This window comes from Kitasatospora sp. Ki12 (genome assembly GCF_054601375.1).
In genome coordinates this window covers 1435461-1492579 of the sequence record NZ_BAAIHT010000001.1, presented here as the reverse complement: position 1 = coordinate 1492579, position 57119 = coordinate 1435461, and the positions used below count along the sequence as shown (strand labels likewise).

General features: G+C 74.0%; 47 protein-coding genes (1 of these 47 only partly in view). 24 read left to right on the top strand and 23 right to left on the bottom strand.

Translation table 11 applies throughout. From position 1 onward, the window contains the following. A protein-coding gene (locus tag ACYP53_RS06345; protein ID WP_459646855.1) for a FecCD family ABC transporter permease crosses the window boundary here: on the bottom strand, positions 1–988 show its 5' portion. 98 nt of this gene lie to the left of the window's left edge; the window shows 988 of its 1086 coding nt (coding positions 1–988); the start codon lies at positions 986–988; its stop codon lies off the left edge, out of view. Positions 989–1087: 99 nt separating this feature from the next. Between ACYP53_RS06345 and ACYP53_RS06340 the strand changes: the two genes are divergently transcribed. Continuing rightward, positions 1088–1729, top strand: coding sequence for an HAD family hydrolase (locus ACYP53_RS06340; RefSeq protein ID WP_459646854.1), 642 nt, complete (start codon positions 1088–1090; stop codon positions 1727–1729). A 27-nt stretch (positions 1730–1756) separates the two neighbouring features. On the opposite strand, the gene ACYP53_RS06335 is transcribed toward ACYP53_RS06340, so the two are convergent. Continuing rightward, the gene (locus ACYP53_RS06335; protein WP_189919925.1) at positions 1757–1987 is read right to left on the bottom strand and encodes a hypothetical protein; all 231 of its coding nucleotides are present in this window, start codon (positions 1985–1987) and stop codon (positions 1757–1759) included. Between the two features lie 472 nt (positions 1988–2459). On the opposite strand from ACYP53_RS06335, the gene ACYP53_RS06330 reads away from it, so the two are divergent. Continuing rightward, positions 2460–2843: a cold-shock protein gene (locus ACYP53_RS06330; protein WP_189919927.1), complete on the top strand. Its 384-nt coding sequence runs from the start codon at positions 2460–2462 to the stop codon at positions 2841–2843. A gap of 30 nt (positions 2844–2873) precedes the next feature. Here the strand turns inward: ACYP53_RS06330 and ACYP53_RS06325 are convergent, their stop codons facing one another. The 4 genes from ACYP53_RS06325 to ACYP53_RS06310 all read right to left on the bottom strand — a co-directional run bounded on the left by ACYP53_RS06325 (position 2874) and on the right by ACYP53_RS06310 (position 6547). Further along, the gene (locus ACYP53_RS06325) at positions 2874–3728 is read right to left on the bottom strand and encodes a 1,4-dihydroxy-6-naphthoate synthase (RefSeq protein ID WP_459646853.1); all 855 of its coding nucleotides are present in this window, start codon (positions 3726–3728) and stop codon (positions 2874–2876) included. Between the two features lie 11 nt (positions 3729–3739). After that, entirely contained in the window at positions 3740–4579 is an 840-nt protein-coding gene (locus tag ACYP53_RS06320) for a futalosine hydrolase (RefSeq protein ID WP_459646852.1), read from the bottom strand. A gap of 10 nt (positions 4580–4589) precedes the next feature. Continuing rightward, positions 4590–5120: a hypothetical protein gene (locus ACYP53_RS06315; protein WP_189919933.1), complete on the bottom strand. Its 531-nt coding sequence runs from the start codon at positions 5118–5120 to the stop codon at positions 4590–4592. Positions 5121–5194: 74 nt separating this feature from the next. Further along, positions 5195–6547, bottom strand: a complete 1353-nt coding sequence (locus tag ACYP53_RS06310) for an MFS transporter (protein ID WP_308437599.1) — start codon at positions 6545–6547, stop codon at positions 5195–5197. A 654-nt stretch (positions 6548–7201) separates the two neighbouring features. Between ACYP53_RS06310 and ACYP53_RS06305 the strand changes: the two genes are divergently transcribed. Together ACYP53_RS06305 and ACYP53_RS06300 are read left to right on the top strand one after the other, a co-directional pair. Beyond that, the gene (locus ACYP53_RS06305; RefSeq protein ID WP_189920121.1) at positions 7202–8083 is read left to right on the top strand and encodes a DUF3027 domain-containing protein; all 882 of its coding nucleotides are present in this window, start codon (positions 7202–7204) and stop codon (positions 8081–8083) included. Positions 8084–8340: 257 nt separating this feature from the next. Continuing rightward, positions 8341–11637 (top strand): sacsin N-terminal ATP-binding-like domain-containing protein, encoded by a 3297-nt coding sequence (locus tag ACYP53_RS06300; protein ID WP_459646851.1) that lies wholly within the window; start codon positions 8341–8343, stop codon positions 11635–11637. 3 nt (positions 11638–11640) lie between these two features. On the opposite strand, the gene ACYP53_RS06295 is transcribed toward ACYP53_RS06300, so the two are convergent. The 3 genes from ACYP53_RS06295 to ACYP53_RS06285 are packed head-to-tail and all read right to left on the bottom strand — an operon-like array spanning position 11641 to position 14808. Continuing rightward, positions 11641–11904 (bottom strand): hypothetical protein, encoded by a 264-nt coding sequence (locus tag ACYP53_RS06295; RefSeq protein ID WP_189919935.1) that lies wholly within the window; start codon positions 11902–11904, stop codon positions 11641–11643. 44 nt (positions 11905–11948) lie between these two features. Beyond that, positions 11949–14453 (bottom strand): HAD-IC family P-type ATPase, encoded by a 2505-nt coding sequence (locus ACYP53_RS06290; RefSeq protein ID WP_459646850.1) that lies wholly within the window; start codon positions 14451–14453, stop codon positions 11949–11951. 52 nt (positions 14454–14505) lie between these two features. Further along, positions 14506–14808, bottom strand: coding sequence for a DUF2530 domain-containing protein (locus tag ACYP53_RS06285; RefSeq protein WP_189919938.1), 303 nt, complete (start codon positions 14806–14808; stop codon positions 14506–14508). 254 nt (positions 14809–15062) lie between these two features. On the opposite strand from ACYP53_RS06285, the gene ACYP53_RS06280 reads away from it, so the two are divergent. Beyond that, positions 15063–16523, top strand: coding sequence for an NCS2 family permease (locus tag ACYP53_RS06280; RefSeq protein WP_189919940.1), 1461 nt, complete (start codon positions 15063–15065; stop codon positions 16521–16523). A gap of 151 nt (positions 16524–16674) precedes the next feature. On the opposite strand, the gene ACYP53_RS06275 is transcribed toward ACYP53_RS06280, so the two are convergent. Further along, the gene (locus ACYP53_RS06275; RefSeq protein ID WP_459646849.1) at positions 16675–17124 is read right to left on the bottom strand and encodes a VOC family protein; all 450 of its coding nucleotides are present in this window, start codon (positions 17122–17124) and stop codon (positions 16675–16677) included. A 134-nt stretch (positions 17125–17258) separates the two neighbouring features. Here ACYP53_RS06275 and ACYP53_RS06270 point away from each other — a divergent pair, with 134 nt between their 5' ends. Beyond that, positions 17259–18182, top strand: coding sequence for a DUF4231 domain-containing protein (locus ACYP53_RS06270; protein ID WP_189919944.1), 924 nt, complete (start codon positions 17259–17261; stop codon positions 18180–18182). A gap of 214 nt (positions 18183–18396) precedes the next feature. Continuing rightward, positions 18397–20109 (top strand): enoyl-CoA hydratase-related protein, encoded by a 1713-nt coding sequence (locus tag ACYP53_RS06265; RefSeq protein ID WP_459646848.1) that lies wholly within the window; start codon positions 18397–18399, stop codon positions 20107–20109. Between the two features lie 113 nt (positions 20110–20222). On the opposite strand, the gene ACYP53_RS06260 is transcribed toward ACYP53_RS06265, so the two are convergent. Further along, positions 20223–21068, bottom strand: a complete 846-nt coding sequence (locus tag ACYP53_RS06260) for an MHYT domain-containing protein (protein WP_459646847.1) — start codon at positions 21066–21068, stop codon at positions 20223–20225. 301 nt (positions 21069–21369) lie between these two features. Further along, a complete protein-coding gene (locus tag ACYP53_RS06255) occupies positions 21370–21801 on the bottom strand; it encodes a VOC family protein (RefSeq protein ID WP_189919950.1) in 432 nt (143 codons plus the stop codon). Between the two features lie 145 nt (positions 21802–21946). Between ACYP53_RS06255 and ACYP53_RS06250 the strand changes: the two genes are divergently transcribed. Further along, the gene (locus ACYP53_RS06250; RefSeq protein WP_030235202.1) at positions 21947–22381 is read left to right on the top strand and encodes a MarR family winged helix-turn-helix transcriptional regulator; all 435 of its coding nucleotides are present in this window, start codon (positions 21947–21949) and stop codon (positions 22379–22381) included. Positions 22382–22522: 141 nt separating this feature from the next. Then, on the top strand, positions 22523–24070 hold the full coding sequence (locus tag ACYP53_RS06245) for an MFS transporter (RefSeq protein WP_459646846.1): 1548 nt from the start codon (positions 22523–22525) through the stop codon (positions 24068–24070). A 118-nt stretch (positions 24071–24188) separates the two neighbouring features. On the opposite strand, the gene ACYP53_RS06240 is transcribed toward ACYP53_RS06245, so the two are convergent. Then, positions 24189–24725, bottom strand: coding sequence for a GNAT family N-acetyltransferase (locus ACYP53_RS06240; protein WP_459646845.1), 537 nt, complete (start codon positions 24723–24725; stop codon positions 24189–24191). Between the two features lie 69 nt (positions 24726–24794). Between ACYP53_RS06240 and thpR the strand changes: the two genes are divergently transcribed. Next, entirely contained in the window at positions 24795–25385 is a 591-nt protein-coding gene (gene thpR, locus ACYP53_RS06235) for an RNA 2',3'-cyclic phosphodiesterase (protein ID WP_189919960.1), read from the top strand. Positions 25386–25658: 273 nt separating this feature from the next. On the opposite strand, the gene serC is transcribed toward thpR, so the two are convergent. Further along, positions 25659–26777: a phosphoserine transaminase gene (serC, locus tag ACYP53_RS06230; RefSeq protein ID WP_459646844.1), complete on the bottom strand. Its 1119-nt coding sequence runs from the start codon at positions 26775–26777 to the stop codon at positions 25659–25661. Between the two features lie 150 nt (positions 26778–26927). After that, a complete protein-coding gene (locus ACYP53_RS06225) occupies positions 26928–28028 on the bottom strand; it encodes a citrate synthase 2 (RefSeq protein ID WP_097236627.1) in 1101 nt (366 codons plus the stop codon). A gap of 421 nt (positions 28029–28449) precedes the next feature. Here ACYP53_RS06225 and pdxH point away from each other — a divergent pair, with 421 nt between their 5' ends. The 9 genes from pdxH (at position 28450) to ACYP53_RS06180 (ending at position 41663) form a co-directional block, all read left to right on the top strand. Continuing rightward, entirely contained in the window at positions 28450–29082 is a 633-nt protein-coding gene (pdxH, locus tag ACYP53_RS06220) for a pyridoxamine 5'-phosphate oxidase (protein WP_189920127.1), read from the top strand. Positions 29083–29322: 240 nt separating this feature from the next. After that, on the top strand, positions 29323–29514 hold the full coding sequence (fxsA, locus tag ACYP53_RS06215; protein ID WP_189919964.1) for an FxSxx-COOH cyclophane-containing RiPP peptide: 192 nt from the start codon (positions 29323–29325) through the stop codon (positions 29512–29514). A gap of 251 nt (positions 29515–29765) precedes the next feature. After that, the gene (locus ACYP53_RS06210; protein ID WP_459646843.1) at positions 29766–31151 is read left to right on the top strand and encodes a TIR-like protein FxsC; all 1386 of its coding nucleotides are present in this window, start codon (positions 29766–29768) and stop codon (positions 31149–31151) included. Next, entirely contained in the window at positions 31141–35154 is a 4014-nt protein-coding gene (gene fxsT / locus ACYP53_RS06205) for an FxSxx-COOH system tetratricopeptide repeat protein (protein ID WP_459646842.1), read from the top strand. The genes ACYP53_RS06210 and fxsT (ACYP53_RS06205) overlap by 11 nt, the downstream gene beginning before the upstream one ends. A 58-nt stretch (positions 35155–35212) precedes the next feature. Continuing rightward, entirely contained in the window at positions 35213–36349 is a 1137-nt protein-coding gene (locus tag ACYP53_RS06200) for an FxsB family cyclophane-forming radical SAM/SPASM peptide maturase (RefSeq protein ID WP_459646841.1), read from the top strand. A 423-nt stretch (positions 36350–36772) separates the two neighbouring features. Next, positions 36773–37837 carry an aKG-HExxH-type peptide beta-hydroxylase gene (locus ACYP53_RS06195; protein ID WP_459646840.1) on the top strand — a complete coding sequence of 355 codons (1065 nt, stop codon included), beginning with the start codon at positions 36773–36775 and terminating at the stop codon, positions 37835–37837. 268 nt (positions 37838–38105) lie between these two features. Continuing rightward, positions 38106–38291: a hypothetical protein gene (locus ACYP53_RS06190; RefSeq protein ID WP_189919974.1), complete on the top strand. Its 186-nt coding sequence runs from the start codon at positions 38106–38108 to the stop codon at positions 38289–38291. Between the two features lie 67 nt (positions 38292–38358). After that, the gene (locus ACYP53_RS06185) at positions 38359–40758 is read left to right on the top strand and encodes an FxsB family cyclophane-forming radical SAM/SPASM peptide maturase (RefSeq protein WP_459646839.1); all 2400 of its coding nucleotides are present in this window, start codon (positions 38359–38361) and stop codon (positions 40756–40758) included. 182 nt (positions 40759–40940) lie between these two features. Then, on the top strand, positions 40941–41663 hold the full coding sequence (locus tag ACYP53_RS06180; RefSeq protein WP_459646838.1) for an AAC(3) family N-acetyltransferase: 723 nt from the start codon (positions 40941–40943) through the stop codon (positions 41661–41663). Positions 41664–42194: 531 nt separating this feature from the next. Here ACYP53_RS06180 and ACYP53_RS06175 read toward each other — a convergent pair. The 3 genes from ACYP53_RS06175 to ACYP53_RS06165 all read right to left on the bottom strand — a co-directional run bounded on the left by ACYP53_RS06175 (position 42195) and on the right by ACYP53_RS06165 (position 44421). Further along, complete coding sequence (locus tag ACYP53_RS06175) at positions 42195–42980, bottom strand: alpha/beta fold hydrolase (protein WP_229928862.1); 786 nt, start codon at positions 42978–42980, stop codon at positions 42195–42197. Positions 42981–43012: 32 nt separating this feature from the next. After that, positions 43013–43675 (bottom strand): DUF4097 family beta strand repeat-containing protein, encoded by a 663-nt coding sequence (locus ACYP53_RS06170; protein ID WP_459646837.1) that lies wholly within the window; start codon positions 43673–43675, stop codon positions 43013–43015. A gap of 206 nt (positions 43676–43881) precedes the next feature. Next, complete coding sequence (locus tag ACYP53_RS06165) at positions 43882–44421, bottom strand: NIPSNAP family protein (RefSeq protein WP_459646836.1); 540 nt, start codon at positions 44419–44421, stop codon at positions 43882–43884. 74 nt (positions 44422–44495) lie between these two features. Here ACYP53_RS06165 and ACYP53_RS06160 point away from each other — a divergent pair, with 74 nt between their 5' ends. Beyond that, positions 44496–45425 (top strand): helix-turn-helix transcriptional regulator, encoded by a 930-nt coding sequence (locus tag ACYP53_RS06160; protein ID WP_459646835.1) that lies wholly within the window; start codon positions 44496–44498, stop codon positions 45423–45425. A gap of 79 nt (positions 45426–45504) precedes the next feature. On the opposite strand, the gene ACYP53_RS06155 is transcribed toward ACYP53_RS06160, so the two are convergent. After that, complete coding sequence (locus ACYP53_RS06155; protein ID WP_189919982.1) at positions 45505–45699, bottom strand: DUF397 domain-containing protein; 195 nt, start codon at positions 45697–45699, stop codon at positions 45505–45507. Positions 45700–45896: 197 nt separating this feature from the next. Here ACYP53_RS06155 and ACYP53_RS06150 point away from each other — a divergent pair, with 197 nt between their 5' ends. The 3 genes from ACYP53_RS06150 to ACYP53_RS06140 are packed head-to-tail and all read left to right on the top strand — an operon-like array spanning position 45897 to position 52460. Beyond that, entirely contained in the window at positions 45897–47462 is a 1566-nt protein-coding gene (locus ACYP53_RS06150) for a TIR-like protein FxsC (protein WP_459646834.1), read from the top strand. Further along, entirely contained in the window at positions 47459–51466 is a 4008-nt protein-coding gene (gene fxsT, locus ACYP53_RS06145; RefSeq protein ID WP_459646833.1) for an FxSxx-COOH system tetratricopeptide repeat protein, read from the top strand. Before ACYP53_RS06150 ends, fxsT (ACYP53_RS06145) begins: the two co-directional genes overlap by 4 nt. A gap of 28 nt (positions 51467–51494) precedes the next feature. Then, positions 51495–52460, top strand: coding sequence for a 2-hydroxyacid dehydrogenase (locus tag ACYP53_RS06140; RefSeq protein WP_189919988.1), 966 nt, complete (start codon positions 51495–51497; stop codon positions 52458–52460). Positions 52461–52486: 26 nt separating this feature from the next. Here the strand turns inward: ACYP53_RS06140 and ACYP53_RS06135 are convergent, their stop codons facing one another. The 4 genes from ACYP53_RS06135 to ACYP53_RS06120 all read right to left on the bottom strand — a co-directional run bounded on the left by ACYP53_RS06135 (position 52487) and on the right by ACYP53_RS06120 (position 56174). Continuing rightward, positions 52487–53176 (bottom strand): hypothetical protein, encoded by a 690-nt coding sequence (locus ACYP53_RS06135; protein WP_459646832.1) that lies wholly within the window; start codon positions 53174–53176, stop codon positions 52487–52489. A gap of 71 nt (positions 53177–53247) precedes the next feature. Beyond that, a complete protein-coding gene (locus ACYP53_RS06130) occupies positions 53248–54102 on the bottom strand; it encodes an alpha/beta fold hydrolase (RefSeq protein ID WP_189920136.1) in 855 nt (284 codons plus the stop codon). Between the two features lie 23 nt (positions 54103–54125). Further along, on the bottom strand, positions 54126–55151 hold the full coding sequence (locus ACYP53_RS06125) for a DUF4231 domain-containing protein (RefSeq protein ID WP_459646831.1): 1026 nt from the start codon (positions 55149–55151) through the stop codon (positions 54126–54128). 258 nt (positions 55152–55409) lie between these two features. After that, on the bottom strand, positions 55410–56174 hold the full coding sequence (locus ACYP53_RS06120; protein WP_459646830.1) for a sugar isomerase domain-containing protein: 765 nt from the start codon (positions 56172–56174) through the stop codon (positions 55410–55412). Positions 56175–56395: 221 nt separating this feature from the next. Here ACYP53_RS06120 and ACYP53_RS06115 point away from each other — a divergent pair, with 221 nt between their 5' ends. After that, positions 56396–57094, top strand: a complete 699-nt coding sequence (locus ACYP53_RS06115) for a metal-dependent transcriptional regulator (protein WP_189919996.1) — start codon at positions 56396–56398, stop codon at positions 57092–57094. Positions 57095–57119 lie beyond the last annotated feature (25 nt).

Genomic DNA, 57119 nt, shown 5'->3' with positions numbered 1-57119 from the left:
ACAGGACCCGGCCGAGGGTGTCGGCGAGCAGCAGCAGGGCCGGGCCGAGGACGGCGGAGAACGCGAGCACCCAGCGGTGGTCGGCGCCGGCGAGCGCCCGGGCCGCGTGCGGAACGGCGAGGCCGACGAAGGCGATCGGGCCGGCTGCCGCGACCGCCGAGCCGGTGAGGACGGTCGCGCCGAGCGCGCCGACCGCCCGGACCAGGCCGGTCCTGGCGCCCAGCCCCTTGGCCGTGTCGTCGCCGAGCGCCAGCGCGTCCAGTCCGCGGGCCACCGCGACGACCAGCACCGTGCCGACCGCGAGGAACGGCAGCAGCTGCCAGGCCACGTCCGAGGTCCGCCCGGAGAGCGAGCCGACGTGCCAGAAGCGGAACCGGTCCATGGTGGCCGCGTCCGTGGTCAGCACCAGGGTGTTGAGCGAGGCGATGAACGCGGACATCGCCGAGCCGGCCAGCGCCAGCTTGATCGGGGTCGCCCCGCCCCGGCCGCGGCCGGCGAGGCCGTAGACCAGCACGGTGGCGATCACGGCGCCCGCGAAGCCGAACCAGACGTACCCGGTGAGGGTGGAGACGCCGAAGCCGGAGATGGCGACCACCACGCCGGCCGCCGCGCCCTGGGAGACGCCGAGGATGCCGGGGTCGGCGATCGGGTTGCGGGTCAGGCCCTGCATGACGGCCCCGGCCAGGCCGAGCGCCGCGCCGACGGCCAGGCCGACGACCGTGCGCGGCACCCGCAGCTCGCGGATCACCACGGCGTTCGCGGTGCTGCCGCCGTGCAGCAGGGCGTCGAGGGTCTCGCCGAACGGGACGGTCCGGCTGCCGACCGCGAGGCTCAGCAGCACCGCGGCGGCCAGCACGGCCAGGGCGGCGGCGAGCCACGGTATTCGGTGCCGCGCCGTGCGGCTCGTCGGCGTATGGCCCGGCGCATGGTTCGACGCGCGGTTCGGCGGGCACGGCGCGCCGGGCGGTGCGGTGGTGTCGTCGGTCATGGGCCCTCTCCGCGGACAACTCAGGCAAACCTAAGTTCCGCCGTGAAGCCGGGGCAAATTGCCTCGTGGGCCGGGGGGTCCGTTGGATAGCCTGGCGGCATGCCCGAGACCTTGCAGGCCCCGCTCACCGTCGGCTTCGACCTCGACATGACGCTGTTGGACACCCGGCCGGGTATCCGCGCCACCTATCTGGCGCTCTCCGCCGAGACCGGCACCCTCATCGACGCCGACCTGGTGGTCACCCGGCTCGGCCCGCCGTTGCTGGACGAGATGCGCAACTGGTTCCCGGAGGCGGAGGTGGAGCGGGCCGCGACGCGCTACCGCGAGCTCTACCGCGAGTACGCCTTCGCCCCGACCGTGGCGCTGCCCGGCGCGCACGCCGCCGTCGACGCGGTCCGCGCGCACGGCGGCCGGGTCGCCGTGATCACCGGCAAGTACGAGCCGAACGCCCTCCTGCATCTGGAGCACGCCGGGATGTCGGCGGACACCGTGATCGGCGACCTGTGGGCGGAGACCAAGGGCGATGCGCTGCGGGAGCACGGCGCGAGCATCTACGTCGGCGACCACCTCGGCGACATCCGGGGCGCCAAGCACGCGGACGCCGTGGCGGTCGCCGTGGCCACCGGCCCGTACGGAGCGGACGAGCTGCGCGAGGCCGGGGCGGACGTGGTGCTGGCGGACCTCACCGCCTTCCCGGACTGGCTCGCCCGCCACCTGGCCGACCTTCAGTCCGCCGCCTGACCGGTCAGGGCGCGTCCGAGGGGCCGGTTACGGCGCGACCCGGCGGCGCTGGGCGCGCGCGTTCAGGAACAGCCCGGTCAGCGCCGACAGGAAGCCCGCCGGCATCAGCATGCTCAGCCAGTACGCGGCCGTCGGCAGCGGCGTCAGGTGCAGGAACAGCGGGACGAAGGTGACCAGGGTGGCGACCGCGCCGAGCCCGAAGACGATCACCCCGGCCTTGACGTACACGTCGCCGGGATCGGCGCTCTGGCTGCTCACGTCTGCTCACTCCTCGGGGCGGGACCGGACGGCCCCCAGTCTGGCAGAGCGCCCGGGCGCACCGCCCACCGGAGCGGTCCGGTCACGTTGCGCAGTTTCCCGGCAGCTCAACGTTTTGATCCCTGCTGAGCGGGGGTATGCAGGGGGTGCCGAGGGGCGCTACAGGTGCGTCCCGCGTTCTCAGACCCGGGGGTGTGAGCCGATGGACAGCGCAGTGGCGCGACCCGGCCGTGCCAGTACCGGGTCGCCCGTGGCGGCGAGATCCCCGCGCGCCCGACGCCCCGAGCGGGCCTGGGGCGCGGATCCTTCGCGGAACACGGACGAGGCGGTCACGGACCGTTAGTCTGCTCCTGACAGCGTGCTGACCGTGAGCGCCCGCGGGCGCCGAGCCGAGGTCGCCCGCATCTTCCCACCACCCAGTGATCCCCGGCCATGACCGGGATCCCTCACACCCATTCGAGGACTGTTCGAGATGCCCACCGGCCAGGTCAAGTGGTTCAACGAGACGAAGGGCTTCGGCTTCCTGTCGCGCGACGACGGCGGCGACGTCTTCGTCCACACCAAGGCGCTGCCCGCCGGTGTCACCGTGCTGAAGCCCGGTCAGCGGGTCGAGTTCGGCGTGGTCGCCGGCCACCGCGGCGACCAGGCGATGGGCGTGCAGCTGCTGGACGCGCTGCCCTCGGTGGCCGCCGCCCAGCGCAAGAGCGCCGACGACATGGCCCCGATCGTCCAGGACCTGATCACCACCCTGGACGCGGTGCTGCCCGGCCTCCAGCGCGGTCGCTACCCCGCCAAGCCGACCGGCCAGAAGCTGGCCGGCCTGCTGCGCGCGGTGGCCGACCAGTTCGACGTCTGAGGTCCGCGCCCGAGGTCCCGCGCGGCGGGACTACCCGAACGCGAGCGCACCCGGGTCGAGCGGGGGCACCAGCCCCTCGTCGGCGGCCCGGGTGAGCAGCGCGCGGACGGCCGCGTAGCCCTCCTCGCCGAGGTCCTCGGTGAACTCGGTGACGTACAGCCCGATGTGCTGCCGCGCGACGTCCAGGTCCATCTCCTGGGCGTGCGCCAGCACGTACTCCCGGCTGGCCTCCGGGTCCGCCCAGGCCCGTCGGACGGAGGCGCGGACGGCGTCGGTGAGCGCCCGCAGCCGTTCGGCGCCGAGCGAGCGCCTGGCGACGATCGCGCCCAGCGGGATCGGCAGGCCGGTCTCGTCCTCCCAGGCCTCGCCCATGTCGGCCAGGCTGTGCAGGCCGTACTGCCCGTACGTGAAGCGGGCCTCGTGGATCACCAGGCCGGCGTCCACCCGGCCGTCCCGGACGGCGGGCATGATCTCGTGGAACGGCAGCACGACGATCTCGCCGAAGCCGCCCGGCACCGCCTTCGCCGCCCAGAGCCGGAACAGCAGGTAGGCGGTGGACCGCTCGGAGGGCACCGCGACGGTCTTCCCGGTGAGGTCCGCGGGGGAGGCCACGCCCGGCAGGGTGAGCACCAGCGGGCCGCAGCCGCGCCCGAGCGCGCCGCCGCAGGGCAGCAGGGTGTACTCGTCCAGGACCCACGGCAGCGCGCCGTAGCTGATCTTCAGGACGTCCAGCTCGCCGCGCTCGGCCAGGCCGTTGGTGACGTCGATGTCGGCGAAGGTCACCTCGGGGACGTCCGCCCCGGGCACCAGGCCGTGCGCCCAGGCGTGGAAGACGAAGGTGTCGTTCGGGCAGGGCGAGTACGCGATGCTCAGCCGTTCAGCCACGGCCGGCCTCCTCAATCGGTTCGTGGAGCGGCAGCCGGTTCATGGGCGGGCGCTGTCGCCGGTTCGTGGACGGGCACCGAGGCCAGTTCGTGGACGGGCACCGAGGCCAGTTCGTGGACGGGCAGCGCGGCGAAGGCCCGCTCCAGGGCGCCCAGGGCCTCGCCGATCCGCCAGGCGGCCCGGTCGCGCGGGCCCACCGGGTTGGAGACGGTGCGCAGTTCGAGGGCCGGCACGCCGTACCGGGCGGCGGCCTCGGCCACGCCGAAGCCCTCCATCGCCTCGGCCGCGGCGCCGGGGTGGCGGGCGGCCAGCTCGGCGGCCCGCGCGGCGCTGCCGGTGACGGTGGAGACGGTCAGCACCGGGCCGGTGACGGCACCCTGGCCGTCCGGGCCGGCCAGCGCCGCCGCGACCAGCGCGACGACGGCCGGGGGCGGGGTGTGCCGGGTGGTGCCGAAACCCAGCTCGGCGACGTCGGCGAAGCCCTCGGGGGTCTCGGCGCCGAGGTCCGCGGCCACGATCGCGTCGGCCACCACCGTGGCACCGACCGGGGCGTGCGGGGCGAAGCCGCCGGCGATCCCGGCCGAGACGACCAGGGCGTACGGGCGGGCGGCCAGCGCGGTGGCGGCGGCGGCCGCGGCGGCGGCCGGGCCGACCCCGGCGGCCAGGACGTCCACCGGGGCCTCCTCGGCCCGGTGCAGCGTGCCGCCGGGCAGCGGCAGCGCGGCGGACCCGCCGGGCAGGCCGCGCAGGACGGCCTCCGCCTCGGCGGCCACCGCGACGACGACGAGCAGCCGGGCCCGCCCGGGGCCCGACTGCTCGTGCTCGCCGTTGCCGGCGTCGTGCGCGGTCATCGCAGGACCGTCAGCTGTCCTGGGTGTTCAGCTGGAAGTACCAGACGGCGATCGGGTTGTCCGAGTTCTTGTCGCCCTCGACCACGGTGACCAGGGTCTTGCCGCTGGCGTTGAGCACCTTGTTCGCCTGCTGGGCACCGGACCAGGTCGGGCCCTTGGCGTACACCGCCAGGCTGGTGCGCCCGCCGCTGCTGGAGGAGCCGCCGTTGGTGAACGCCCACCAGCCAGAGTCGGCCACGTTCGGGGAGACCCCGACGCCGACCCGGTCGCTCGCCACCACGTCCGAGCTCGGCAGGGTGCCGTTCTTCAGGGCGTCCTGGGCGTCCTCCTGGCACTTCTGCTGGAGGTCCTCGGTGAGCGGGCTGCCGTTGTTCCAGCACAGCGGCTGCGCCACGAACGAGGAGTTGCCGACCGTGAGGGTGGCCTGGTGCGAGATGTGCTCGGTCTGGTCGGCAGCGATGGCGACGGAGGTGCCCACCGTGGCGGCGCCGACCACGACGACGGCGCCGAGGGCGGCGATGGCACGGGAATTGAGGCTCATGGGATCAGAATCTACCGGGCCTGGCCGATCACGCTACGCGGGGGTCGGCCACCGCGTGTTGCCGCGCCGCCCGGTCAGGCCACCCGGGGCGTCGCCGGGTGCCTGCGCAGGCCCACCCGGAAGAGCGAGCGGAACGTCCACAGCAGCATCAGGCCCACCACCGCGGCGGCGACCGACAGGCCCAGCTCGCCGTTGAGCGGCAGCAGGATGCCGACCGCGCCGCCGGCCACCCAGGACATCTGCATCAGCGTCTCCGAACGGGCGAAGGCCGAGGTCCGCACCGCCTCCGGGACGTCCCGCTGGATCAGCGCGTCCAGTGCCAGCTTGCCCAGCGAGGCCGCCATGCCGGCGACGGCAGCGACCAGGATCACCGTCACCACGCCGTACCAGAGCGCGGCCGCCGCCGTCACACAGGTCGCCAGCAGCAGCATCGCGGTGACCGTCGCCTCCGGCCCGCGGGTGCGCAGCCAGGAGCCGAGCACCGAGCCGAGCGCGTTGCCGGTACCCGCCGCCAGCGCCACCAGCCCCAGCGCCAGGGTCGGCCGCAGCCCGCCGATCGGCTCCTCCCGCAGCAGGAAGGCCAGGAACATCACCAGGAAGCCGACCAGCCACTTCATCGCCGACATCGCCCGCAGCGCCAGGATCACCGAGGGGCCGACGGTGCGCAGCGAGGCCTTCACCGGGGGCGGCCGGTGGGGGAGCAGGTGCGAGCCCTCGCCGTGCACCTCGGCGTGCAGGACGGCGCGCTGCTCGCCCTTGGCCGAGTCCACGGTGTGCGGCAGGTGGAAGGCCATCAGGGTGCCGATCACGAACACCAGGAAGGCGCCGCGCAGCGGCCAGCCCGGGCCGATCAGGTGCAGCAGCCCGCCCGCCGCGGCCGCCACGCCGGTGGCCAGCAGCCCGGCCAGGGTGACCCGGGAGTTCGCCTTCACCAGGGAGAGCCGGCTCGGCAGCAGCCGGGGCACCACGACGCTGCGCACCACCCCGTACGCCTTGGACGCGACCAGCACGCCCAGCGCCTCCGGGTAGAGCGCGAGGCCGCCGCCGGAGATCACCCCGGCCATCGTCCAGGCCAGGACGGCCCGGGCCAGCATCGACATCGCCATGGCGGCCCGGCGGCCGTGCGGCAGCCGGTCGAGCAGCGGGCCGATCACCGGGGCCAGCAGGGCGAACGGGGCCATCGTGATGAGCAGGTAGAGCGCCACCCGGCCGCGGGCCTCGCCGGTGGGCACCGAGAAGAAGATGGTGGAGGCCAGCGCGATGGTGATCAGCATGTCGCCGAAGGAGTTCAGCGCGTGCAGCTCGATCAGCTTGGCGAGGCCGGACTCGCCCGCGCCCTCGGCAGAGGTGGCCCGGCGGATCCGGCGGCCGGTGCCGTGCACCACCTTGCCGGTGCGGGAGCCGGCGGCGGAGGCGGTGCGGACCAGGAAGTGGCGGCGGGGCTCGGGGACCTCCTCCTCCAGGTCCTCGTCGAGGGCGGCGAGGTGGCGGGCGTGGGGGTCGTCCGGGCCGGGGGTGGTCTCCCCGGCGGGATCCGGCGGCTCCGCGGGTCCTGAAGGTGCGGCGGGTCCTGCCGGTGCGGCCCCTTCCGAGGGCTTCGCCGGCTTGACCAGGCTGACGGGACCGGCGGGACCGGAGTCCCCGGCGGGCGCCCCGGGGCGGTCCGCCGGCTGCGGTTCGCCCGCGCCGGGGACCGGCTGCTGTCGCGGCACGGCGTCCGCCTCGTCGGGGCTGCCGGCCTGCGAGGGGCGCAGTGCGTGCTGCGACGGGTCGTCGTCCGCCACATGCCCATCCTGCCCCAGATTCGCCGCGCCGACGCGGGATTGTGCCCGGCTCGGCGCGGCCGCGGAACGCTTGCGTCCGCCCCGGACTGTGCCGGGGCACCGACCGGCGGGTAGCCTGCCCAGGGTCCGCCCGACGGGGCGCCGGAGCGTCGGCAGGCCGTGCGAGCGGCGCGGCCGGTACCCGAGGGGGCCTCCGGTCGCGCAGAATGGACGAGGGACTACCGAGCCGCGACGGAACAGGCAACACGCCGTGGGCGACAGAAGAACTGGGAGAGAATCGACGCCGTGAGTGCTGCGATGCGAAGCCGTACCCCCGACCGGCTCTGTGCCGAGGCCGTCGAACTCGCCCGCCAGGCCGCCGAGGAGGCCGTCGGTGCGGAGGCCGTCGGTCCGCACCTCGATGTGCAGGCGGACGCCGACCGCGTCGTCACCCATACCTTCGAGTGTCTGGACGCGGCCTACCGCGGCTGGCACTGGGCGGTCACCGTCGCCCGCGCCCCGCGCGCCAAGAACGTCACCCTGGACGAGGTCGTGCTGCTGCCCGGCGCCGACGCGGTGCTGGCACCCCAGTGGGTGCCGTGGAGCGAGCGGCTGCGTCCCGGCGACATGGGCCCGGGCGACCTGCTGCCGACCGACGCCGACGACCTGCGGCTGGAGCCGGGCTGGACCGGCGAGGACGAGCCCGCGCCGAACTCCGCGATCGCCCTGGCGGACGACGAGGACCTGGTCGTCACCGACCCGCACGTCCAGCCCGCCCCGGCCCGCGCCCGGATCGACGCCGTCGCCGCCGAGCTCGGCCTGGGCCGCAGCCGGGTGCTCTCCCGGCTCGGCCTGCACCTGGCGGCCGACCGCTGGGAGAAGGCCCACGGCTCGCAGACCCCGATGGCGCAGGCCGCGCCCGCCTCGTGCAACAGCTGCGGCTTCCTGATCCCGATCGGCGGCTCGCTCGGGCAGGCCTTCGGCGTGTGCGGCAACGAGTTCGGCCCGGCCGACGGCCAGATCGTCTCCTTCGCGTACGGCTGCGGCGGGCACTCCGAGGCGGCCGTCATCCCGGCCCCGCCGGCGCCGTCCGAGCTGATCCTGGACGAGCTGGTGGTCGAGCCCCTGCAGCTCCACCCGGACCGCACCTCCGGCTCCGTCGAGCCCGACGCCCCGGCCGAGGAGCTCGGCCACTCCTGAGCGATCCGCCGTCGGCCCGCCCCACCACCCCGGTGCGGCGGGCCGACGCCGTTCCCGGGCCCCTCAGTGGCCCCCGGCGGCCCGTCAGCGCCCCCCTCGGCAGGTCCCTCGGCGCTCCCTCGGCGGCCCGTCAGCGGCCTCTCAGCGCCCCGTCAGCGGCCCGGCGGGGCGGCCTGCGGGGGCCGTGGTCGGGAGCAGTCGGTGGGGCAGGGAAGAATGCCCTACGACGTACAGGGCGGCGGAAGGTGGCAGGTCCAGTGGAACCTCGGATCATCGGCAGCGGCACGGACGAGCACCCCGCGGACGCCTTCGGGAGTGCCGCGCTGCGGCGGCGGGTGCTGGACGCCTGGGCCGCCTCGCCGGCCCGGTTCCGCGAGGACGCCAACGCCGAGGAGGAGCTGGCGCTCGGCGGCTACCGGGACCGCCTGGTGGTCGAGCTGGCGCAGAACGCGGCCGACGCGGCGGTCCGCGCCGGGCACGGCCCCGGGCGGCTGCGGCTGACCCTCGCCGACGGCGTGCTCGCCGCCGCCAACACCGGCGCCCCGCTGGACGCGGCGGCCGTCGAGTCGCTGTCCACCCTGCGGGCCTCCTCCAAGCGCGGTGAGCAGCCCGCCGTGGGCCGCTTCGGGGTCGGTTTCGCCGCCGTCCTCGCGGTCACCGACGAGCCCGCGGTGCTCGGTGCCGGCGGCGGGGTGCGCTGGTCGCTCGGCGAGGCCCGCTCGCTCGCCGAGGCGCAGCCCGCGCTGGCCGACGAGCTGCGCCGCCGGGACGGCCACGTGCCGCTGCTGCGGCTGCCGTTCGCGGCCGAGGGCCCGGCGCCCCAGGGCTACGACACGGTGGTCGTGCTGCCGATGCGGGACGCCGCCGCCGAGGACCTGACCCGCCGTCTGCTGGCCGCGATCGACGACGCGTTGCTGCTCACCCTGCCGGGCCTGGCCGAGGTCGTGGTGGAGACCCCGGAGGGCACCAGGACGCTCACCCGGGCCGCCGCCGAGACCCGCCCGGACGGCGTCACCGAGGTCACCGTGACCGACGACGCGGGCGGGCGGCTGCGGCAGACGGTCTGGCAGACCGCCGGCGCCTCCGGCCGGCTGGACGCCGAGCTGCTCGTCGACCGGCCCACCGAGGAGCGCGCCCGCCCGTACTGGACGGTGACCTGGGCCGTCCCGGTCGGCGCGGACGGCGCCCCGCAGCAGCCCGGCATCGCGTCGGTGGTGCACGCGCCGACCCCCAGCGACGAGCCGATCGGCCTGCCCGCGCTGCTGATCGCCTCCTACCCGCTGGACTCCACCCGCCGGCACGTGGCGCCCGGCCCGCTGGCGGACTTCCTCACCGAGCGCGCCGCCGACAGCTACGCCGACCTGCTGCGCGCCCGCGGCGCCGACCTCGGCTCGCTCGGCCTGGTGCCCGGGCCGCTCGGCCAGGGCGCGCTGGACAACGCGCTGCGCACGGCGGTGCTGTCCCGGCTGCCGGGCACGCCGTTCCTGCCGCACCCGGCGCCGGTCGAGGAGGGCACCCCCGCGCTGCGGCCCCGGGACGCGACGCTGCTGGAGGGCGCGGACGGCTCGGTGGTGGAGGCGCTCGCGCCGATCTTCCCCGGGCTGCTGCCGGCCGGTCTGGAGCGCCGCACCGAGCTGCGGGTGCTGAACGTGCGCCGGGTGCCGCTGGCCGACGTGGTGGACCAGCTCGGCGGCCTGGACCGTGAGCCCGGCTGGTGGCGCAACCTGTACGCGGCGCTCGGCGGGGCCGACCCGGAGGCGCTCGGCGCGCTGCCCGTGCCGCTGGCGGACGGCCGGACGGTGACCGGGCCGCGGCGCGTCCTGCTGCCCTCCGAGGACGCCGACTGGGCGGCCTTCCCGGGCTACCCCGAGTCGCTGGCCGGCGCGCTGGCCGCGCTCGACCTGCGGCTGGCCCACCCCGAGGCCGCGCACCCGCTGCTGGCCAAGCTCGGCGCGGGCACCGCCACCCCGGCCGGGGTGCTGGACACGCCCGAGGTGCGGGCCGCCGTGGCCCGCTCCTACGCGCTGGCCGAGGACGACCTGGACGCCGCGCTCGAACTCGCCGACGCCGTCCTGGCCCTGGTGAAGGCCGCCGGCACGGAGCCGGGCGAGCACCCCTGGCTGGCCCGGCTGGCACTGCTCGACGACGAGGGCGAGCCGGCCCGCGCGGGCGAACTCGTGCTGCCCGGAAGCCCGTTCGCCGCGCTCGCGCGCGAGGAGGACGCCGGCTGGGTGGAGGACGAGCTGCTGGAGCGCTGGGGGCCGGAGGTGCTCACGGCCGTCGGCGTGCTGGCGGACTTCGTTCTGGTGCGCGCCGAGGACGTGGTGCTCGACCCGGACGACCTGGAGCGGCTCGACCCCACCGTCCCCGCGGACCGGGCGGCCGGCGGCCACCCCACCGGCCTGCTGGACGAGGCGCCGGACGGGCTCGCCGAGTGGGCCGAGGACGCGCTGGAGGCCCTGCAGGCGGACGAGGCGGTCGGCGTCCCGCCGGTGGCCGCCGAACTGCTGGCGGTGCGCGACCTCGACCTGGTGGACGACGACGCCTGGCCCGAGGCGCTCGCCGCGCTGGCCCGCCCGCCCTACCGGGACGCCGTGGTCGACCCGGTGCGCACCCTGCTGCCGGACGGCTCGTACGCCGACCTGCCGCCGTACACCGCGTGGTGGCTGCGCGACCACCCGGTGCTGGGCGGCCGCGAGCCCGCCGGGCTGCGCGCAGCCGGGGCGGACCCGCTGCTGCGCGGCCTCTACGACGAGGCGCGCACCACCCTGGACGACCAGTTCCTGCACGCGCTCGGGGTGCGCACCACGCTGGCCGCGCTGCTCGCCGAGCCGCACGGGCCGGACGAGGTGCTGGACCGGATGACCGATCCGGCCGTCGAGCTCGGGCACCGTCAACTGCACGGGCTGCACAGCGCGTTGGCCCGGGTCGAGGTGGAGCGGATCGAGTCGCTGGACGTGGTGCGGGCGCTGCCGCCGCTGGACCCGGCCACCGGGCGCCGGCCGGCCCACACCGTGGTGGTGGACGCCACCGAGGCGGTCGTCGCCGACGCCCCCGACCTCGTGCAGCTGCTGCACCCGTACCCGCTGCTGCCGGTCGCCCCGGCGCTAGCGGCCGACCTCGCCGAGCGGCTGCACGTCTCGCTGGCCAGCGAGGTGGCCGGTGGCCGGGTGCTCTCCGAGGGCGTGCTGCACCGGGTCCCCGCCGTGGTGCGGGAGCTGCTGCCCGGCTGCCCGGTCGCGTACGAGGAGCACGAGGAGCTGCTGGTCGTCGGGCCGGACGGCGGCGAGGCCGCGGTGGACTGGCGGTGGGACACCGGGGCGGACGCGCCGGAGCCGCCGTACGACCCGGACCTGGCCGAGGCCGGGGACGAGGACGACGAGTTCGAGGTCCCGCCGGTGCCCGGCCTGCTGCACGCGGCCACCCCGGAGGGCCTGGCGGCCGGGCTCGCCTGGTCGGTCGGGCAGTGGCACCGGCGCTTCGAGGTGCTGGCCGCGCTCAGCGAGCCGGACCGGGCGTACGAGCTGTCGGCGGCCCGGGACTTCGAGGGCTGAGCCTCAGGGCCGTTCGCGGCGGCGCTTGAGCCGGAGGTAGACGAGGACGGTGGTGGCCGGCCAGACGGCCACCACCAGGGCCTTCAGGGCCGTCGGGAACCAGGGCCGTGAGGGCGAGGTCAGCTCGCCGGCGTTCATCAGCCAGCCGGCGCCCAGCAGGGCCAGGACCGTCAGCCCGGCCGCCAGCAGGCCGCTCAGGAAGGCGGCGAAGGCCTCCACCTGCCCGTTCTCGCGCTCGGATCCGGATCGCCCGTCCGTGTAAGCCATGCGTACGGCACCCCCTCGGTGGTCACACCCACGGTACCCGCGGCCTACTCCAGCCCGCGGCGCTTCAGGTAGCTCCAGGCGATCTCCAGGGCGATGCCGCAGACCGCCGCGATGGCGACGCCGATCAGCGGGTCGCGGGTGCCGACCAGGGAGAGCTGGAAGAAGTCGGACAGCGGGGGGACCAGCAGGACCAGGGCGAACGCGCCGCCCATGGTGCCGATCAGCAGCAGGCGCCACCAGCTGTACGGGCGGGCGACGATGGCGAGGACCCAGATGGCGATCAGGAAGAGCGTCAGGGTGGCCACGCTGGTGTCGGCCTTGAGCTCGGTCGCGTGGTCGGCGCGGGCGAGCGCGTAGGCGACGAAGGTGCCCGTCCCGGCGATCGCGCCGCCGGGGACGGCCAGCCGCAGCACCCGCTTCACGAAGCCGGTGCGGGCCCGCTCGTTGTTGGGGGCGAGCGCGAGGAAGAAGGCCGGCACGCCGATGGTCAGCGTGGACAGCACGGTGGAGTGCCGGGGCAGGAACGGGTACGGCGAATGGGTGAAGATCACCAGCAGCGCCAGGAGCACCGAGTAGACCGTCTTCACCAGGAACAGCGACGCGACCCGCTCGATGTTGCCGATCACCCGGCGGCCCTCGGCGACCACCGACGGCAGTGAGGCGAAGGAGTCGTTCAGCAGCACGATCTGGGCGACCGCCTTGGTCGCGTCGGAGCCGGTGCCCATCGCCACGCCGATGTCGGCGTCCTTGAGCGCCAGCACGTCGTTGACGCCGTCGCCGGTCATCGCCACGGTGTGGCCGCGCGACTGCAGCGCCCCGACCAGCAGCCGCTTCTGCTGCGGGGTGACCCGGCCGAAGACGCTGGTCCGGTCGGCGGTCTCGGCGAGCTCCTCGGGGTCGGTGGGCAGGGTGCGGGCGTCCAGTGGGTGGTCGGCGCCGGGCAGGCCCAGGTGGCCGGCCACCGCGCCGACCGAGACCGCCGCGTCGCCGGAGATGACCTTGGCCCGGACCCGCTGCCCCTCGAAGTACCGCAGGGTCTCGGCGGCGTCGCCGCGCAGCCGCTGCTGCAGCACCACCAGCGCGAGCGGGGTGAGGCCGGCCGCCGGGTCGAGGGAGTCCAGCGGGACGGGCGTGCGGCCCAGCAGCAGCACCCGCAGGCCCCGCGCGCCCAGCTCGTCCACCTCGGCCAGCGCCGGGTGCCCGGCGGGCAGCAGCACGTCGGGGGCACCGAGCAGCCAGCTGGCCTCGCCGCCGTGCGGCTCCAGCAGCTGCACGCCGCTCCACTTGCGGGCGGAGGAGAAGGGCATCGCCTCGATCACCCGCCAGCCGTCGCGGCCCGTCGGACCGCCCGGTGCGCCGCCTGCTGCGCCGCCCGCCGCACCGCCCGGTGCGCCGTCGTCGCCGCGCCCGTACGCGTCGATGACGGCCTGCATGGACGGGTTGGGGCGGGCGTCGGCGCCCGCCATCACGGCGAGCGCGTGCTTGACGGTGTCCTTGTCGACGGTGGTGGTCTCCCCGTTCGAGATCACCCGCAGGTCGATCACGTCCATGCCGCCCTCGGTGAGGGTGCCGGTCTTGTCCAGGCAGACGGTGTCCACCCGGGCCAGGCCCTCGATCGCCGGGAGCTCCTGGACCAGGCACTGCTTGCGCCCGAGCCGGATCACGCCGATCGCGAAGGCCACCGAGGTCAGCAGCACCAGGCCCTCGGGGACCATCGGGACGATGCCGGCCACCATCCGCCGCACGGCCTCGCGCCAGTCCCGGCCCTCGACGGCCAGCTGGCTGATGATCAGGCCGATCGCGGTGGGGATCAGCAGGTAGGTGATGAACCGCAGGATGCTGTCGATGCCGCTGCGCAGCTCCGACTTGACCAGGGTGAACTTGCTGGCCTCCTCGGCGAGCTGGGCCGCGTAGGCCTCGCGGCCGACTTTGGTGGCGGTGAACGCGCCCGCGCCGGCCACCACGAAGCTGCCGGACATCACCGGGTCGCCGGGCTGCTTGAGGACGGGGTCGGGCTCGCCGGTGAGCAGGGACTCGTCGATCTCCAGGCCGTCGGCCTCGGTGACCTCGCCGTCCACGATCACCTTGTCGCCGATGCCGAGCAGCACGGTGTCGTCGAGGACGATCTCGGGGACGCCGATCTGCCGGACGGCGCCGTCCCGGCGGACCTGCGGGCGGACCTCGCCGATCAGGGCCAGGCTGTCCAGGGTCTTCTTGGCGCGCAGTTCCTGGATGATGCCGATCGCCGTGTTGGCGACGATGACCAGGCCGAACAGGCCGTCCTGGATCGGTCCGACGATCAGGATGATCCCGAACATCACGCCGATGATCGCGTTGAAGCGGGTGAAGACGTTGGCCCGGACGATCTCCCTGGTGGAGCGGCTGGACCGCACCGGGACGTCGTTGACCTGCCCCTTCGCGACCCGCTCGGCCACCTCGGCGGCGGTCAGGCCGCCGCGCCGCCCGGGCAGCAGCCCGAGCGGGTGGGCTCCGTCCGGACGGTCCCGGTCGGTCGGCTGCTCGTCAGCTGGCTGGGCAGGCTGCGTCATGGCACCGACTCTACGGGTGCCTTATGTCCGATGCGTGCTACTAAAGGCCTATTCAGTCCGACTGGGTGGCCGGGTCCTGGCCGTCGCCGTCGGCCACCCGCGCGGCCGCCTCCGCGGCGCGGCTGCGGGCGATCGCGTCCCGCCGGGCGCGGCAGTACCAGAGGCCGATCAGGCCGAGCAGGCCGCCGGAGAGGCAGATCCACGGCCAGCTGCCGTGGCCGTGGTCGGAGAGCGTGCCCTGGAAGGGGAGCAGGGCCAGGAAGCCGACGAACCACACCACCGTGCCGCCGCCGACGATGGCGACGTCATTGGCCTCCAGCGGAGGGGGCGAGGGGTGCAGCGGCGTCTTGGGCATGGGGCCTAGCGTACGGTGCGGCGGGGGCCGGGCGCCGTCGTGGCGGCCGTGCGCGGGACCACCGCGGGCCTGCCCGGGGACTGCGCGGGGACTGTGCGGGGCCGCACGAGGGGCCTGTGCGCGGCCCGGCCGGTGTCTACGCGCGAAGATAGCGTGGGTGCGGCGGGGAAACCATACTTAAAGATCTGAGCCCGGCCACCGTCGCCCCGGGTGTCAGCTCCCCCACCTCAGCTCCCCCCACAGAGGACGCACGCATGCCTGTGGTCCAGCCGGCGACCGAGTCGCCCGAACCCGCCGACACCGCGCCGAAGCCCCCCACCAGCGCGGTCGACCGCTACTTCCGGATCAGCGAGCGCGGCTCCACGCTGCCCCGCGAGATCCGCGGCGGTGTCGCCACCTTCTTCACCATGGCGTACATCCTGGTGCTGAACCCGATCATCCTGGCGAGCGCCACGGACATGACCGGGGCCCACCTGGACAGCGCCCAGCTGGTCACCGCCACCGCCCTCACCGCGGGTCTCACCACCCTGCTGATGGGCGTCATCGGCAACGTCCCGATCGGCCTGGCCGCCGGTCTCGGCGTCAACACCATCGTGGCGCTCCAGCTCGCCCCCAAGATGACCTGGCCGGACGCCATGGGCATGGTCGTGCTGGCGGGCTTCGCGATCATGCTGCTGGTGGCCACCGGTCTGCGCGAGCGGGTCATGAACGCCGTCCCGCTCGGCCTGCGCAAGGCCATCGCGATCGGTATCGGCCTGTTCATCAGCCTGGTCGGCCTGGTCGACTCCGGCTTCGTCAGCCGCATCCCGGACGCCGCGCACACCACCGTCCCGCTGCAGCTCGGCGGCAACGGGCACCTGCTCGGCTTCCCGGTGCTGGTCTTCGTCGTCGGCCTGCTGCTCACCCTGATCCTGGTGATCCGCAAGGTGCCCGGCGCGATCCTGATCAGCATCGCGGTCTCCACCGGCCTCGCCCTGGTGATCGACAAGGTGGCCGACGTCCCGGCGCTCAAGTGGGGCCTCACCGTGCCGACCTGGCCGGGCAACCCGGTCGCCGCGCCGGACTTCGGGCTGGTCGGCAAGGTCAGCCTGTTCGGCGGCTTCGAGAAGGTCGGCGTGCTGACCGGCCTGCTGTTCGTCTTCACCGTGCTGATGTCGTGCTTCTTCGACGCGATGGGCACCATCCTCGGTGTGGCCGACGAGGCCCACCTGCTGGACGAGAAGGGCGACCTGCCCGGCATCAACCGGATCCTGATGGTCGACGGCATCGCCACCGCGGCCGGCGGCGCCACCTCCTCCTCCGCCAACACCTGCTTCGTCGAGTCCACCGCCGGCGTCGGCGAGGGCGCCCGGACCGGGTTCGCCTCGATCGTCACCGGCCTGCTCTTCGTGGTGGCGCTCTTCCTGACCCCGCTCGCCACCATGGTCCCCGCCCAGGCCGCCACCCCGGCCCTGGTCACCGTCGGCTTCCTGATCCTGGCCAACTCGATCAAGGAGATCGACTGGGCCGACTACACGATCGCGATCCCGGCCTTCCTGACCATCGTGCTGATGCCGTTCACCTACAGCATCACCAACGGCATCGGCTTCGGCTTCATCGCCTTCTGCGTGCTGCGCCTGGCCGCCGGCCGCGGCCGGAGCGTGCCGGTCCCGCTGTACGCGGTGGCGGCGGTGTTCGCCTTCTACTACCTGATGCCGGCCTTCGGCCTGCTCTGACGCCGTACCTTCCGCCGCCGTACGGGCCCGACACCGTACGCCGCGAGGCCCCGCACCCCGCCCGGGTGCGGGGCCTCGTCGTGTCCGGGACCGGTCCGGGACGGTTCCCGGCCCGGGCCCGGCCGGTTCCGGGGCAGGCCGGGCGCGCGGGTCAGTGGACGCAGAACTCGTTGCCCTCGGGGTCCCGCATGACCGTCCACGCGCCGCCGGGCTCCGCGACGTCCCGCAGCACGGTGGCGCCGAGGGCTTCGAGGCGGGTGACGGTGGCCGCGCGCCCGTCCGGGCCGGGGTGGACGTCCAGGTGCAGGCGGTTCTTGACCTGCTTGGTCTCGGGGACGGCCTGGAAGAGGATGCGGCGGCCGAGGCCGGTGTCCGAGGCGGGGTCGAAGGGGTCCTCGGGGTGGCGGACGGCGGCCAGGGTGCGCCAGGCGGGGTGGCCGTCCACCTCGGTGGTGGCCTCGGGGCCGACCGCGCCGGCCGCGAGCAGCCGGGTGACCAGCGGGCCGTGGTCCTCCACCGCGTACTCCAGGGCGGCGGCCCAGAAGGCGGCCTGGCGGTGCGGGTCGGTGCAGTCGATGACGAGCTTCCAGTGCAGCGGCATGTAACCGGTTATATCGGTTAGCGGATGGGCGGGGCAATCACCGCACGTCCCGCGCGTGTCAAAAAGGTGCCCGTGTAGGCCAGTTGACGGTGGGAATACTGGGCTGGACGGAGAAGGGGGAGGGGACTCGACCGATGGTGCAACAGGATCCGCCCGGGGGAGTCGAGGCGCAGCTGCTGCCGGAGCTGTTCCGGACGGCGGACAAGGCCTCGCTGGACGGCCAGCGCGAGACGCTGCGCTGGTACCGCGGCCTGATCTCGATGCTGGTGATCGCCGCGCTGATCGGGTCGTTCCCCGGCCCGGACGACAAGGGCGACTTCGACGTCTGGCCGCTGTTCTCGGTGGCCGCCTTCCTGGTGGCCGGCTACTTCTGGTCCCGGCTGCGCCGCAGCAACCCGCAGGGCCGCTGGTACGAGGCCCGGGCGGCGGCCGAGTCGGTCAAGACGCTGGCCTGGAAGTACACCGTCCGGGCCCGCCCGTTCGACGGTCCGGCCGAGTCCGCGGACGTGGACCGCGGCTACCTGCTGCAGCTGGAGGACGTGCTGCGGGCCTTCGAGGACCCGGAGATCGTGCCGCCCGACACCGTCGCCGAGATCACCCCGGAGATGCGCCGGCTGCGCGCCGAGAACCTGACCGCCAGGCGCACCTTCTACCTGCGCACCCGGGTCGAGGGCCAGCGCACCTGGTACCGCTCCCGGGCCGATGCCTGCGAGTCGCAGGCGGTCTCCTGGGGGCTCGGCATCGCGGTGCTGATCATCCTGGGCGCGGCGGCCGCCGTCGCCCAGGCCACCGGCGCGCTGCAGGTGCACGTCTTCGGGGTCAGCTCGGCCGCGGCGGCGGCGATCATCGCCTGGACGCAGCTCAAGCAGCTCCGCCCGCTGGCCGCCGCCTACCAGCTGGCCGCACGCGAGCTGGAGAACGTCGGCAACCAGCTCTCCGACCTGGACGTCAGGGCGCCGGACGCCGAGGCCCGCTGGGCCCGGCTGGCCGCCGAGGCGGAGGACGCGGTCTCCCGCGAGCACACCACCTGGCGGGCCCGGCGAGCCTTCCCGCGGTAGGGCCGGTGCGACGGGGGCGGCACCCCTCGGCGGGGCCCGCGCCAGTCCAACTCGGGGAAGGTACTGGGGAGATACCGCGAAGCGCGGGCCACGCCGGGACCACAGGTGTGCGGGGTACGTGAGGGTAGAGCGCCGAGGTACGGAACGTAATCATTACGTGTCCATGCCCTGGTTTCATCGCCTCCGCGCGACCCCTGTCTGCCGGAGGCCCCCCTTGCGCATTCTCCTGATCGCCAGTGCGTTCAACAGCCTGACCCAGCGCGTCCACACCGAGCTGCGCGAGCGCGGCCACCAGGTCGCCGTCCAACTCGCCCTCGACGAGGAGCGGATGCGGGAGGGGGTGGCCCGCACCGATCCCGAGCTGGTCATCTGCCCGATGCTGACCAAGGCCGTCCCGCAGGACATCTGGTCCACCCGGACCGTCCTGATCGTGCACCCGGGGCCCACCGGCGACCGCGGCCCCTCCTCGCTCGACTGGGCGATCACCGAGGGCGCGGAACGCTGGGGCGTCACCGTGCTGCAGGCCGTGGAGGAGATGGACGCCGGCGACATCTGGGCGTCCGTCGAGTTCCCCGTCCCGGTCTGCGGCAAGAGCGAGCTGTACCGGGGCGAGGTCGCCGACGCCGCCGTGGAGGCCGTCCTGCTGGCCGTCCAGCGGTACGAGGGCGGGCTGTTCACCCCCGAACCGCTGGACTACGCCCGGCCGGACGTGCACGGCGAGCTGCGGCCCCTCCTGCGCCAGGCGACCCGCCGGATCGACTGGGAGCAGGACGACACCGCCACGGTGCTGCGCAAGCTGCGCGCCGCCGACTCCCAGCCCGGCGTGCTGGACGAGCTGTACGGGCGGGAGTACTTCCTGCACGGCGGCCACCCCGAGGACGAGCTGCGCGGCCCGGTGCCCGGCGCCGTCCTGGCCACCCGGGACGGCGCGATCTGCCGGGCCACCACGGACGGCGCGGTGTGGATCCCGCAGCTGCGCGCGCGCCGAACCCCGGGCGGGCCGGCCACCTTCAAGCTGCCGGCCGCGACGGTGCTCGCGGACGAGCTGCACCGGGTCCGCGAGGTGCGGGTGAGCCCGGTGGCGGCCGCCCGCCGCGACACCTGGTCGGAGCTGCGCTACCGCGAGGAGGGCGAGGTCGGCTTCCTCGAATTCGCCCACCCCGGAGGGGCGGTGAGCACCGAGCAGTGCCGCCGGCTGCTCGCCGCCTACCGGGAGGCGGCCGACCGGCCCACCTCGGTGCTGGTGCTCGGCGCGCCCCGGGACTTCTACTCCAACGGGATCCAGCTCAACGTCATCGAGGGCGCGGTGTTCCCGGCGCTGGAGTCCTGGGAGAACATCAACGCGATGGACGACTTCGTCGAGGCCGTCCTGACCACGACGGACAAGGTGACCGTCGCGGCCCTCGCCGGGAACGCGGCGGCCGGCGGTCTGATGGCGGCGCTCGCCGCGGACGAGGTGTGGTGCCGCGACTCGGCGGTGCTCAACCCGCACTACCGCCTGATGGGCCTGTACGGCTCCGAGTACTGGACGTACACCCTGCCGAACCGGGTCGGCGCCGCGCAGGCCGAGCGGCTCACCACCGAGGCGCTGCCGGTCGGGGCCGAACACGCCCGCCGGATCGGCCTGGTGGACCGTACGGCCGGCGGGGACGCGGCTGGGTTCCGCCGCTGGGTGGCCCGGGAGGCGGCCCGGATCGCCGCCTCACCGGAGCTCACCGGGCGGCTGGTGGACAAGAAGCGCCGTCGCGCCGCCGACGAGGAGGCGAAGCCGCTGGCCGAGTACCGGGCCGAGGAACTGCGGCGGATGCACGCCAACTTCTACCGGGCGGGCGAGCCGTACCACGGGCTGCGGCGGGACTTCGTGCACAAGGTCTGCCCGGTGGACACGCCGGAGCACCTGACCGGGCTGCTCGGGCGGCCCGAGTAGCGCGGCCCGAGTAGCGCGGCCCGAGTAGCGCGTACGGAGGCCCGATTGCGCGTACGGAGGCCCGGCCGGGTCCCCCACCCCGGCCGGGCCTCCGTACGCGTGTCCGCCCGCGCTCAGCGCCGGGCGCCGGCCCCGTCGAGGTGCCGGCGCTGCTCCGGGACGCGGGGCGGCCGGGGCGGCCGGGGTGCCCGCGGGGGCAGCGGCGCGGCCGGACCGGCCAGCAGGGGCTGGGTGTCGGGGCGGCTCGGCGAGACGGCGAAGGCCAGCGAGCCGAAGAAGACGTAGCAGCCGAGCCCGACGCCGAGCGGGAAGATGAACTGCAGCGCCATCACACCGCCCTGGGTGCTCTGCGATTCGTCGAGCCGGACCGACAGCGCCGCCATGCCGGTGTAGTGCATGGCGCAGACGGCCACGCCCATCACCGGCGCCGCCGACAGCACGGCGAGCGTGCCCCGGATGTTCAGCGCGGCCCAGAGCGCGGCCGTCGCCGCGAAGACCGCGATGCCGACCGAGAGCCACACCGTGGTCTGGTCGTAGCCGAGGTGGCCGGGCAGGACCATCGCGGCCATGCCCAGGTAGTGCATCGCGGCGACGCCCAGACCGGTGGTCAGCCCGCCGGCCAGCAGCGCCAGGACGGGCTGGCTGCGCCAGTACCCGACGGTGAACAGGCCGACGCCGACGACGGCGACGGCGACCAGCAGGCTGAGCACGGTCAGCCCGGGCTGGTAGGTGATCTCGGCGCCGGTCACCGAGAAGCCGAGCATCGCGATGAAGTGCATGGACCAGATCCCGGCGCCGAGCGAGGTCGACGCGAAGAGCAGCCAGACGGCCCGGGTACGGCCCTTGGAGACGAGCGCCCAGCGGGCGCTGCGCAGGGCCACGAAGGAGCCGAGGCAGGCGACGAAGTACGAGACCGCCGGTGTCACCCAGCCGTGGTCGGCATGGTGGATCGCACCCAATTGAGCTCCCTGGAGGAGGAGTAGAGGGCGCCAGGGCTCGGGCGGACGGGGTGGCCAGGGATGGCCGGGGAAGACGTGCGGCAACGGGCACGGGAAACGGGCACGGGCACGGCGGTCCGCCGAAGGGAGACCTGGCGTGTGGTGCCCCTGACAAAATGTGAGCGTAACCATTTCCCGGCGGTCGCACAATGTTCGTGCTTTTCGTGAAATCCCAGGTCAGGATGGACCTTTACGCGGCCTTCATGATCTTGGCACCAATCCCTGACACGGCCTGCGCGCCACCCCCCACCCCGTTCGTGCCTTACTCCAGCGGAGCTAGCCCGAACGGGTGGCCGGCCGGGTCGATCAGCACCTTGAGCGTGCGGCCGTGCTGGTACGCGGGCTCGGTCGCGCCGAGCGCGAGGGCCTTCGCGGTGGACTCCTCCAGGTCGTCCACGTAGAAGTCGAGGTGGAAGTGCTTGCTCCCGTCCGGCTCCGTCCACGGCTCCGGTCGGTACCCCTTCACCCGCCCGAAGCCCAGGGGGCTGCCGCCCTCGGGGTTGTCCAGGATCGCGAAGTTCTCGTCCACGTGCCGGCTCTCCCAGCCCAGCAGCTCGCCGTAGAACGACGCCAGCGCGACCGGGTCGGCGCAGTCGATGGTGACCATGGCGAGCCGGGCGAACCCGGTGTCGTCCTGCCCGGGCGGCCCGGACTGCGCGGGCGCCTGGGACTGCTCGGCGGCGAGGTCGGACATGGCTGGTCGGCCCTTCCTGGAGTCGGGATCGGTCCTTCCTGGAGTCGGGACCTGGGGGCTCATCACCAATATGGCACCGGGGTGATCCTCCGGCGCGGTGGGAAGTCGATTTTCTTTAGCGAGGGTAATGACGTAGTCTAAAGAGATGCCCGAGATGTCCGAGCAGGACCTCGCAGCGATCAGTCAGCTGCGGTCGTCCACGATGCGCCTCTCCCGACGACTCAAACACCAGCGGGTGGAGGAGTCGTTGAGTCCCACCGAGATGGGGGTGCTGGGCACCCTCGCCCGGTGCGGGAAGGCGACACCGGGTGAGCTCGCCCGGAAGGAGCACGTGCAGCCTCCTTCGATGACCAGGATCGTCGCGATGCTGGAGGAGAAGGGGCTGGTGCGGCGGGAGCCGCACCCCGAGGACCGCCGCCAGGTGGTCGTCAGCAGCACCGAGCAGGCCGAGACGATCCTCGCGGAGAGTCGTCGGCGCCGAAACGTCTGGCTCGCCGAGCTCGCCCAAGGGCTCGACGAGGAGGAATGGGCCGTCCTCCGGGAGGCCGCGCCCGTGCTCTACAAGCTCGCCCACCTGTAGCCCGTACGTGCGCGTGCAGCCCGTACGCCCGCAGCTCGAACACCTCAGGGGCACACCGACCCCGGCCGGCCGCCGGGAGAAGAAGGAGCAGGCATCACCGCAGGACCGACCACCGACACCAGGAGCGCGACGGCCACCGCCATGGCCGTCGCGCCGCGAGGGGAGACCACCGTGACACCGCCGGCCGCAGCCAGCGCCGCCGCCATCCGTACCGACGAACCGACCACCGACCCCGCGGCGAACGCCGCGACCGCCGACGCCCAGGCACCCGCCCCCACGGGGCTGCCCGGCAACGGCGACGACGACCCCGACGAACGCACCGCGGCGGACTCCGCCGCTCAGGGCCGCACCCACGCGGCCTCATCTCCCGCAGGCGCCCGGTTCACCAGGCCCGGGGGGATGTTCTCCTCCCTGCGCGTTCGCAACTACCGCTACTACTTCGCCGGCCAGGTGGTGTCCAACACCGGGACCTGGATGCAGCGGATCGCCCAGGACTGGCTGGTGCTCAGCCTCACCGGCAGTCCGCTCGCGGTCGGCATCACCACCGCCATGCAGTTCCTGCCGATGCTGCTGCTCGGCCTCTTCGGCGGCGTGCTCGCCGACCGGATGCCCAAGCGCCGGCTGCTGATCTACACCCAGGGCGCGATGGGCCTGCTCGCCGCGGGCCTCGCGGTGCTGACCGTCGGCGGCGTGGTGACGCCGTACTACGTGTACGCCTTCGCGCTGCTGCTCGGCCTGGTCACCGTGGTGGACAACCCGACCCGGCAGGCCTTCGTCTCCGAGATGGTCGGGCCCAAGGACCTCGCCAACGCGGTCAGCCTGAACGCCGCCAACTTCCAGACCGCCCGCCTGGTCGGCCCCGCCGTCGCGGGCCTGCTGATCGCCGCGGTCGGCAGCGGCTGGGCCTTCGCCGTCAACGCGCTGTCCTTCGCGGCCGTGATCGGCGGGCTGCTGGCCATGCGCGAGAGCGAACTGCGCCCGACCGCGCCGATCGCCCGCGAGAAGGGGCAGTTGCGGGAGGGCCTGCGGTACGTGAAGGAGCGGCCCGAGCTGCTCTGGCCGATGGTGCTGGCCGGTTTCATCGGGACCTTCGGCTTCAACTTCCCGACGCTGCTCTCCGGTTTCGCGCACGACACCTTCAAGGTGGGCGCGGGCCAGTACGGCCTGCTGAACACCGCGATGGCGGTCGGCTCGCTGGCCGGCGCCCTGCTCGCGGCCCGCCGCGGCGCGCCCCGGCTGCGTCGGCTGGTCGGCGCGGCACTGGTCTTCGGCACACTGGAGGTGGTCGCCGCGTTCTCGCCCGACTACTGGACCTTCGCGCTGCTGCTGATGCTGATCGGGGTGTTCGGGCTGAGCTTCAACACCTCGGTCAACTCCATGCTGCAGCTGGCCACCGACCCCGAGATGCGCGGCCGGGTGATGGGCCTGCTGGTGCTGGTCTTCACCGGCGGCACGCCGATCGGCGCCCCGGTCGTCGGCTGGGTGACCGCCTCGTACGGGCCCCGGCTCGGCCTGCTGGCCTGCGGACTGGTGTCCGCGCTGGCGGCCGCCGCGGTCGGCCTGGTGCTGGCCCGCAGCGCGGACCTGAAGGTGCGCTTCGACCTGCACCCGGGCCGCGGCGGCCGGGTGGTGGCCGTCGTGCCGCGCACCGTCGCGCCGCGCAAGTCGGAGCTGGCCGCCGCCTGCTGACGGATCGTCAGTCCTGCTCGGGCCCCCGGGGATTCGCCCCCGGGGGCCCATGGTGTAGCAGGTGCGGCCCGTGGTGTCGGCGCCGGGGCCAGTGGTGCGAGAACCGGGGCCCGTGGTGTCAGAGCCGGATGGCGAGGACCTGGCCGGGCCAGACGCCGTTCGGCTGCTCGACCTCGAAGGTCTCGGTCTCGGTGAAGCCGAGCGCCCGGTACTGGGCGACCAGCTTGCGGTCGGCACCGCCGTAGCAGTCCACCCGCAGCAGGCCGATGCCGCGCCGGCGGGCCTCCTCCACCGCGTCCGCGATCAGCGCGGCGCCGATGCCCGAACCCCGGCGGGTGCGGTCGGTGACCAGGTTGCGGACGTACAGCTCGCGCTCCGCCACGGCGGGGATGTACTTCCCGCGGTCCTCGGACAGCACGCAGGAGCCGACCGTACGGCCCTCGGTGTCCACGGCCAGGCGGATCAGGAACGGCTCGCGGCCGTACTGCTCGATGTGCTCGACCCGGGCGGGCGCGGTGCTGAACGGCTGGTCGCCCCACTGGCCGGTACGGCCCTGGCCGGCCAGCCAGGCCACGGCGCCGTCGAGCAGGGACAGGATGGCGGGGACGTCCTCGGGGCCGCCGGTGCGGATCTTCAGGGCGCTGGAATCGATCATGCGCCCGTTCTAGCCCAGAACCGGGGGCTCGGGAAGATGCCCCCGCGCCCCGCGCGGGAGGATGGGCGCATGAGGCTTTTCGTGGCGGTGCTCCCGCCGGTCGAGGTGCTGCAGGGGCTGTCCGACGCCGTCGCGCCGGTGCGCGGGCTGCCCGGGGCGGACCGGCTGCGCTGGACCACCGTCGAGGGCTGGCACCTGACCCTGGCCTTCCTCGGCGAGGTGGCCGCCGAGGCGCTGCCGGAGCTGGAGGCGGGCCTGGCGGCCGTCGCCGAGGTCCACCCGGTGCACCGGCTGCGGATCGCGGGCGCCGGACGGTTCGGCGACCGGGTGCTCTGGGCCGGCGTCGAGGGCCAGACCTGGGCGCTGCGCCGGCTGGCCGAGGCGGTCACCGAGGCCGTCTCCGAGGTGGTCGGGGAGGCGGCCGACACCTTCGCCTTCCACCCGCACCTCACCCTCGCCCGGGCCGGTTCCTCGCGCGGCCACCGGCGGGCCGTCCAGCGGGTCGCGGCGGCCGAGCTGGACGGCCTGGCGGCGGCGCTGGCGGACTACCGGGGGCCGGAGTGGGAGGCCGCCGAGCTGCACCTGATGAAGAGCGACCTGGACGGCGGCTTCGCGCACTACGAGTCGCTGGGCTCCTGGGCCCTGGCGGACTGGAGCTGAGCGGCCCGTCCTCGAAGCCGTCCGCGTACTCGTCCTCGAAGCCGTCTTCGAAGGCCTCCAGATGGCCCCGGGCGGCCTCGCCGTCCCCTCGGGCGTGAGGCGGAGGTACCCTCGTTGACCGTGGATCCCAAGACTCGTATGCGCATCGTCTCCGGCACCCTGGTGCTGCTGCTGGTCGTCGTGCTGATCAGCTCACTGGCCGGTAAATAGACCCGGAACGGCGCGAGGGCCACCGCCCGCAGGCGGTGGCCCTCAGCCGTGCTCGGGTGCGGCTCAGAGCTGCTCGACCACGTAGTCGATGCACTGGGTGAGCGCCTCGACGTCCGCCGGGTCGATCGCCGGGAACATCGCGATGCGCAGCTGGTTGCGGCCCAGCTTGCGGTACGGCTCGGTGTCCACGATGCCGTTGGCACGCAGTGCCTTGGCGACCGCGGCGGCGTCCACCGACTCGTCGAAGTCGATGGTGCCGACCACCTGGGAGCGCTCGGCCGGGTTCGCCACGAAGGGGGTGGCGAAGGAGGACTTCTCGGCCCAGGTGTACAGCCGGGAGGAGGAGTCGGCGGTGCGGGCGACCGCCCAGTCCAGGCCGCCGTTGCCGTTCAGCCACTCCAGCTGGTCGGCCAGCAGGAAGAGCGTGGAGATCGACGGGGTGTTGTACGTCTGGTCCTTCGACGAGTTGTCGATGGCCGTCGGCAGCGAGAAGAACGGCGGGATGTAGCGGCCGGAGGCGGCGATCTCGGCGGCGCGCTCCAGGGCGGCCGGGGAGAAGGTGGCCAGCCACAGGCCGCCCTCGGAGGCGAAGGACTTCTGCGGGGCGAAGTAGTAGACGTCCGTCTCGGTGATGTCGACCGGCAGGCCGCCGGCGCCCGAGGTGGCGTCCACCAGGACCAGCGAGCCCTCGTCCGCGCCGGCCGGGCGCGCGATCGGCATCGCGACGCCGGTCGAGGTCTCGTTGTGGGTGAGCCCGTAGACGTCCACACCGGCCTCGGCGACCGGCAGCGGGTGGGTGCCCGGGGCGGTCTTGATCACGCTCGGCTCGGCGAGCCACGGCGCGGCCTTGACCGAGGAGCCGAACTTCGAGGAGAACTCGCCGAAGTCCAGGTGCTGGGACTTCTCCCGCACCAGGCCGAAGGCGGCGATGTCCCAGAACGCGGTGGAGCCGCCGTTGCCCAGGACGACCTGGTAGCCCTCGGGCAGCGAGAAGAGGCTGCTCACGCCCTCGCGCACGCGCTTGACCAGGTTCTTCACCGGGGCCTGGCGGTGCGAGGTGCCGAGCAGGGAGGTCTGGGTGGCGGCGAGGGCACTCAGGGCCTCGGGGCGCACCTTGGACGGTCCGCAGCCGAAACGGCCGTCTGCGGGCTTGATGTCAGCGGGGATCTGGATCTGAGCCACGCGCGCAGCCTACCGGCCGGGGGTGGGGCGGGGGTACGGTCGTCCGCCCGCTGAGACTGTGATCTTGACTGCTCGGAGACGCCGACAGCGGGCCCGGCCGAGGCCGGACCCGCTGGTCAGGGGCGCTGTTCGGACGTTCGTCCGGTGCGGTCAGCGGGCGATGGCGTCCCAGCCCTCGATCTCCTCGGGACGGCGCGGGCCGGGGCCGATGTAGCGCGCGGCGGGGCGCACGAGCCGGCCCGTGCGCTTCTGCTCCAGGATGTGCGCCGACCAGCCGGCGGTGCGGGCGCAGGTGAACATCGAGGTGAACATGTGCGCCGGGACCTCGGCGAAGTCCAGCATGATGGCGGCCCAGAACTCGACGTTGGTGGCCAGCACGCGGTCGGGGCGGCGGTTGTGCAGCTCCTCCAGGGCGGCCTTCTCCAGCGCCTCGGCGACCTCGAAGCGCGGCGCGCCGAGCTCCTTGGCGGTGCGGCGCAGCACGCGGGCGCGCGGGTCCTCGGCGCGGTAGACGCGGTGGCCGAAGCCCATCAGGCGCTCGCCCTTGTCCAGGGCGTTCTTGACCCACGCGGTCGCGTCGCCGGTGCGCTCGATCTCCTCGATCATGCCGAGCACGCGGGAGGGCGCGCCGCCGTGCAGCGGGCCGGACATCGCGCCGACCGCGCCGGAGAGCGCGGCCGCGACGTCGGCGCCGGTGGAGGCGATGACGCGGGCGGTGAAGGTGGAGGCGTTCATGCCGTGCTCGGCGGCGGACGTCCAGTAGGCGTCGATGGCCTTGACGTGCTTCGGGTCCGGCTCGCCCCGCCAGCGGATCATGAAGCGCTCGACGACCGTCTCGGCCTTGTCGATCTCGCTCTGCGGGACCATCGGCAGGCCCTGGCCGCGGGCCGACTGGGCGACGTAGGACAGCGCCATCACGGCGGCGCGCGCGAGGTCGTCGCGGGCCTGCTCGGCGGAGATGTCCAGCAGCGGCTTGAGGCCCCAGACCGGGGCGAGCATGGCGAGCGCGGACTGCACGTCGACCCGGATGTCGCCGGAGTGCACCGGGATCGGGAACGGCTCGGCGGCCGGCAGTCCCGGGTTGAACTTGCCGTCCACCAGCAGGCCCCAGACGTGGCCGAAGGAGACGTTGCCGACCAGGTCGTCGATGTCGACACCGCGGTACCGCAGGGCGCCGCCTTCACGGTCGGGCTCGGCGATCTCGCTCTCGAACGCGACGACTCCCTCAAGCCCGGGTACGAAATCGGACATGCGACGGCTCCTTCAGTTCTGTGTTCGGCGCTCCGCCGTGGTGGGGCGGGCGCGCCAGTGACCGAATCGTGGTTGGCACTCGGTGCCAGAGTGACAGGCACGGGGTGCATTGCGCCATACACCACCGTGGTGATGTTTGCCCTGGGCCCGCTTGACTTTTCCGCCGAGGGTCGGTCGTGCCCGGGGGACGGCCGGGGCCCAAACGCACTCGGTTCCGGACAATTCCCCGTACGACGGGCAGCCAAGCGGTGGCGAGTCACCTTATCTCCCACCGGGGTTTGTCCGGAGGTAGCGGTGCCGGTTGCTTGTCGTACGGGATGATGTTGACGTGCAGACCCCGGAACGCGCCCAGTCGACGCCCCTGAGCCCCGCCACCCGGACCCCGGCCGACGAGGCCCGCCCCGGCCCGGACCTCACCGTGATGCGCAAGCACTACATCCACGAGGGCCTGGTCGAGGAGCGGCTCGCGCCCGAGCCGGTCGGCCAGTTCACCCGCTGGTTCCACGAGGCGGACGACGCCGGCGTGGTGGAGCCCAACGCCATGGTGCTCTCCACCGCCGACGCCGAGGGGCGGCCCAACTCGCGCACCGTACTGCTCAAGGGCTACGACGCGCGCGGCTTCGTGTTCTTCACCAACTACGGCTCCCGCAAGGGCTCCGAGCTCGCCGCCAACCCGCACGCCGCACTGCTGTTCCCGTGGATCGCGCTGGCCCGCCAGGTCATCGTCCAGGGCCGGGTGGAGAAGGTCGGCCGGGACGAGACCGCCGCCTACTTCCGCACCCGCCCGCACGGCTCCCAGCTGGGCGCCTGGGCCAGCGAACAGTCCAGCCCGGTCGCCGGCCGCGAGATCCTCGAACAGCGCTACGCCGAGCTCGAACGCCGCTACCCGGAGGGCGAGGGCGTGCCCGTCCCGCCGTTCTGGGGCGGGTACCGGGTCGTCCCGGAGAGCGTCGAGTTCTGGCAGGGCCGCGAGAACCGCCTCCACGACCGCCTCCGCTACCTCGCCGACCCGACGAGCCCCACGGGGTGGCGGGTGGAGCGGCTCTGCCCGTGAGGGCACCGGGGCCGTGCTCACGGCGGGGCCGATGGGGCTGATGAGGCCGGTGGGGCCGACCGGGGCCGGGGGCTCCGGGGGTCCTGCGGGCCCGGTGGGCCGACCGGGTCGGGCCGGGCGTGGCGTCGGCGCTAAGCTGATGGGTTGTCACTTCTCGGGTGTAGGATGCCCGTCGCGGACCTGGGTCGATGCGTTTCCGGCCAGCAACGCGCTGTGCCGGCACGATCGAGTGAGGGACTGATGGGCGTCACCGGTGCGGAAACCGCCGCTGGACTCGGCTCTGACCTGGTCGACGTCACCGCCCTGCCGCTCGACGAGCTCGACGCCCTGCCCGACACCGTCCTCGGCGACCTGCTGCGCCGGGTGGTCGCGGACGCCCTGACCCCCGGCGCGGAACCGCTCGCGGCGTTCCAGTCGTCGCTCGGCCGGTAGCGCGGCCCCCGGGCCGGTCCGTCGCGCGCCCCCTTCGGCGCGCCCGCGATCCCTCCGGCGCGCCCGCGCCCCCGCCGGTGCGCCCCCGGGTGCCGGAGCACCCCCGTTCCAGGGCGTGCGCCTGACCACCGGCTAAACCCCGGGAGGCAGCCGGATCCGCCAACTCGCCAGCGCGGACGGTGGAGTTCACGACATCCTGGGGTATGAAACCAGCGCCGTCGCGGCACCGTCGGGTACGGGGGGAACAGGTGATGGAGCAGGACCAGCAACGGCCGTACTTCTTCTTCAGCTACGCGCGTCGTGACTTCGAGGCCGAGGACGCCTTCGTCAACCAGTTCTACAACGACCTGCGCGACGAACTCGGCCGGCTCGTCGGGACGGGCGTCCCCGCCGAGGAACTCGCGTACCGCGACACCGAGCAGCTGCGGCTCGGCGACGAGTGGGCCGAGAAGCTGGCGACGATGCTGGGCCGCACCCGGACCATGATCGCGCTCTACTCCCCGGCCTACTTCACCAGCCTGTACTGCGGCAAGGAGTGGACCGCCTTCCGCGGCCGGTGCCGGCGCCACCACGAGGACACCGGGGAGCTCATCCCGGCGCTGGTCCCGGTGCTCTGGGAGCCCGTCGCGCCCGGCGAGCTGGCCGACGAGGTGACCAAGATCCAGTGGGCCCAGCCGGACATGGGCGAGGCCTACGCCCGGCACGGCCTGCGGGCCCTGCTGCGCACCGCGCAGAGCGAGGCGTACGAGCAGGTCGTCCGGGTGGTCGCCGAGCGGGTCCGGGACGCGGCCGCCCGCCGGCTCGGCGAGCTGCCGGAGTTCGACCTCGGCGCGGTCCGCGGCTACTTCCCGCCCCCGCCGGCACCGGAGACGGCCCTCTCCAGCCCCGGCATGGTGCGGCTGTTCATCGCGGCCGGCCGGGCCTCCGAGGCCGCCGCCGAGGGCGGCTCGTACGCGGGCGGCTGGTACGGCGCCAGGCCCTGGCACTGGGCGCCCTACCATCCGCCCACCCACCCGCCGCTGGCCGCGCGCGCCCAGCAGGTGATCACCGCCGCCGGGCACATCACCACGCTGGAGGAGGTCGAGACCGGCCTCGGCGGGAAGCTCGACCAGGCCCGCGAGGACAGCCAGGTCAGCATCCTGCTGGTGGACCCCTGGGTGGCCGGCGGCGAGCGCTACCGCGCCGCGCTGCGCGAGTACGACGACCAGAACCACCCGGTCACCGGCGTGATGGTGCCCACCGGCAGCACCGACCCGGTCGACGGGCCGGAGCGCGACGCCCTGTGGGCGGGCGTGCGTGACGTGTTCCGGCGCAACTGGCTGCGCCGGAGCGACCTGGAGCACTTGTTCCGGGTCAAAGTGAGCCGGGAGAGCTTCGAGAACGACCTCACCATCATGGTGACGGTCACTCAGAACAAGCTCATGGACGACAACTTGGATTGGGGGGACGATGGCGGCGACGCCTTCGGCTTCGGCGGCGTCCCGGCGATGCCCGGGCTGGCCATCCCGGCCGGCCCGCCGGGGCCCCGCCAGGGCCCGCCGGCGCGTCCGGGGCCGGGCCGCCGGGACCTCCCGCACCAGAGCCGTGGCAAGGACGACGCTGTCCCGCTGAGGGGAGACGAGCAGGATGACCACTGAACCCGGCGCGGAGCCGGCGCACGGCGGACCGGGATCGGTCGTCACGTTCTACTCCTTCAAGGGCGGCACCGGCCGGACCATGGCCCTGGCCAACGTCGGCTGGATCCTCGCCAGCCGGGGCCTGCGCGTCCTGGTCGTCGACTGGGACCTGGAGGCGCCAGGCCTCCACCGCTACTACCACCCGCTCCTGGTCGACCCCGAACTGCACTCCACCGACGGCCTGATCGACCTGCTGCGCGCCTACGTCAAGCAGGCGCTGCCCACCGCCTCCGGGCCGGTCGGCCTGTCCCCGGCCGCCTGGCTGGACGAACCCGGGCGACTGGACGGCTACCTCTGCGGCCTCGCCCTCGACCTGCCGCCCGGCGGCCGGCTCGACTTCCTGCCCGCCGGCCGCCAGAACGCCGCCTACGCCGCCGCCGTCACCAGCTTCAACTGGCGCAGCTTCTACCACGGCCGGGACATCCGCGGCGGCGAGTTCCTGCGCGAACTGCGCGAGCGCTGGGCCCGGGCGTACGACTACGTCCTCATCGACAGCCGCACCGGCGTCAGCGACACCTCCGGCATCTGCACCGTCCTGATGCCCGACACCGTCGTCGACTGCTTCACCTTCAGCGCCCAGAACATCCGCGGCGGCGTCGACGCCGCCCGCGCGATCGCCGAGGCCGAGGAGCGGGCGATCCGGGTGCTCCCGGTGCCGATGCGGGTCGAGGACGCCGAGCAGGAACGCCTGGAGGCCGGCCGCGACTACGCCCGCGAGGCCTTCGCGCCCTACCTCGGCCGCTGGCTGGCCGGCGACCGCCGGGCCGGCTACTGGGCCGACGTCGAGGTGCCGTACAAGCCGTTCTACGCCTACGAGGAGGTGCCCGCCACCGTCGCCGACCGGCCGCAGGAGGCCCGCAGCCTGCTCAACGCCTTCGAACGGCTGGCGGGGTGGATCACCGACGGCCGGGTCCGCACGCTGCGCCCGCTCACCGCCGAGACCCGCCGCCGGCTCTACGGCGCCTACCTGCGCTCCGCCCGCGCGGTGCCCCGCCAGGTCTTCGTCAGCTACGCGCCCGAGGACCGGATGTGGGCCGAGTGGGCCGCCGGGACGCTCACCCGCTTCGGCTACCAGACTTCCCTGCACAACGCCGCCGAGCCGTACACCGGCCCCCGGCCGCCGGAGGTCACCGGGCCGCTCGAAGGCCAGGGCCGGCTGCTCGCCCTGCTCTCGCCCGAGTACACCGCCCTGCCCCGCGCCGCCGAGGCCTGGCAGCTCCTGCAGGGGCGCGAACTCGCCTCCGGCTCACCGGCGATGTTCGCCCTGCGGCTGCAGGACTCGGACGAGCCGGTGCCCCGCCCGTTCGCCGGACAGATCGCCCCCGACCTGGTCCGCGCCTCCGCCGCCGGCGCCGAGTCCCAGCTGTACGCCGAAGTCGGCCCGCCGCCCGGCAGCAACCGCCAACTCGACGGCGACAGCGGGGAGATCATCGCGCCCGCCCGCTTCCCCGGCACCGCGCCGCAGGTCCAGGAGGCGCCCTCGCGCAACGCCGCCTTCATCGGCCGCGGCAAACTGCTCGAACTGCTCCGCAACCGCTTCACCGGCGGCCCCGCCGCGGTGCTCAGCCAGGTGCTCTACGGCTTCGGCGGCGCCGGCAAGTCCCAGATCGCCGCCGAGTACGCGCACCGCTTCAAGGCCGCGTACGACGTGGTCTGGTGGGTGCCCGCCGAGGAACCCGCCAACATCCCGCAGAAACTCGCCGAACTCGCCCCCCGGCTCGGCGTGCCCACCAGCGACGACGTCGCGCACACCGCCGCCGCTGTCCTCGACGCGCTGCGCCGCGGCCAGCCGTACCGCCGCTGGCTGCTCGTCTTCGACAACGCCGGCACCCCCGAGGAGCTCGCCGCCTGGCAGCCGGCCGGCTCCTCCGGCGGGCACGTGCTGATCACCTCCCGCAACCAGGGGTGGGCCCGGCACGCCGGCCTGGTCGAGGTCGACGTCTTCCTCCGCGAGGAGAGCGTCCGGCTGCTGCGCCGCTTCAACAGCGGGCTCTCCCCGGAGGACGCCGACCAGGTCGCCCACCGCCTCGGCGACCTGCCGCTCGCCGTCGGCCAGGCCGCCGTCTGGCTCCAGGAGACGTCGATGCCGATCGCCACCTACCTCGAACTCCTCGACGAGGAGCTCACCGAGATGCTGGAGCGCACCCGGCTGCGCACCGCCGACTACCCGCACTCGGCGGCCGCGACCTGGCGGATCTCGGTCGAGGAACTGCGCCGGATGAACGCCCCGGCCGCCCAGATCCTGGAGATCTGCGCCTTCTTCGGCCCCGACGCCATCCCGATGCGGCTGCTCTACAGCCGCGCCGTCACCCGCGCCCTGCGACTGCCCCCGCGGGCGCCCCGCGACAAGCTCGCGATCGGCGAATTCCTGCGCGCCATCAACCGGTTCGGGCTCGCCCGCACCGACCAGGGCAGCGAGACCATCACCGTGCACCGGCTGGTCCAGGCCGTGCTCAGGGACCAGGTCGAGGAGGAGCGCCGGGCCGAACTGCGCGGCGTCGTCCACGCCGCGCTCGCCACCGCCAACCCCGGCGACCCGGACGTGCCCGCCAACTGGGCCGAGTACGCCGAACTCCTGCCCCACCTCTGGCCGTCCGGGGCCGTGGACAGTGCCGACGAGGACGTCCGGCAGTGGATCATCGACTCGGTCCGCTACCAGTGGAAGCGCAGCCTGCACGAGTCCGGCCGGGAACTGGCCGAGCGGACCCTGGAGCACTGGCGCCAGGACGGCTACGGCGGGCCCGGCTTCGACGTCGACAACGACGCCCAGACGCTCATGCTGCGCACCCAGCTGAGCAACATCCGCCGCTCCCAGGGCGCCCTCCAGGAGGCGTACGAGATGGACCGGGACATCCTGGAGCGCTTCACCGCGACCCTGGGCCCGGAGCACTCGCACACCCTCGCCGTCGCCAACAGCCTCGGCGCCGACCTGCGGTTCCTCGGCCGCTACGACGAGGCCCGCACGCTCGACCGCCGGACCCTGGACGCGGCCCGGCGCACCCTCGGCCCGGACCACCCGCGCACCCTGATGATCACCAACAACCTCGCCGTCTCCGACTACCTGGCCGGCGACCGCCGGGCCGCCCTGGAACGCCACCGCAGCAACTACCTCCAGCAGCGCGACGCGCTCGGCGCGCACAGCCTCTACGCGCTCTCCTCGGCCTCCAACTACGCCCGCGACCTGCGCGAGACCGGGCGGCTGCGGGAGGCCCTGGACCTGCTGGAGGAGACCGTCCGGATCTACCAGCAGACCATCGGCGACGGCCACACCGACACCCTGCGCGCCCGCAAGAACCTCGCCGTGGCGCTGCGCCGGGCCGGGCGCTACCACGAGGCCCTGGAGATCGACGAGGACATCTACCAGCGCTACCTCGACATCAACGGCCCCGAGCACCCCGACACCCTGGCCGCCGCCACCAACCTGGCCAGCGACCTCAACGCCCTCGGCGACACCACCCGGGCGATCCCGCTGGCCGAACGGGCCCTGGCGCGGTACCGCGACTACCTGGGGGAGGACCACCCGGTGACGCTGGCCGGCGCCAACAACCTGTCGGTCTACCTGCGGCTGGCGGGGCGCACCCAGGAGGCCCTGGAGCTGTCCGGACGCACCCTGGCACAGTTCCGGACCGTCCTCGGCGCCCACCACCTCTACATCCCGATCGCGATGATGAACCACGCGAACGACCTGGCGCTGTCCGGGCAGACCCAGGCCGCGCTGGAGGTGGAACTGGAGGCCGCGCCGCTGATGACCGAGGCCCTCGGCCAGGACCACTACGACTCCATCGGCATCAACTCCAACCTCTCGCTGTCGCTGGCCACGGCCGGCCGCACCGAGCAGGCCGCCGAGCTGCGGGCGGACTGCATCCGGCGGGCGCGGGTGACGCTGGGGGACGAGCACCCGACGACGGTGGCCGTACGGGCGGGGACGCGGCTGGACTCGGACGTGGAGCCGCCGCACGTGTGACGGTGGGGTCGGTGACGGCGGGTCAGGGTGCTTGCCGGGCGGCGCTAGGCTCACGGGCATGGTGCCGTTCCGGCAGTTCCTGCTGAAGATCCACAGTCGGTGCAACCTGGCCTGCGACTACTGCTACGTGTACGAGGGCGCGGACCAGAGCTGGCGCGGACGGCCGCGGCGGATGGAGCTGGAGACGGTGCGGCGCACCGCCCGGCGGATCGCCGAGCACGCGGCGGAGCACGGGCTGGACGAGGTCTCCGTGGTGCTGCACGGGGGTGAGCCGCTGCTGGTGGGTGCGGGCCATCTGGACGAGTTGCTCGGGGTGTTGAGCGGTGCCGTGGGTGGGTTGCGGGTGCGGTTCGACCTGCAGACCAACGGGTTGCGGCTGCTGGACGAACCGGCGCTGCTCGATGTGCTGCACCGGCACCGGGTCATGGTCGGGGTCTCGCTGGACGGGACCAGGGCCGGCCACGACCGGCACCGGCGGCTGCCCTCCGGCGCGGGCAGCTGGGCGCGGACCGCCGAGGCGGTGCGGCTGCTCGGCTCCGACCGGCACCGGGAGCTGTTCGCCGGGCTGCTGTGCGTCGTCGACCTGGCGGCCGACCCGGTGGACACCTACGAGGCGCTGCTGGAGTTCGCCCCGCCCCGGCTCGACCTGCTGCTGCCGCACGGGACCTGGGCCGCGCCGCCGCCCGGACTGCGGCGGCGGCCGGTGCCCGGCGGGCCGCCGTCGGGGGTGGAGCCGGCGCCGTACGGGGAGTGGCTGATCGCCGCCTTCGACCGCTGGTACGGGGCGCCGCGGCGGGAGACGGGGGTGCGGCTGTTCGAGGAGCTGGCCGTGCTGCTGCTCGGCGGCCGGGCGGCCAGCGAGGCGGTCGGGCTGGCGCCGGTCGACCTGGTGGTGGTCGAGACGGACGGCGCCATCGAGCAGGCCGACAGCCTCAAGGCGGCCTACGACGGGGCCCCGGGCACGGGGCTGGACGTGTGGCGGCACGGGTTCGCGGACGCGGCGGCGCACCCGGGCTTCCGGGCCCGCCAGCGTGGCCTCGCCGGGCTGGGGGCGGTCTGCGGGGGGTGTCCGCTGGTCCGGGTGTGTGGTGGGGGGTTGTATGCGCACCGGTGGGGGGAGAGGCGGGAGAGGCGGGAGGGGCGGGGGACAGCTTCGGGTATCCGTCGGTGTACTGCGCGGATCTGGATCGGCTGATCCGGCATGTTGCGGGGCGGTTGCGGGAGGGGGTGGCGGGGGTGGGGGTTCCGCTGCGCGGGGCTTTGTGGGGGTGGGGCTCTCGGGAGGGTGGGGGCGGGGCGGCTCCGGGGGTGGGTGCTCCGGGGGCTGGATGATTTTCAGACTGCCGACTCTGAGGGTTCGGGGTTGGTCGCCGTTGGCAGTCTGAAAATCACCCGCAACGCCCCTCTCCGCACCCACCCCCTGCGCCGCCCCTTCCGCGGCACGTCCCTCTCGCCCGAAGGGGAGGGGGGAGGTGGGGTGGGGGTGGGTGGGTGTTGGGGGGGTGGGGGTGGGTGCTGGGGGTTGGTCCGTTCGGGTTATGCGGGGGTGTTGGCCGGATGGTTCGGTGTGTCGGGGGGAGACTGCGGGGCGGGTGCGGGCGGTGCGGAGGAGGGCGTGGTGGTGGGTGCGGGTGAGGTGGTGGCGGCCGGGGTGCCGGGTGCGCGGGGGGCGGACGGGGTTCCTCGGCACGGGGTGGACCGGGCGGTGTTCCGGGCGATCGCGGGGGCGCGGGGTGGGGTGGAGGCCGTCCGGGTGCTGCGGGCCGGGCAGTTGAGCAAGCGGGCGCTGTTGCTGCTCGCGTTGCGCCGGGCGGCGCCGGAGCACGAGGGGTACCGGGAGGCGTACGGGCGGGTGCGGGCGTTGCAGCGGGAGGACCGGGCGGGCTGGGAAGAGGTGTTGCTGCGGCCGGAGTTGGACGCCTGGGCGGCCGACTGTCTGCGCGGTGTCGCGGCGGGGGAGGAGGTGCCGCTGGAGGGGCTGGACGGGTTCCTCCGGGGCGGGTCCGGCCGGGTGCTGGCGCTGGAGTGCGACGGGCTGCGTTGGACGCCCTCGGTCGACCACGTCGGGCCGCGGCGGGTGGACTACGGACGGCCGCCGGCCGGGCCGTTGTCCGATGCCGAACTGTCCTGTTGGGAAGAGCGGTTGGCGGAGGCCTGGCGGATCCTGGTGCGGCGCCACCGGCGCCACGCGGAGGCGGTCGCGGCCTGTGTCGCGACGGTCGTGCCGCTGTGTCCGGCGCCCGGTGGGGAGGAGGTCAGTGCCGCCGCCCGGCGGGCGTACGGCGCGGTGGCGGCCTCGCTGCCGGGGGATCCGGTGCTGCTGGCGCTGGCGCTGGTGCACGAGTTCCTGCACGTCCAACTCGGCGCCCTGCTGGACCTGGTGCCGCTGCACCGGCCCAACGGACCGGCCGTCTACCACGCCCCGTGGCGGCCCGATCCGCGCCCGGCCGGCGCCCTGCTGCAGGGGACGTACGCGCACCTGGGCGTCGCGGACTTCTGGCGCGCGGAGGCGGCCGCCGGCGTGGGTGAACCGGGCCGGGCGGGGCGGGAGTTCGCGCGGTGGCGGGCGCATACCCTGGCGGCGGGCGGGACTTTGCTCGGGTGTGGCGAACTGACCTTGTACGGAACGGAGTTCACGGAGGAGCTGGTGCGGGCCGTGCGGGGACTCGGCGGACCGGCCTGAGGGGAGCGGGGGAATCAATGGGGGGACTCGAACGCTTACCCGGGTGCTTGGTCCGGCGGTGCGCTTCGGCGCGCGCCAGGGCGAAGTGCGCGACCGCTGAACGGGTGATTTATCGGGGCCCTGAGCCCCGTCGCGCAACGTCGGCCGCTCGGCGCGCCCAACGTGAGTCCACAACGTGCCGCGCGGAGTCTTCGCGGGCACTACATTGGTCGCAATCGGGTGGCTTACCCACCCTCGGCAGGTCCTAACCGCGCCTAAGGAAACGAATATGACTCCGGTAATCAGCACCAGGCCGGCCGGCAACCTCACTGACCTTCAGGAGACGCCGGAACGCCCCTCCCTCGCCGACCTCGCCGCCCTCGGAGCGGAGGAACTCGCCTCCCGCCTCCAGCGCGCACTCCCCGGCGCGGACTCCGGCCTCGTGCCGGTCGCGGCCTTCAACTCCTCGATCTGACCCGGCCCGTACCGCCGAGCAGGACCAGACCGAGCCCATCGATCCGAACGGGTCCCCGAGAAGTTCCATGACGACGTCAATTCCGCTGCCCTTGACGCAGTTCGTGGTCAAGATGCACAGCAGGTGCGATCTTGCCTGCGACCACTGCTACGTCTACGAGCACGCGGATCGCAGCTGGAGCTCCCGGCCGAAGATCATCGCGGACGGGATCCTGGCCAAGGCCGCCGAGCGCATCGGCGAGCACGCGGCCGCCCACCGGCTGCCCGCCGTCCGGGTCGTCCTGCACGGGGGAGAACCCCTGCTCGCCGGCCCGGACCGCTTGCGCCGCGCCGCCGAGGCACTCCGGGCCGCCCTCCCGCCCGGCTGCGCGCTCGACCTGCGCATCCACACCAACGGCGTGCTGCTGAGCCGCGCCTTCTGCACGCTGTTCGCGGAGCTGGACCTCAAGGTCGGCATCTCGCTCGACGGCGACAAGGCCGCGAACGACCGTCACCGGCGCTTCGCCGACGGACGCAGCAGTCACCCGCAGGTGCTGCGGGCGGTCGCGCTGCTGAACGAGCCCGGGTTCCGGCACCTGTTCGCCGGGCTGCTCTGCACCATGGACGTCGAGAACGACCCGGTGGCCGTGTACCGGGCACTGGCCGAACTCCGACCCCCCGCAGTCGACTTCCTGCTCCCCCATGCCACCTGGGACGAGCCGCCCAAACGCCCCGGCGCACTCGGCGCCACCCCGTACGCCGACTGGCTGCTGACCGTCCACGGGCTGTGGGAGGCCGACGGGCGGCCGTTCTCCGTACGGACCTTCGAATCCGTGCACCGGACCCTGCGCGGCTTCTCCAGCCTCACCGAGTCGCTCGGGCTGGAGCCCTCGGACCTGGCGGTGCTGGAGACCGACGGCACCTTCGAGCAGGCCGACAGCCTGAAGACCGCGTACGACGGCGCCCCCGCCACCGGGATGAACGTTTTCGCACACAGCCTGGACGACCTCGCCCGCCACCCCGGCATCGCCGCCCGCCAGTCCGGCCTGGCCGGGCTGAGCGAGGCCTGCCGCGCCTGCCCCGTGGTCCGCTCCTGCGGTGGCGGTCTGTACGCCCACCGCTATCGGAGCGACGATGGGGGAGGCAGCTTCGACCATCCCTCCGTCTACTGCGGTGATCTCATGACGTTCATCAACGGTCTTGCGGGGCGCGGCGGTTCCGCTGCCGTGCCGGCACAGGGGACCGAACCGCCGGAGGCCGAGCCGCTGCTGCCCGGCGCGCTCACCCCGTCGCAACTCGACGAACTGGCGCGCGGCTACGGCGGTGCGGACACCGTCGCCGCGCTCGGCCGCTCCCAACTCGCCCTCACCCGGGCGATGCTGGCGGCCGCCTGGGACGCCTCCGGACAGGGGCGGCCCGAGGCATGGGCACTGCTCTCGGCGCTGGACGTCGAGGCCCCCGCGGCCGTCGACACCGTCCTCGCCCACCCGTACGCCCGCGCCTGGGCGGCCCGGCGACTCGCCGGGGACCTGTCGGTCGGGCTCGGCCCGCTGGCCGCGCTGGCCGCGGCCGCCGCCGTCCGGGCCGGCCGGGGCGACGCGGTGGCGGTGCCCGTGCGCGGCGGGTGGCTGCACCTGCCGACACTCGGGCGGATCGCCGTACCGGACGGGGAGGCCGTGGTCACCGGGCGGGCGGACGGCTTCGAGGTCCGGGCCTCCGACGGCTCGGTGCGCACGACGCCGGACGAACCGCTGCGGCGGGTCCGGCCGGCGGCGGGCTGGACGGTCGCCCTGGAGGACACCGACCCGCTGCGGGACTGCCACGACCACCCGGTCGCGGACCGGCTGTCGGACGCCGAACTGCTCGACTGGACCGGCGCCTTGCGCGAGGCCTGGGAACTGCTCGGGCGCGACCTGCCCGGGTACGCGGCGGGCATCGGGGCCGGACTGGCGACGGTCACCCCGTTGCGGCCGGGCCCCGCCGGCCGGGACGTCAGCTCGGCGGCCCGCCAGGCGTACGGCGCGGTCGGCATCGCCCGGCCGGCCACCGCGCCGACCCTCGCGCTGCTGCTCGCGCACGAGTTCCAGCACGTCAAACTCGGCGCGGTGCTGGACCTGATGGACCTGTACGACCGCGCCGACGACACCCGTTACTTCGCCCCCTGGCGGCCCGACCCCCGGCCGATCGAGGGGCTGCTCCAAGGCACGTACGCCCACCTGGCCGTCACCGAGTACTGGGGCACCCGCACCCTGGCGTACGACGGCCTGCCCGGGGAGCCCGCCGACCGGGCGCGCGCACAGTTCGCGCTCTGGCGGCGGTACACCGCCGAGGCCGTGGAGCGGCTGGCCGAGTCCGGAGCCCTGACCGGGGCCGGCTTGCGCTTCGCCGACGGCATGCGTGCAACCGTGGCACCCTGGCTCGTCCTGCCGCTGCCCGCCGCCGCCGAGCAGGCGGCCGACCGGGTGCGACGGGAACGGGCCGGGGTCTGACCGCCCACTCGCCCCGCCCATTCGCCCCGCCCCGGGTCCTCCCCGCCCGGGGCCCTCAACCCCGGGGAACCGTCATCCTCACCGAACCCCGCGCCGGCGGCGTCGCCGTCGCAGACCCCGTCCGCTCCCACGTCCGCCCGCTGCGCCGCGAGTTCGCCGACCTCGGGGTCCGCCCCGGCACGGTGCTGCACGTCCAGGCGTCCCTGCGCGCCCTCGGCCCGGTCCCGGGCGGGGCCGCCGGGGTGATCGACGCCCTGCTGGACGTGCTCGGCCCCGACGGCACCCTGGTCGCCTACACGGCCACCCCCGAGAACTCCGCCACCTCGCGCGTCCACCAGTCCGCCACCGCCGGTCTCTCCCCGGCGGAGGTGGCCGCCTACCGGGCCCGGATGCCGCGCTTCGACCCGGCCACCACCCGGGCCTCACCCAGCATGGGGGCCCTGTCGGAGGCGATCCGCACCCACCCCGGCGCACTGCGCAGCCGCCACCCGCAGACCTCCTGGGCCGCGGTCGGCCGCCTCGCCCGGGAGATCACCGGACGCCACCCCGACACCTGCCACCTGGGCGTCGACTCCCCGCTGGGCCGGCTCTACGACCTGGACGCCCGGGTGCTGATGATCGGCGTCCCGATGGACCGCTTCACCGCCTTCCACCTCGCCGACCTGCGACTGCCCGACGTGGCCGTGCGCGAATACCGCTGCGTCGGGGAGGACGGCTGGACGGTCTTCACCGCCCCGGACCTGGACGACCTCCACTTCGGCCGGCTCGGCGACGAGGTGCTCCGCACCGCCCGGGGCCTCACCACCGCCCGCATCGGCGGCGCCGACTGCCGCCTCCTCCCGGTCCGCGAGGCCGTCGACCTGGCCGAGCAGATCCAGCGCCGCACCCGGGCAACCCATCCGTAACCCCGAGCCCTGATCCCGCCACCCCCTCCGCGCGCCTGCCGCCCGTCGCCGGCCCTACCGCGCGTGAGAAGTCGGCCAGGCCGACTTCTCACGCGCAATGAACCATCCGTTGGAAGTGCGGAGATGACGTCGGCCCGCGCCCCAGAGGCCTGGGCGCGGGCCGACGAACGGCTTGTGCGCAGGAGGCGGAATCGGAGCGCAAGGTATAGCTTGCATTACTCTGCGTGCTCGGTGTTGTTCTGAAGATTGAGGACAGTGGTGCGGAAGCTGATGATGATCGGGGCGCTCGCAACCGTCGGCCTGGCGCTGGCGGCGGCACCTGCGGCAAGCCCGGGAGGTGCCCCACAGCGGATCGGCTACTTCTCGGATTCGCCCTTGCCGGAGGGGAATGTCCCTCCGACGCAGTTGCCGCCGGACGCCCGGCGGCAGCTCGACCCCTCGTCGTCGAAGTCCGGTGCCTGGCGCTGAACCTGGCACTCCGGGCGCGAGTCCTGGTCAGTGGCGCCCTCGTAAGCGCCAAAGGCTGGGGTGTCAGCCGAGTTCGCGGACGGCGGCGGCGACGGCGGTGAAGTCCTTGCGCAGGATCTTGGAGTGGTTGCTCGGGACCTTGGCGCTGACCTTGATGTTCGGGTTGCGGGTGAGCACCGGGGCGAGGCCGGCGCGGATGCCTTCCATCACCTCGGGGTCGCCGCCCAGGTTGCCGCCGGTGGCGAGGACGTACCGGGTCGGTACGGTGATGCGGTCGAAGACCGGGTCGAGGAGGGCGGGCGCGCAGAGTTCGTTGAGCTCGATGTTGATCTCGGCGTGCTGGGCGGCGCTCATCCGGGCGGCCAGGCCGAGGCGGCGGCAGAGCGGGAAGAGCGGGCTCAGGCGGCGGAACAGCTTGCGGACCTGGGCCTTGGTGGCGTCGTCGAGCCACTCGTGTGCCATCGCGCCGTCCACGGCGACCGTCCCCAGCACGCGGTCCGGGTTCCGGGCGGTCCAGTGGAGCGCGAGCATGGCGCCGTAGGACCAGCCGACCAGGACGGCCCGCTCGATGCCCCGGGCGGCGAGGACGGCGTCGAGGCTGCGGACGGACGCCTCGAAGGAGTAGTCGGAGGAGGTCCCGGACTCGCCGCGGGCGCGTTCGTCGTAGGTGATGTGCCGGTAGCCGGGCCCCAGGGCGGCGATGACGTGTTTCCAGTGCGACCGGTCGGCGTACGAGCCGTTGAGGTAGACGACCGGGATGCCGGGGCCACCGGTGTCGGTGACGGCGAGGGCGGTGTCGTCGACCGACACCGGGCCGGTCCAGACGGAGGACTGGATGGCGATGCTCAAGGTGTGCCCTTCCGGGGACGTGTGTGGGGGTGTCAGATGCTGCGGGCGGTGATGTCGCCCTGGGTGGTGGTGGCGCGGATGTCGAGGGCGGCGGTGCCGTCGTTGCGCAGGGCGTTGCTGATGCGGCCGTAGCCGGTGGCGGCGTCCAGGGTGGCGGAGACGCCGGGGGCGGCGCCGACGGTGATGTCGCCGAGCTGGGTGCCGAGGACGACGGTGCCGCGCGAGGCCTGGGCGATCCGGATGGTGCCGCGGGTCGTGCTGATCCCGGCGGGGCCGTTCAGCCGGCCGATCTCGACGTCGCCGTCGACGGCGGTGAGGCGGACGCCGTCGGCCTCGTCGATCTTGATCTGCCGGTAGGCGCCGTCGAAGGCGAGGTCGCCGAGGCGGCCGACGACGCGCAGCTCGGTGGCGGCGGCCTTGCCCTCGACGGCGGAGCCGGCCGGCAGCTGGACGGTGACCTCCACCGAGCCGGCGCCGGCGAGCCGGCTCTTGCCCTCGGGGACCCGGACGGTCAGGACTCCGTCGGTGTAGGTGACGGTGGTCTGCTCGGCGGCCTGGACGTCGCGGTTCTTCGCGGCGTTCGCGGGGCGGACCTCGACGGTGGTGTCGGCGCGGTCGGCGGCGATCAGCTGGACGCGCCCGGCCGGGATGTCGAGGACGGCGGTGATCGCGGCGGCGGTGTCGAACTTCTGCATCGTGCTCTCCTTCGTGAGGTGGCGGGGGCTCGCTGCCCCCGCCGTTTCTGACGATGGAAAAGCTACGTTGCGTTCGAGAATCAGGCAACGTACTCGTTGCGCAGAAATACTGTTCCTGCAGGTAGTTGCCGGTAAATCGTTGCACTGGCTCTAGATCTAATGCAACGTCACGAGGGTTGTTCATTGCAATGGGCTGTGAGTGAACGCTATATGGGCGCCAGCCGCAGCTGCTGGACCGGCCAGGCGGCCGACTCGGCGGGCCCGAACCAGACCCGGACGTCCTCGCCGGTGCGGACGGGCAGCCGGGGGAAGTCGTTCTCGGCGTGTTCGGTGCGGTGCAAGGCGTGGGCCGGGCCGAGGTGCCGGGCGGCGTAGGCGTCGAAGGCGGCCGCGTCGGCGGGGTGGCAGACGGTGGCGAGCACCTCGCGGGCACCGGCGGGCGGGGTGAAGCCCGGCCCTCGCAGCAGCAGGACGTCGTCGCTGTCGACCATGGTGGCGTTGGCCGCGTCGCGGTGCGCCTGCCAGACCGGCCCGCCGTAGAAGGCCTCCAGCGCGCGGCGGCGCTCGGCCATGGAGGGGAAGGCGCGCAGCCAGACGAAGCGGTCCGGGTCGTCCAGGTCGCGGAAGCGGCCGCCGACGGTGATGCCGACCCGCTCCTGCCCGGTCACGAACTCGCGCTCGAACAGCTCGATCAACGTCTCCCGCGCGCCGGGGTGCAGGGTGTACTGCCGTAGCTCGACGATCATGCGCCGCAGGTTAGGGGAGGTCCCCTGACATCTCCTGTCAGTGGACCCGGTGGAACCCGGCGATACTGGGCGGCATGCGCGCGAGTCGGCTGGTCACCCTGCTCCTGCTGCTCCAGAACCGGGGCCGGATGACGGCCGAGCAGCTGGCGGGGGAGCTGGAGGTCTCGGTCCGCACGGTCTACCGGGACGTCCAGGCGCTCGCGGCCGCCGGCATCCCGCTCTACGGCGATGCCGGACACGCCGGCGGCTACCGGCTGGTCGACGGCTACCGGACCCGGCTCACCGGGCTGACCGCCGACGAGGCGCAGGCCGCCTTCCTCGCCGCGCTCCCGGGCGCCGCCGCCGAGCTCGGTCTCGGCGAGGCGCTCGCCACCGCCCGGCTGAAACTGAGCGCCGCCCTCCCGGCCGAGCTGCGCGAGCAGGCCGGGCGGATCCAGGAGCGCTTCCTGCTCGACGCCCCGGGCTGGTACGGCGAGGCGGACCACACCCCGCACCTGGCGGCCACCGCCGCGGCGGTGTGGGCGCGACGGGCGGTGGTGCTGCGGTACCGGCGCTGGCGGGCGCCGGAGGAGATCGAGCGGCGGGTGGAGCCGTACGGGCTGGTGCTCAAGGCCGGGCGCTGGTACCTGGTCGCCGGAGGGCCGACCGGGACGCGGACGTACCGGGTCGACCAGATCATCGAACTGCGCGACACGGGAGAGGAGTTCGCGGTGCCGGACGGCTTCGACCTGGGCGCGCACTGGGCCGGCAGCCTGGACGACTTCCGGGCCCGGCTGCACACCGGGGAGGCGCTGGTCCGGCTCACCCCGGAAGGTGCCCGGAGGCTCGGCGTGGCGTCCGCGGGCGAGGGCTGGACGGAGGCCCGGGTGCCCATCGAGTCGGTGGACCACGCGCACGGGGAGTTCCTGCGGCTCGGCGCCGAGGTCGAGGTCCTGGAACCGGCCGAACTCCGCGACCGCGTCGCCGGGACGGTACGGGCGTTGGCCGACCGCTACCGCGCTTGATCCGAGGGCGGACCCAGGCCGGGCCCGGGCCGGAACCAGGCCGGGCTCGGGCCGGACCCAGGCCGGAACCAGGCCGGGCTCAGGCGACGAAGTGGTCGAACTCGCCGGCCTTGGCGCCGCGGACCCAGGCCAGGAACTTGGTGCGGGTGGTGGTGACGATGTGGGTGGGGTCGTTCGACTCGCGGATGTAGACGAACTCGCCGTCGGAGGCGATTTCCAGATAGTCGGCCGTGTCCGAGCCCAGGCTCGACTTCTGCCACTCGAGGTGTTCCACGGGTGCCCTCCTGATCGTGTGCGGCGGCCGGGATGAGGGTACTGCCCCGAGAGCACCGGAGGCGTCATCGTTTCGGTCATGTCAATTCGTGCGAGGCGTTGTGCTATTCCATTGGGGTGTCAGTCGTTCCTACACTGAAGCCCCGCCGCACGGGGGCTGCGGGAGGCAGGTTGCCGACGGGCCCGGGGGAGGCGCGTGTGACTGACCGGGGCTGGGACGAGGACGACACCCGGCCGTACTTCTTCCTCTCCTACGCGCACACCCCGAAAGCCGGTGCGCGGGGCGCCGGCGACCCCAACCACTGGGTCCGGCAGCTGTACCGGGACCTCTGCGAGGCGGTGCTCCAACTCACCACCGTCCCCGACGGGGTACCGGTCGGCTTCATGGACGAGTCCATGCACCAGGGCGAGTTGTGGGCCGACCGGCTGTCCGACGAACTGGCCAGCTGCCGGGTCTTCGTTCCGCTCTACTCCCCCCGGTACTTCAACAGCGTGCCGTGCGGGCAGGAGTGGCACGCCTTCACCCGGCGACCGGTCTACCCGGCGAACCTGGACTCCGAGCGCACCAGCGGCATCGTCCCGGTGCTCTGGGCGCCGATGAGCCGCTACCGGCTGCCCAAGGTGGCCGGCGAACTCCAGTTCAACCACGCGAGTTTCGGGCCCGACTACGCCACCGAGGGCCTGTACGCGCTGATGAAGCTCAGCTACTTCCGCTCCGCGTACGAGCTGGCCGTGCACCGCCTGGCGGCCCGGATCGTGCAGGTGGCGGAGGAGACGGTGATCCCGATCGGGCGGCGGCTGGAGTTCAACGGCCTCCCCAGCGCCTTCAACGTCACCGCCCCGACCAAGCAGCTGCGGATCTCGGTGCTCGCCTACCACCGGGGCGAACTTCCGGAGGAGCGCAATCCCGACTACTACGGTGAGCGGCGCACCGACTGGCACCCGTACCGGCCGGTCGGTTCGCCCATCGCGCAGCACGCGGTGCGGCTGGCACGGCAGTTGGGGTTCCAGCCGACGGTGCACGAGTTCGACGACGAGGTCGAGTCGATCATCGACGGCAACGCCGAGGCCCCCGGCCTGCTGCTGCTCGACCGGTGGGCGCTGCGCGACCCGCGCCGGCGCGAACTGGTACGGCGCTTCGACCGGTCGGACGCCACCTGGGTGAGCGTCCTGGAGCCGTGGAACGCCGACGACCCGGAGTGCGAGGAACACGCCGGTGAGCTGGGCGAACTGAGCGACGACGCCCTGCGCATCACCCGGCGCGCGAGCCGCCCCAGCTTCCTCGGCGCCACCGGCCCGACCGGGCTGCACTCGCTGGAGGACTTCGACGACGCGCTGCCCAGGGCCGCGATGAAGGCCAAGTACGCCTTCGAGGGCCGCACCAGGGCCGAGCCGGAGGAACCGCCGCCGCCTCGGCCGAGCCTGCGGGACGCCTTCCGGCGCGGCGGGGGAGGGTACGGACCGGACGGATCCGGGCCGGACCCCTTCGACGAGGACCAGGGGCAGGACCCGGGCGGCGGCCAAGGCGGCCAAGGCGGCCAAGGCGGCCAAGGCGGCCAGGGCGGCCAGGGCGGCCAAGCCGCCAACGGGAACGGCCGAGGCGGCCAAGTCGCCAACGGCCGGGGCGCATACGGCCAGGGCCACGGCAACCGCCACGACAACGGAAACCGCGACGACCCGTACCGCGAGCACGACCCGCACCGCGACGACGGCGATGACCCCGATGACGGGATGGCGCCCCTGGGAGGACGAGGAAACCGATGACCGACAACCGCACCAGGAACCTCCGCCTCGGGGGCCTCACCGCCGCCGACCTGGCCGCCCAGCGCGCGGCCGAGCGGGTGGCCGCGGAGCAGGACCGCAACGGCCGGATCATCACCTTCTACTCCTACAAGGGCGGCACCGGCCGCACCATGGCGCTCGCCAACACCGCCTGGATCCTGGCCGCCAACGGCTTCCGGGTGCTCACCGTGGACTGGGACCTGGAGGCGCCGGGCCTCGCCAAGTTCTTCCACCCCTTCCTCGACCCGGCCTCCCTGGCCGGCACCACCGGGATGATGGACCTGATCGCCGAGTACCGCGAGGAGGCGCTGCGCCCGGTCGAGCACGCCGAGGGCTGGCACCTGGACTTCGCCCGGGTGCACCCGCACGCGCTGTCGCTCACCTGGCCGCACTTCCCGTCCACCGGCAGCCTGGACTTCCTCTCCGCGGGCCAGTTCAACCGGGACTACTCCGAGGCCGTCACCCACCTCGACTGGGACATCTTCTACGACCGCTTCGACGGCGGGCAGTTCTTCGACGCCCTCAAGGCCGACATGGCCAAGCGCTACGACTACGTGCTGATCGACTCCCGCACCGGCCTGTCCGACATCGCCGAGATCTGCACCGTCCAGATGCCCGACGACCTGGTGGTCTGCTTCACCCTGAGCGACCAGTCGATCGACGGTGCCTCCCGGATCGCCCAGCACATCCACGACCGCTACCGCGAGCGCGGCATCCGCATCCTGCCCGTCCCGATGCGCATCGACGAGGGCGAGAAGGAGAAGGCGGACGCCGGCCGGGCGCTCGCCCGGGTCCGCTTCGACGGCCTGCCCTCCGGCCTCAACGGTGAGGAACTCGCCCAGTACTGGGGCTCGGTGGAGATCCCGTACCGGCCGTTCTACGCCTACGAGGAGATCCTCGCGACCTTCGGCGACCAGACCGGCACCCCCACCTCGATGCTGGCCGCCTGCGAGCGGCTGACCTCCATGCTCACCGACGGCCGGGCCCCGGGCCTGCCGCCGATGGACGAGGCGGTCCGGCTGCGCTACGTGGACGCGTTCACCCGCCGCCGCCCGTCCGTCCCCGCCGACCTCTACCTCTCCTACGTCCCCGAGGACCGGATGTGGGCGGACTGGATCGAGTCCGTCCTCACCCGGGCCGGCTTCCGGGTGCTGCCCCGCGACCTCAGCGCCGGCACCGACCCGCGCGAGGAGACCGAGCGCGGCATCGACTCGGCGTTCCGGACGGTCGCCGTGCTCTCGCCCGCCTACCAGCGCTCCCCGCAGGCCCGGGCGCTGTGGGAGTCGGTGGTCAGCTCCGACCCGTCCGGGACGAGGCGCCAGCTGCTGCCCGTCCGGGTCGGGGACGTCCGGCTCACCGCGCCGTTCAGCAACCGCAACCCGGTCGACCTGGTCGGCCGCGACGAGACGCAGTCGATCCAGAGCCTGCTGCGCGCACTCGGCCGCGGCGACGTCGCGCTCGAGGACGCGCCCAACGGCGGGCCGCGGTTCCCCGGCAGCAAGCCGTCGGTCTGGGACGTCCCGCCGCGCAACCCGTCCTTCACCGGCCGCTCCGCCGTCCTGGAACAGCTGCGCAACCAGCTGCGCGGCGGCATGGCGGCCGTGCTGCCCACCCCGCAGACCCTGTACGGGCTCGGCGGCGTCGGCAAGACCCAGGTGGCGCTGGAGTACGCCCACCGCTTCATGTCCGACTACGACCTGGTCTGGTGGATCGACGCCGAGCAGACCGAGCTGGTCGCCCCGGCGCTCGCCGAACTCGCCCGCCGGCTCGGCCTGCGGGTCGGCGACTCGGTGACCGAGGCCGCCGAGGCCGCCCGGGAGGCGCTGCGCCGCGGCGTGCCCACCTCGCGCTGGCTGCTGATCTTCGACAACGCCGACGAGCCGGCCGAGATCCGCCGCTTCTTCCCCGGCGGCTCCGGCCACATCCTGGTCACCTCCCGCAACCAGGCCTGGACCGGGCACGCCGAGGCGCTGGAGGTCGACGTCTTCACCCGCGGCGAGAGCGTCGAGCACCTGTGCCGGCGCGCCCGCAGCCTCTCCCGGCCGGACGCCGACCGGGTCGCCGAAGCCGTCGGCGACCTGCCGCTGGCCGTCGAGGTGGCCGCCGCCTGGCTGGACACCACCGGCACCCCGGTCGAGACCTACGTCGCCCAGCTGCACGCCGAGGCGGCCCGCGCCCTGGCCGTCGGCCGCCCCGCCGACTACCCGACGCCGGTCGCCGCGACCTGGAACGTCTCCATCGGCCGACTGCGCCAGCAGTCCCCGGCGGCCGTGCGGCTGCTGCAGCTGTGCGCGTTCTTCGCGCCCGAGCCGATCTCGATGAACCTCTTCTACAGCGACCAGATGATCCGGGCGCTGGTGAAGTACGACGCCGACCTCAGCGACAAGTTCATGCTGGGCAAGGTGATCCAGGCGATCGGCCGGTACGCGCTGGCCAAGGTCGACGCGGGCAGCAACAGCTTCCAGGTGCACCGCCTGGTCCAGGCGGTGATCCGGGCCGGGATGACCGCCGACGAGCAGGAGATCGCCGTCCACGAGGTGCACCGCATCCTCACCGGCGCCCGGCCCGTCCTCGGCGACACCGACGACCCGGCCAACTGGCCTGCCTTCGACGAGATCTGGCCGCACCTGTCGCCGTCCAAGGCGCACAACTGCGACGAGGCGGACACCCGGCAGCTGCTCATCGACCGGGTCCGCTACCTGTGGAAGCGCGGCGAGCTCGACCGCGCCCGCGACCTCGGCCACGCCCTCGACGCCGAGTGGACCAGCAAGCTCGGCGAGGACGACCGGCAGACCCTGCTGCTGCGCTTCCAGCTCGCCAACGTGCTGCGCTCCCAGGGCAATTACGCCGAGGCCCTGGCGCTGGACGAGTCCACCCTGGAGCGCCAGCGGGCCCTGCTCGGCGAGCACCACCCGTACACCCTGATGACGGCCGGCTCGCTCGGCGCCGACCGCCGGGCGCTCGGCCGGTTCCAGGCCGCGCTCGACCTCGACCGCGAAATCCTCGACCAGTTCCGCGAGTTGTTCGGCGACGACAACCCGCGCACGCTCTCCATGGCGAACAACCTGGCGATCGACTACCGGCTGGTCGGCGACAGCGAGGCCGCCCGCGAACTCGACCAGGAGACCCTCGACCGGCGCACCGCCGTGCTCGGCCCCAAGCACCCCTACACCCTGTCCACCAAGTCCAACCTGGCCCGCGACCTGCGCGAACTCGGCGACTACCGGGGCTCGGTGGACCTGCTGCAGGAGGTCACCTCCGACCTCGGCGACGTCCTCGACCCGGACCTGCCGGAGAATCTGCGCAACGCCAAGTCGCTGGCCGTCTCACTGCGCCGGATCGGGCAGCTCGCCGAGGCCCGCCGGATCACCAAGGAGACCTACGAGCGCTACCTGGAGCGCTACGGCGCCGACGCCCCGGACGCGCTGGCCTGCGCGCTCAACCTGGCCGCCGACCACAGCGCCTCCGGCGACAAGGAGGCCGCCCGCGACCTCTGCTCCACCGTCTTCGAGGGCCACCGCCGGCTGTTCGGCGACGAACACCCCTTCACCCTGGCCTGCGCCAACAACCTCGGCATCTACCTGCGCGGCAGTGGCGACGTCCAGGGCGCCATCGAGCGCGGCCGGCTCACCGTCGAAGGGCTCACCCGTTCGGTCGGGCCGGAGCACCCGTACACCCTCAACGCGATGATCAACCTGGCCAACGCGTACGGCGACGACGGGCAGCTGGCGCTCGCCGAACAGCTCGGCCGGGCCGCCCACCAGGGCCTGTGCGCGCGCTACTCGCCGCAGCACCCGGACGCGGTGGCCTGCGAGGCCAACCTGGCGGTCACCCTGCGCACGGCGAGCCGGCACACCCAGGCCGCCGAACTGCGCTCGCGGTCGATCGCCGAGCTGATCCGGCAGTTCGGCGAGGAACACCCCAACACGGTGTCGGCGCGCGGCTGGAAGCGGATCAACCGCGACCTGGAACCGCAGCCCGTGTGACCGCGGGGGCGGGGTACGCTGCCGAGCCATGGCCAACACCCCGCCCCCGGTCCTGGTCACCCGGCGCCTCGCGCCCGGTGTCATCGAACGCCTCACCGCGCACCACGCCGTCACCTGCCACGACTCCGACCTGGCGATGGACCGGGCCGAGCTGCTCGCCGCCGTCCGCGGCCGGCGGGCCGTGCTCACCACCCTGGACGACCGGGTGGACGGCGAGTTCCTGGACGCGGCCGGCCCCGGGCTGCGGATCGTCGCCAACCACGCCGTCGGCTACCACAACATCGACCTGGCCGCCTGCGCCGAGCGCGGCGTGCTGGTCTCCCACACCCCCGGCGTGCTCACCACCGCCACCGCCGACATGGCCTGGGCGCTGCTGCTGTCCGCCACCCGCCGGCTCGGCGAGGGCGAGCGGCTGCTGCGCTCCGGCGCCGCCTGGACCTGGGCGCCCAACTTCCTGCTCGGCCTGGAACTGGCCGGCACCCCGCTGGGCGTGCTCGGCATGGGCCGGATCGGGCAGGCGGTGGCCCGCCGGGCCCGCGCCTTCGACATGCCGGTCAGCTACCACAACCGCCGCGCCCTGCCGCCCGAGCAGGCCGCGGACGCCGACTGGAAGCCGCTGGAGGAACTGCTCGCCACCTCCACCGTGCTGGTCGTCACCTGCCCGCTGAGCGAGGCCACCCGGCACCTGCTGGACGCCCGTCGGCTGGCGCTGCTGCCGCCCGGCGCCGTGGTGGTCAGCATGACCGCCGGGGTGGTGGACGAGGAGGCGCTGGCCGCCGCGCTGGAGTCCGGCGCGCTGTTCGCCGCCGCCGTGGACAACTTCGAGCACGAGCCCGCCGTCCCGTCCGCGCTGCTCGCCCAGGAGCGCGCGGTGCTGGCCCCCCACCTGGGCAGCGCCACCGTCGCCACCCGGCAGGCGATGGGCGGCCTCGCGGTGGACAACGTCCTCGCGGTGCTCGGCGGCGGCGAGCCGCTGACGCCGGTGAAGCCCTGAGAGCGGTCCGGGCCTGAGGGCCGGGGCTACCGGGTCTTCGGCTGCTCGTAGTACGTGGCGGTGAGGATCCAGGCGACGAGGGGGCCGTGGACCTCCCGCGCCTGCTCCAGAGTCGTGCCGGCCGGGTCGGTCGAGACGTGCTCGCGCAGGTCCCGCCGGCCCTTCCGGGGCATCTGCCAGGCGGTCATCAGACGGTCGCCCGGAATGTCCCAGTCGAGTTCGCCGTAGCCCTGCCCGTCGTGGACGCGGTGGGGACCGGGGCTGACGGGATCCGGTTTGGGTTCGAACCCGTCCCGGTGGTGCGACGGCTGGGTCGGCAGGCGCTCGATCAGTTCGGGAACCGCCTGCTCGATGGGCGCCGACGGCGCGAAGTAGGCGATGATCCGCAGGTGCCCGGTCAGCGCGAGCTCGATCCCGGGAGTCGCGTGGGGGAGCTGGATGAAGCCCAGCCGTGAACCCCGCCGACAGCTGTCGATCGCCTGACTGAGGACGGGCCGGAGTTCGTGGGTCCGCGCGAGCTCCGACAGCCGCGCCCGCAGCTGTTCCTCGGCCTCCTCGCGGGCCTGCCGGACGGCCTTCGAACGGACGACCCGCCGCAGCCGCCACGTCGCCGGCACACCGGAGGCGAACACCGCCTTTCCAGCGACGAAGAAGAGGAGCACGACCAACCCCAGGACCTGCATCACCTTCGCCGGCACACGGCGCCAGTTGCTCATCCGCCCATGCTCGCCGAGCGGGCCCACCCCGCACCTGAGTACGCGTACTCAGAAGTAGGTCCGGCTTGCGGTCAACCCGCCGCCCAGGCCAGGGCGGTGGTCATCACCCGGAACGCGCCGAAGTGTGCGGCGCCGGGTTCCAGGAAGAGTTCGGCGCGGGGGATGTGGTCGGCCAGCCAGCGTGAGTGGTCGACCGGGGAGAACTGGTCGTCGGCGCCGTGCCAGAGCCAGGTCGGCACCCGGATGGAGCCGACCTCGAAGCCCCAGTGGGCGGTGAAGGCCAGCACGTCGTCGATCCAGCCGTCCGCGCCGTGCCGGAACGCCTCCCGGTAGTTGCTCTGCAGCATCCGCCGCAGCCCGCTGTCGGCCACCACCTCCCGGTCGGCGGGGGAGAGTTCGGTGCGCAGGCCGTTCAGCAGCCGGACCGGGTCGTCCTTGATCTGCCGGGAGCGGAACTCCATCGCGTCGGCGATCCGGCCGTGCCCGCGCTCGGCCTCCTGGTACGCGCGGACGTTGGACGGGGTCATCCCGGCGTACCAGTCCAGGCCGGCCGCGTCCCGCGGCGCGAGGCCCACCAGCACCGCGGCCCGGCTGACCCGCTCCGGCAGCAGCGCCGCGCAGGCCAGCGCGTGCGGGCCGCCGCCCGAGCGGCCCAGCACCGCGAAGCTGTCCAGCCCGAATTCGTCCGCGATGGTCCGTACGTCGGCGGCCGCCGCGCTCACCCGGCGGCCGAACAGCCGGGTCGAGTCGCCGTAGCCGGGCCGGTCGTACGAGATCAGCCGGACGCCGAGCCGGTACAGCACGGTGCTGCGCGGGTGCGGGCCGACCCTGCTGCCCGGCATGCCGTGCAGCAGGAACACCGGCCGGCCGCGCGGGTCGCCGAGGGACTCGACCGCGAGGGCGCGGTCGTCCGCGGTCTTGACCATCCGTAACGACACCTGCGGCCTCCTCAGTGCTCCCGGTCGGTTCGGTGCCCCGGGTCGCTTCCGTGGTCCCGGTCGGTCGCCCGCGCCGGGTGGGTCTCCTGTGCCGGGCCGGTCCCTCCGTCCCGGTCGCTCTGCTGCTCCCGGCTCTCCTCCTGCTCCCGGTCGGCGGTGGTGCGCACCTCCCGGCGGGCCTGCCAGGTGGTGTGCTCGCGGGAGATCGCGTCCTCGGCGTCCCGGGCCAGGCGGGCCCAGATCTCCTCGGCCTCCGGCGAGTCCACGTCCAGGTCGGCGAGCTGGCGCAGGATCTGCGCCAGCTCCTCGGCGGCCAGCCCGTACGCGGCCGCCAGCGGCCGGTACTGGCGCAGCTGCGCCCAGGCGGTGACCGAGGCGGCCACCGCCGAGACGGTACCCAGCGCGTCGTAGCTGAACGCGCCGAGCGCCCGCAGCAGCGCGAGCACCAGCCCGAGCGCGGGCAGCAGCACGCCCAGCACCCCGGCCCAGTACCCGGCCCTGGCGCAGTAGCGGGCCTTGGCGCGGTACCAGTCGTGCTGCAGCCGGATCCGCTCGCCCAGGTACACCTCGCGGCGCACCGCCAGCGGCTGCTCGCGCAGGTCGCGCATGGCCGCGGTGATCCCCACCCCGTTGCCCGGGACGGCCACCGGGCTGTCCCGGAAGGCGCCGAGCACCCGGCCGAGCTGGAAGCGGTACAGGCCTTCGGCGTCCGGCAGGGCGCGCGGCGGCGGCTGGTAGGCGTCGGCCCGGACGGCGTACTTCCAGGCGAGGGTCTTCACCGACTCGGCGGCCGCCCGGCCCTCGTACCAGAGGCCCTGCGGGTTCTGCCGGCTGATCACCACCGCGAGCGCGACCGCGCCGAGGTAGGCGACGGCGGCCGGCCAGGCCCAGGGCTCGCCGTCGGCCGAGCCGGTGGCGGCCGCGACCACCAGCAGGACCAGTTCCCAGGCGGAGAGCAGGACGGAGCGCCGCTGCCCGTGCAGCGAGGCCGCGTCGGCGGCCCAGAAGAGCTCGGGCAGCAGGTCCCGCTCGCGCACCCATCCGGTCCGTTCCGCACCAGACGCCATGTTCGGCCCCCACCCGTCGCTCCGGTCGCACCGCTCTCCTGCCCCGGGCGGCTTCCCGGTACGCCTGGCGCGGCCCGGGGCGGCCCGCATTGGCCGGGAAGGTCCGGTGGATTGTCCGGTACTCCCCGTGTTCGGTCCGGTACCTAGCGTGCGCGGCACCCCGGGGGCCGGCGGGTGTCGCGGTGGGCCCCCGGCGGGTGTCGCAGCCGGTGCCTCAGTAGGTGTGCCTCAGTAGGTGTAGAGGACCCGGTCGGCGTTGTCGGCCATCTGCCGGGCGTTCCACTCGGTGCCGCCGGGCACGTTGCCGGAGCGGAACAGCGGCGGGGCGGGGGAGTCCCCGGCGGCCGCGCGGTCGGCCAGCCGGCCGACCGCCGAGGCGACCACGGCCTGCATCAGCGCGCTGGTCACGATGGTGGAGACCGGGCCGAAGGTGGTCTCGGCGCCCGGGTGGGTGAGCTCGCCGTCGCCGACCGCGATCTTGCTGTCCAGCACCACGTCGCAGTGGTCCTTCAGATAGGTGCCGGACGGGTGCGCCGAGGCCACCTCCGCCGGGTAGGCCAGCGAGGTCACCCCGATCACCTTCAGGCCGCGGTCCCGGGCGTACCGGGCCAGCTCGACCGGCATGACCTGACGGCCGGAGAGCGAGATCACGAACAGCAGGTCGCCGGTGGTCGCCGGGGTGAGGTCCAGGGTCGCGGTGGCGAGTCCGGAGACCCGCTCCAGGGCGCTCGACAGCGGGGCGGGCATCACCGTCACCCCGGTCACCCCCGGTACGTTCAGCAGGTTCATCGGGACCAGTCCGCCGGCCCGGTAGACCACGTCCTGGGCCGGCAGCGCGGAGTGCCCGGCACCGAAGGTGAACACCCGGCGGCCATCGGCCATCGCCTCCGCCAGCAGCGCGGCGGCGGCCTCGATGGTGTCGGCCTCCTCCTCGCGGACCCGCTGGAGGTGGGCGATCGCGGCGTCGAAGTACCTGCCGACCAGGTCGTTCATCGGGTGCCTCCGCTCTCTGCCGGTGAGGGAGCCGGCCGGGTGGGACGGTCCGGGTGGTCCAGACCGCCGGTGGAGAAAGCTACGGCGAGCACGGTCGCGCTCCGGTGGTACCGCTGTCAACAGCAACGAAATCCCGTCCCCGGGGCCCCGGCGCGGACCCGGTTGTCGCCCGGGTACGTCAGAATTGGCGGTGAGGACACCGAAGAACGGAGCCAGCGGCGATGTCTGGGCTGATCGACACCACTGAGATGTACCTTCGCACCATCCTGGAACTGGAGGAGGAGGGCATCGTCCCGATGCGCGCCCGGATCGCGGAGCGCCTGGAACAGAGCGGTCCGACGGTCAGCCAGACGGTCGGCCGGATGGAGCGCGACGGCCTGCTCCAGGTCGCCGGGGACCGCCACCTCGAACTCACCGAGGACGGCCGGAAGCTCGCGGTGCGCGTCATGCGCAAGCACCGCATCGCCGAGTGCCTGCTCGTCGACGTGATCGGGCTGGAGTGGGAGCAGGTGCACGAGGAGGCCTGCCGCTGGGAGCACGTGATGAGCGAGACGGTCGAGCGCAAGGTGCTCGCCATGCTCGGGCACCCCACCCAGTCCCCGTACGGCAACCCGATCCCGGGCCTGGACGAGCTGGGCGACACCAAGGCGGAGGGCGAGGGCTTCGACGCCGGGCTCGTCCCGCTGGACACCGTCAAGCCGGGCGAGGCCGGGGCCGACGTGGTGGTCCGCCGGATCGGCGAGCCGATCCAGACCGACAGCGCGTTGATGAGCACCCTGCGCCGGGCCGGCGTCCGGCCGGGCTCCACGGTCAAGGTGAACGCGGGTGTCGGCGTCGGGGGCGTGCTGGTCGGCACCGGGGAGAACGCGGCCGAGCTGGGCAAGGACATCGCCCAGCACGTCTTCGTCGCCCAGCCCTGAGTCACCGCCCGAGGTACTGCGGCTC

Coding starts and splice junctions, on each gene's coding strand:
- ACYP53_RS06340 (WP_459646854.1), top strand. CDS start 1,088: ATGCCCGAGACCTTGCAGGCCCCGCTCACCGTCGGCTTCGACCTCGAC.
- ACYP53_RS06170 (WP_459646837.1), bottom strand. CDS start 43,675: ATGCAGAAGTTCGACACCGCCGCCGCGATCACCGCCGTCCTCGACATC.
- ACYP53_RS06165 (WP_459646836.1), bottom strand. CDS start 44,421: ATGATCGTCGAGCTACGGCAGTACACCCTGCACCCCGGCGCGCGGGAG.
- ACYP53_RS06285 (WP_189919938.1), bottom strand. CDS start 14,808: ATGCCCAAGACGCCGCTGCACCCCTCGCCCCCTCCGCTGGAGGCCAAT.
- ACYP53_RS06270 (WP_189919944.1), top strand. CDS start 17,259: ATGGTGCAACAGGATCCGCCCGGGGGAGTCGAGGCGCAGCTGCTGCCG.
- ACYP53_RS06135 (WP_459646832.1), bottom strand. CDS start 53,176: ATGAGCAACTGGCGCCGTGTGCCGGCGAAGGTGATGCAGGTCCTGGGG.
- thpR (WP_189919960.1), top strand. CDS start 24,795: ATGAGGCTTTTCGTGGCGGTGCTCCCGCCGGTCGAGGTGCTGCAGGGG.
- fxsT (WP_459646842.1), top strand. CDS start 31,141: ATGACCACTGAACCCGGCGCGGAGCCGGCGCACGGCGGACCGGGATCG.
- ACYP53_RS06190 (WP_189919974.1), top strand. CDS start 38,106: ATGACTCCGGTAATCAGCACCAGGCCGGCCGGCAACCTCACTGACCTT.
- ACYP53_RS06140 (WP_189919988.1), top strand. CDS start 51,495: ATGGCCAACACCCCGCCCCCGGTCCTGGTCACCCGGCGCCTCGCGCCC.
- fxsT (WP_459646833.1), top strand. CDS start 47,459: ATGACCGACAACCGCACCAGGAACCTCCGCCTCGGGGGCCTCACCGCC.
- ACYP53_RS06160 (WP_459646835.1), top strand. CDS start 44,496: ATGCGCGCGAGTCGGCTGGTCACCCTGCTCCTGCTGCTCCAGAACCGG.
- ACYP53_RS06210 (WP_459646843.1), top strand. CDS start 29,766: ATGGAGCAGGACCAGCAACGGCCGTACTTCTTCTTCAGCTACGCGCGT.
- ACYP53_RS06255 (WP_189919950.1), bottom strand. CDS start 21,801: ATGTCCGACCTCGCCGCCGAGCAGTCCCAGGCGCCCGCGCAGTCCGGG.
- ACYP53_RS06290 (WP_459646850.1), bottom strand. CDS start 14,453: ATGACGCAGCCTGCCCAGCCAGCTGACGAGCAGCCGACCGACCGGGAC.
- ACYP53_RS06315 (WP_189919933.1), bottom strand. CDS start 5,120: ATGAGCCTCAATTCCCGTGCCATCGCCGCCCTCGGCGCCGTCGTCGTG.
- ACYP53_RS06245 (WP_459646846.1), top strand. CDS start 22,523: ATGGCCGTCGCGCCGCGAGGGGAGACCACCGTGACACCGCCGGCCGCA.
- ACYP53_RS06275 (WP_459646849.1), bottom strand. CDS start 17,124: ATGCCGCTGCACTGGAAGCTCGTCATCGACTGCACCGACCCGCACCGC.
- ACYP53_RS06280 (WP_189919940.1), top strand. CDS start 15,063: ATGCCTGTGGTCCAGCCGGCGACCGAGTCGCCCGAACCCGCCGACACC.
- pdxH (WP_189920127.1), top strand. CDS start 28,450: ATGCGCAAGCACTACATCCACGAGGGCCTGGTCGAGGAGCGGCTCGCG.
- ACYP53_RS06225 (WP_097236627.1), bottom strand. CDS start 28,028: ATGTCCGATTTCGTACCCGGGCTTGAGGGAGTCGTCGCGTTCGAGAGC.
- ACYP53_RS06305 (WP_189920121.1), top strand. CDS start 7,202: ATGCGAAGCCGTACCCCCGACCGGCTCTGTGCCGAGGCCGTCGAACTC.
- ACYP53_RS06240 (WP_459646845.1), bottom strand. CDS start 24,725: ATGATCGATTCCAGCGCCCTGAAGATCCGCACCGGCGGCCCCGAGGAC.
- ACYP53_RS06200 (WP_459646841.1), top strand. CDS start 35,213: ATGGTGCCGTTCCGGCAGTTCCTGCTGAAGATCCACAGTCGGTGCAAC.
- ACYP53_RS06130 (WP_189920136.1), bottom strand. CDS start 54,102: ATGGTCAAGACCGCGGACGACCGCGCCCTCGCGGTCGAGTCCCTCGGC.
- ACYP53_RS06185 (WP_459646839.1), top strand. CDS start 38,359: ATGACGACGTCAATTCCGCTGCCCTTGACGCAGTTCGTGGTCAAGATG.
- ACYP53_RS06115 (WP_189919996.1), top strand. CDS start 56,396: ATGTCTGGGCTGATCGACACCACTGAGATGTACCTTCGCACCATCCTG.
- ACYP53_RS06120 (WP_459646830.1), bottom strand. CDS start 56,174: ATGAACGACCTGGTCGGCAGGTACTTCGACGCCGCGATCGCCCACCTC.
- ACYP53_RS06330 (WP_189919927.1), top strand. CDS start 2,460: ATGCCCACCGGCCAGGTCAAGTGGTTCAACGAGACGAAGGGCTTCGGC.
- ACYP53_RS06250 (WP_030235202.1), top strand. CDS start 21,947: ATGCCCGAGATGTCCGAGCAGGACCTCGCAGCGATCAGTCAGCTGCGG.
- ACYP53_RS06320 (WP_459646852.1), bottom strand. CDS start 4,579: ATGACCGCGCACGACGCCGGCAACGGCGAGCACGAGCAGTCGGGCCCC.
- fxsA (WP_189919964.1), top strand. CDS start 29,323: ATGGGCGTCACCGGTGCGGAAACCGCCGCTGGACTCGGCTCTGACCTG.
- ACYP53_RS06295 (WP_189919935.1), bottom strand. CDS start 11,904: ATGGCTTACACGGACGGGCGATCCGGATCCGAGCGCGAGAACGGGCAG.